Source organism: Micromonospora sp. NPDC007208 (assembly GCF_042869175.1).
GTDB lineage: Bacteria > Actinomycetota > Actinomycetes > Mycobacteriales > Micromonosporaceae > Micromonospora > Micromonospora foliorum.
Genome location: NZ_JBIAFG010000014.1, coordinates 1 through 57,671, shown reverse-complemented (window position 1 = coordinate 57,671; position 57,671 = coordinate 1). Strand labels below are relative to the sequence as shown.

Genomic DNA, 57,671 nt, shown 5'->3' with positions numbered 1-57,671 from the left:
CCGATGAAGTCGGTGTACGCGTTCAACCGGATGTCACGCCACTGTCGATCCTGGTCGCGCCGCCACAGCCGGTCCTGGGCCCGGACGGTAAGCCACCCACCGATCAGGACCGCCAGCAACGTCGTCGTCGCGGTGACACCCTCCTGGACCACACTCACCGGCACCACCGTTCGTATCGATCGGTAACTCACCCTACCGCCCGTTGTCACCTGCTCCGGAGGTCGCGCGACGGACCGGGTCCGGCCGGTGCCGCCAGGCGTAGCCGGTCGGAGTCGCCAGACGTCGGTTGGATATTGATTCGAGCCAATGTATCGTGGGAACGCTCCCAGACCGCCACCAACCACCTGCCCGAGGAGCTGAACATGTCACGACGGCGTTATCGCCCGGCCACCATGCTGGCCGGGCTGATCGCTCTGGCCCTGGCCGCGTCCCTGTCGCCACCGGCGCCAGTGGCCGCCACCGCCGCGGCCGACAGATCCCACCCCCGCGCTGCCCCACTCGCTGAGCTGACCGTGGTATCCGAACAGGTGGCCTTCGGTCTGCAGCGTCCGATCGCGATCACCGGCCTGCCGGACGGCCGCATGCTGATCGCGGAGAAGAACGGCACCGTCCGCGCCTACCACCCCGACACCGGTCTGGCGGCCGAGCCGGTGCTCGACCTGACGGCCCGGATCGACACGTCGGACAACGAGCGCGGCCTGCTCGGCATCACGCCTGCGCCGAACTTCGCGCGAACCGGGATGCTCTACGTGGCCTACACGAGCCTGCCGGCCGGCGCGCTGACCCTGGCGCGGGTGCCCATCGGCGCTCCCGACCGGGTACAGGTGCTGCTCACTCAGGAGCACGCCGAGTACGGCAACCACAACGGCGGCCAGGTGGCGTTCGGTCGCGACGGCTACCTCTACTGGTCCCTTGGCGACGGTGGCTACGCGAATGATCCGTTCAAGTCCGGGCAGAACCTCGGCACCCTGCTCGGCAAGATTCTGCGGATCGACGTCAACCGATCCTGCGGAGGCAAGCCCTACTGCGTGCCCTTCGACAACCCGTTCGTCCGCACGCAGGGCGCGCGTCCAGAAATCTGGGTCTACGGGCTGCGCAACCCGTGGAAGTTCTCCATCGACCCGGTCGACAACTCGCTGTGGATCGGTGATGTCGGCCAGGGCCTGATCGAGGAGATCAACCACATCCGCCCGTCGCAGCGTGGCGCGAACCTCGGCTGGTCCTGCCGAGAGGGCACGCCGGTCTTCGACCAGACGCAGTGCCGGCCGGGTGTGCGGCTTACCGACCCGGTCGTCGAATACGACCACTACATGACGGAGAACTGCTCCATCATCGGCGGTCTGGTGTACCGGGGGTCCGCCACCCCGGAGGCGCGGGGAACCTACATCGCGAGCGACTACTGCTCGACCCGCGCGTTCGCCGTGCGTCCCAAGTCCACGGGTGGCTACGAGTCCGCTGAGATCGGCACCTTCCCCACCCAGCCGACCGCGTTCGGCACCGACGTGAACGGCGAGGTGTACGTACTCAGTGACCTCCCGGGGTGGCTGAGCCGGGTGCGGTTCGAGCGAGTGCAGCCAGCCCCCACCGGCGGGGTCGCGAACCGCTGATCCTCGCTCCACATCGCACCACCCCTGGGGACGGCCGTGTTCGGCGGCCGTCCCCACGGTTATCTGGTCCTCCCTAGGACCGACGCCGATCTCCGGGCTGGCGGCCTCGGCCGCCCTACTCGGCTCGCCGGCCCGCAGCGCGCGACCCGTACGCCGGCCCGAACACCACCAGCAGCGCCAGGTCCTCGGTCACCTCGTCGAACCGGTGCTCCTCGCCAGCCGGCACGAAGATCACCGAACCCGGGCCCACCTCGGCCTCCCCGTCTGGGGTCACGATCCGGGCCCGCCCCGCGGTGACCACGTAGATCTCATCCTCCGTGTGCGGGCTCTGATCGTCGAGACCGCCCGACGGGATGCAGTACGTTCCCACCGACAGGTCCGGCACTCTCAGGTGTTCGACCCAGTCGTTGGCGACCCCGGCGGGTGCGGTCCACCGGCCCGCGCCTTCGATGATCAGCATGGCGGAAGCCTAGCTCGGTGCGGATCGCCTGCGGTCGATCTCGGCCGTCGCGCGTGGACGTTCAGCGGGTCGCAGTTTGGCAGCACGAGCACCTCCAACCCAGTCCGGCGAGTTCGAGGACCTCAAACGTCGGGCCAGCGTGGCCCTGCTGGTCGCCGCGTTGGTCGCGACCGCCGGGCCGGCAGTCATCGCGCTCGTCGCGTACCAACTGCGGCGGGTACGCACCGCATTGGTCCTCCTGGTGCTCACCGCCGTGATCGCCGTGCCCGCCGCACCGATCGCCGTCCTCGCCGGCCGGACCTCGATCCGCCGCCGGCAGCGACGACGCCCGGCCCGCCGGGGCACTGCGTGCAACACAGCGGCGGTGACACGAGTGACCAGATCCGCTCACCACCGTGGATCAAGTCTTGTGCTACGGTAGCCGTGTTGCAGTTTTGATTTCCGTAGACGTTTTCCGGCGCCTGATGGGGCATCTGAAACCCATCCAGGCGCTTTTCGTTTTTCGTGTCGTTTCGACGCGGGTAATCAACGCAGCGGCGTAAGGGTCCGCACAGTGCGGTCTCTAACAGCCTGCGAAGGAGCAGACATGACTACAGGCACCGTGAAGTGGTTCAACGCCGACAAGGGTTTCGGCTTCATCAGCCCGGACGACGGCGGCGCCGATGTCTTCGCCCACTTCTCTGCGATCTCGGCGAGCGGCTTCCGCAGCCTCGACGAGAACCAGAAGGTGGAGTTCGACATCACCCAGGGCCAGAAGGGCCCGCAGGCGGAGAACATCCGCCCGGTCTGATCCACACTCTGCGAACGGCGGCCCGACTGATTCAGCGGGCCGCCGTTCGGCGTTTCGTGCGCTCGCCACGGCGTGTCGAAATCGTCTGATCGGCAGAAGCCCGGCCATCGCGCTCATCGAACTGCTCAAGAGGTAGCCGGGCCAGCTCCCGCGTCTTTCGCGAGCAACAGCGCGGCGGTGCCGTCCGCCACCGAGCCGGACAGGTTTGCCAGGCGGTGTCGGGCCGTTTCGGCGCTGTCCGCGAGCACCACGATGTCGGCACGCCCGGACGCCGCGAGATGACCGACGTTGTGCACGAGCAGATCACCACGCCTGGTGGACGGATTCCAGAGCCTGCCTTCCAGACGATCGATCAGGACGTCGAACGGAATCGAACGCAGCTGCGGATGCCGCAGGGCGCCGAAGGCGTACGGCTGTGATCTGTTGGGAAAGAGGCGGTCCAACATGGCTCCCAGCACCGAGCCGCCGCTCCACCTGGCATTGCAGTCGACGACCCGAACGTCCGCGTCCGCGAGGGACCGGCCGGTGACGATGAAGTCGAACGACAGACGCCCGAGATATCCCAGTGCTTGCAGGAGCACCGCGATCGTCGAAGCGTGGGAGCGCAGGCGGCGCACGATCTCGGGCGGAAGCGCGCCGGCGACGCCGCCGCCGAACTGGGACCGGTCGGCGTCGGTGAAGATCTGATCGATGACCCGGCCGCAGGTCGGTGCCGCCGCCTCCCCCGGCGCTATCGTCACCTCGATGCTGGGTGCGGCGAGTGTCTCCTCCCAGCTGGTCACCAGCACGGCCGAGTCATCTCGGAGACCCAGATCGCGGTAGACGTCGGCGGCCCAGGCAGTGAGGGCCCGCCGGTCGAGTCGACGCAGGACGTCGGTCGCGAAGACGCGCATGCCCAGACCGCCGGCGGAATCCGGTATCCGTACGGCGAGTTTGGGCGAGTGTCGGGAGATCTCCTCGATTGCGGCCGGGACGTCGGCGAAGCGGCGCGTCACCCGCAGCCGGGGGATCGCCTCGGCGCCGAGCAGGTCCGCGACCGTACTGAGGAACCAGGACTTGTCGTTCGCCAACTGACACAACCGGGGAGGCGGCCCGAGCACTGGCACCGACAGGCGGGCGGCACGGGACAGGCGATCAGCGAGCTGCCACGCCGCCTCGGACGCGTGGTAGGGATGCAGATATGCGCCGCCGCGAGCGGCCTCGACCAGGGCCGCCGACGTACGGCTGTCGCTCCACGCCGCCGAGCACAGGTCAGTCGCGGAGTCGGGGTGCAACCAGACCGGATCACCCAGCCCGAGGCGCCCTGAGTAGTACTCGTCGAATCCGGCTGGTGGCCGTGGCCGAGAAACGATGATGTCGTCGCCTCCGGCTCGCAGCCGGGCTCTGAGTTGAAACCCGTCCGGATACGGGATCTGATCCATGAGTCGGATCGCGCTGTAGTCGTCGAACAGGACGGCCCGCCGAGCGACGGTCCACGCCCCGCGATCCGTCGTCGCTTCCTTCTGCGCGTGTAGTTCCGAGTCGCCGTGGAGAATGTCCGCCGCCAGCTGCCGCGGATCTGGTCTCTTCCGGGATTGCGATGATCGCATCTGTATTCCCATCTGCTCCCGTCGCACCGAGGATAGAGGGAGCATCGATGACGGCGAGTGGCCCGCCGCCGCGTGGTCACCGTCGTTTGTCGCGTGTCGCACTGGGGCGAAAGGCTGACCACGTGAGATCACCAACAGGCAGCACACCCGTCGTCGGCGTGCTTGCCTGTACCAGCCAGAGCGCCACCGGCACCACCTACTCACACGTCAACAGGACGGTCGTACGTCAACTCGCTCGGCACGCCGACGTTGCCGCCGTACTGATCCCGGCCACCGAGCCGGACAATGCCGGCGCCATACTGTCGGTCCTCGACGGCCTCGTGTTGCCCGGCGGTCCGTCCTTCCTGCACCCGGCCACTTTCGACACAACCACACCGATGCGGCCGGACCGCGCCTACGACCCTGCGCGCGATGCCGTCGCCAGCGCGCTGCTCGCCGCCGCGGCCCACCTGCCCGACCTGCCGGTGCTCGGCAGCTGCCGGGGGATGCAGGAGATCGCCGTGCACAGCGGCGGGCTGCTGTGCGAGACCGACCCCACCGGTAGCCACCGGCGGCTACCCGATGAGAACGACGACCGGTGGGGCCCGGCCCACCCGGTCACCCTCACCCCCGGCGGCCACCTCGCCAACCTGCTCGGCCAGCCGCCCAACGCGGAGTTCCTGGTCAACTCCCAACACTCGCAGATCGTCGACCGGCTGCCGACCAGCGTCTGCATCGAAGCGGTCGCGCCCGACGGCGTGATCGAAGCCATCGCCGTCGACCGGCCACACCGATTCGTGCTCGGCGTTCAGTGGCACTTCGAACAGCACACCGCCCGCAGCCCACTGGACCTGGCTCTCCTGGCCGAGTTCGGCCGGCGCTGCCGGATCCGACACAACGGCGGGCCCGCTCGCTGACACGGTCCGCCGCCCACGTGGCGCCGTGTCGGCCAGGGCGCCCGGGACGGCTTGGCGACACATGTCGCCTTGCGCCGCTGAGACATCGAAGCGATACCATGAGCGAGGCGTACGCATTCTCGGCTCCCCGTGCAGTGACGACGGCGGCACGGGGTTCGCCTCTGGGGCACGTCCTGTCGGACTCGGAGTCGGCGTGAAGAGACAACGTGCACTCGCGCTGTATCTCAATGTCGCGCTGATTCTGGCCACGAGCCTGCTCGGTCTGATCGGCAACTATCTGACGAACCTGAGCGAACCGCCCACCTACCTGCGGGTCCTGCAGTCTGTGGCGATCCCGGCGTTCGTCGTGATCGTGGTTCTCCTCGTCGTCGGGCAGGTCGTTCTCCACGTCGCGGCGAATCCCAAGGCGAAACGCTCCGACTGGGACCCGCGCCGGCCGCCGTACCCGGGGTTGGAGCCCTTCCGGGAGGAGGACTCGGCCGTCTTCTTCGGTCGGGACCAGCAGATCTCGGACATCGTCCGGCGGATGCTCGCCGCTTCGGCGGACCCTCGGGAGCGGCTGCTGGTGGTGGTTGGCGCGTCCGGCGGGGGGAAGTCCTCGCTGGTGCAGGCAGGTGTCGTTCCGACGCTCAAGACCCGGCGGTGGATCAACCTGCCCACCATCAACCCGGGCGGCGCACCGGTGACGAACCTGGCCAAGGCCATCACCGAGGCGCTCCCGGAGCCGGTCGCCATACCGGTCATCGTCCGGGCGATACGCGAAAACCCGGCCAGCGCGGCGAACTACGTCGCCGAGATCCGCCGAGGAATGGGACGCCGGTTCGGCCACGTGCTCCTGGTGATCGACCAGTTGGAGGAGCTGTTCACGCTCTCCGGCGAGAGCGATCGGCACCTGTTCCTCGAGATCGTCGAGCGCCTGTTGGCCGCCGACTCCCGGTTGTCGGTGATCGCCAGCATGCGCATCGAATACCTCGCGCAGTTCCTCGACAGCGACATGGCGGCGCTGTTCCAGAACCCCGTCGCGATCGGTTCCATCAAGACCGAGTACCTCACCGCCATCATCGAGGAGCCGGCCCGGATCGCCGGCATGACGTTCGAGCCGTTGGTCGTCAACCGGATCATCGCCGACGTCGGCACGACCGACGCGCTGCCGCTGTTGGCGTACCTGTTGCAGGAGCTCTTCTTCGAGGTCCGGCCCGGAGCCGCGGTGAGCCTGAAGGCCTACCTCGCCACCGGCGGGGTCGGTGGCGCACTCACCCGGCAGGCCGACCAGGTCGTCACCGAGCTACGCGGGGAAGGCGGCATCGCCCCGATCCTGACGACCCTGCTGCGGTTCGTCTCGCTCGATTCAAGCGAGGCGACCAAACGACCGGTAGCTCTCGCGGAGCTGAGCTCCGAGCAGCGCCGTACCGTCGCCGCTTTCGTCGACGCGAGGCTGCTGGTCAGCAAGGTGCAGGACGGCGAACCCGTCGTGGAGGTGGCGCACGAGTCGCTGTTCCGACTCTGGGCGCCGCTGCGGCAGGAGGTCGAGACGCGCGCCGAGCACCTCCGTCGGCGCTCCGAGTTGGAGCGGTGGGCCGCCGACTGGCAGCACTCCGGGCGCAGCGACGACTACCTCCTGACCGGGCAGCGGCTGGTGCTGGCCGAGCAGTGGCTCACCGGCCTGGAGGCGCTCGGCCAGGCGAGCGAGGTGGTCCGGGCCCTCATCGAGCAGTCGAAGCGCCGGGACCTGGCCTTCCTGCGTCGCGTGTCGGAGAACATCGGCCGGTACGTCCTCGCCAATGCCGAACGGTTCCCGGAGCTGTCGATCCTGCTCTCCATCGCGGCGATCGCCGAGGCGCCCATCACGCCGCTGATCGAACGCGCACTCATGTCCGCGCTCGCCTTCAGCCACCTGCGGCGGGTGCTCTCCGGGCACACCGACACCGTACGGTCGATCGCCTGGTCCCCGGACGGCCGCCTGATCGCCACCGGCTCCCGGGACAACTCCATCCGCGTGTGGGACCCCGACTCCGGCCAGGCGATCGCCGAGTTCACCGGTCACGACGCCATGGTGGAGGCCATCGCCTGGGCGCCCGACTCGCGCCGCGTCGCCAGCGGTTCCCGGGACCGTACGGTCAAGTTGTGGCGGGTGGGCGCGGACGACCCGCCGCCGACCCTCTACGGCGCCGACGACCTGATCCGTGGCATAGCCTGGTCGCCGGACGGCGAGCACGTCGCCGCAGGCGCACAGGACCACCACATCCACGTGTGGCGGACGGACACCGGCGACCACACGGCGACCCTGCGCGGGCACACCGGCGACGTCTACGGTCTCGCCTGGTCGCCGAACGGCACGCTGCTCGCCTCGACGTCGCACGACCGCACCGCCGTCGTGTGGAACTTCGCTACGGGTGAGCAGCAGACCGTGCTGCGGGGGCACACCGACTTCATCGAGGGCCTGTCGTGGTGCCCGGATGGGCGACGGCTCGCCACGGCCTCAGGCGACCAGACGATCCGGATCTGGGACGTCACCGACGGCCGTCAACTGCTGCTGATCCGTGGGCACACCGATTTCGTCTGGGACGTTTCGTGGTCACCCGACGGACGGTCACTGGCCTCCGCCTCCAGCGACCGCACCGTACGGATCTGGGACGTCAGCGACGCCCGGGAGGTCGCCGCGCTGCGTGGTCACGAGGACGCCGTGTGGGGCGTGGCCTGGTCGCCCGACGGCACCGCGCTCGCCTCGGCCTCCAGCGACCACACCGCCCGGGTCTGGTCGATACTGCCCCGCGGTGCCGAACGACAGGCGTTCACCGGGCACACCGGAGGGCTTCGCGCGGCGGTGTGGGCCGCGGGCGGGTCCCGGATCGCGACCGCCTCGGACGACGGGACGGTCCGGGTCTGGAACGTGGCGTCCGGAGTCGTCAGCACCTTCACCGGGCACACCGGCACCGTCTGGGGGGTGGCGTGGGCACCCGACGGGCACCGCCTCGGCTCGTGCTCGAACGACGGCTCGGTGCAACTGTGGCGCCCGGACAGCGTCGAGCCATACCTCCGGCTGGACGAAGAGACGATCTGCGAGGGTCTCATGTGGGCCCCGGACAACACACGGATCGCCACGGCCTGCCGGGACGGCACGGCGTCGATCTGGAACGCCACGACGGGCCGCCGGCTGCTGCAACTGCGCGGCCACACCGACTGGGTGGTACGCCTCGCGTGGTCGCCCAGTGGGCGCATGATCGCCACGACCTCGGACGACCGTACCGGCCGGGTCTGGGACAGCGCCACCGGCGAGGAACTCGCCGTCCTTCGCGGCCACCACAACTGGGTGGACGGCGTGGCCTGGTCACCGGACGAACAGTTCGTCGTCACCTGCTCGGCGGACTGGACCTCCCGGATCTGGGCCCCCCGCACCGGCCGGCACATCCGGACCCTCGAAGGCCACGAGGGGCGGGTACGGGCGGTCGCCTGGTCACCGTCCGGCGACCAGATCGCCACCGGCTCCTACGACCGCACCGTACGGGTCTGGAGCGCGCTGGACGACGCGGAGCCTCGGGTGGTCGGCGTACACGTGGATCGGGTGACGTCGGTCGCCTGGTCGGCCGACGGGCGGACGCTGCTCACCGCCTCGCTGGACAAGTCGGCCCGACTCTGGTCGGTCCAGCCCGACATCGACGACCTTCGGACCCGAGCCCGGCACCGGGTGTTCCGAAATCTGTCCGCGGGAGAGCGACAGTCGCACATGCTCTCGCTACCGGACGAATCGCCCGGGCAGCACTGAGCCTCACCGTCGGTAGCGCTCGGCGTGCCGAGTCAGCCGCAGGACGGAGTCCAGCAGGATGGCGGCGGCATCGGGGGCCCGGGTGTCGACCACCGGCACGGGATAGCGATCCCCCTCGTGGAACGGAGTGCCACCGAAGACCGAGAACCCGGCCAGCGTGGCGGCAACGCCGACTCGACGACAGAGGTCCGCGATCGTCTGGAGTTCGTCGGTCACCGGCGGGACCGGCAGGCCGGGGAACATCGCCCGGACCTGACGATCGGTGTCGTGGCACATGATGATCGCATCTGGCGCCGCTCCATAGAGGAGGTTGACCGAGTTGCCACCGTAGACGCGGTGCAACGTCGCCGCCTGCCCCTCGACGACGACGAGTTCGTGCCCCGCGCCGGCCAGGCGGTGGACGGCACGCTGCACCGCCCCGGTGATGAAGTCCGCGAAGATGCGGTCGACCTGCACCACCGCGTCTGCGCCACACATGGCCGCGATCTGCCCGGTCGCCAAAAAGGCGCTACGCATGCCCCGGGAAAGCGCCTCGCGGTGTACCGCGAGGGCCGTCGTCATCTTTCCGACGGCGCAGTCGGTGCCGGTCGTCAGCAGCACCGTCGCGTCAACCGACAGGTCGGTCGACAGCGTCTCCCGGGGGCCGTCGCCCCGCACGTCGACCAGCTCGACACCGGCCGCAGTGGCCAAGCCGACCAGGTCGGTATCGTCGTTCAGCCGGGCGTGTGTGCTGCAGATGACGTTGAGCCCGTGCCGGACCACGTCGACGGCCACAGCCTTCAGCCGGGCGGGGACGACCGTGTGCGCGTCCATCGAGTTGACGCCGATCACCACGCTGCGGGCACCGGCTCGCGAGGCGGCGGCGAGATCCGGCACCACGGGCACGCCAAGCGGCCCGACCCCGAGGACCACGCCGGCATCGGCGCCGGCGTGGCGTGCGTCCACCACGCAGGCGACCCTCCACCGCGTGCCGGTCAGGATCAGGCCGGACGCCGTCTTGGTGCCAGGCAGACCCAGCCGACCATCGGTCCAGACGGCAACGGGATCCAGAGCGGAGGAAGCCGGTTCCATGTTCCCGGTGGGTGCTTCCATCAGTCATCAATCTGCTGAAGGCGAAGTGGCTGGGGCCTGTCGTAGCATAGGCCAACGGCAATGCGGCCGAGCGAAGCACTCGGCGGCGACGGCGCTCCGATCGAGGGCATCCCAGGGCTGTACGCACACTCCTGGCAGTGTGGCGAAGGAGTGTTCGGCAATGGACCGGCTGGTGGCAGTTTTCGGCATCGGCCTGGTCGACCCGGCCACGCCGATCGTCCATGCCGACGACCCGGGGCTGCTGCGTGGCGACGGGGCATTCGAGGCGTGGCTCCTGGCCGGTGGCGAACCCGTACTGCTGCCCGCCCACCTGAACCGGATGTCCCGATCGGCGCTCAGCCTGGCGCTGCCGCTACCGGAACTCGACGCGCTGCGCACCTTCGTCCTCGACGTCGCGGCGGCCTGGCCCCGCGATGTCGAGGCGGTCCAACGCCTGGTGTGCACCCGGGGGCGAGCCGGCACCGGCCGGCCCACCATCTTCACCACCGTGGAGCCCGTGCCGCCCTGGACGTCGGTCAACCGGAAGCGCGGCCTTCGTCTCGTCACGGGCACCGTCGGGTTCCCGGTCCGCGAACGCGCGAAAGCCTCGTGGCTGTTGGGCGGCGTGAAGTCCCTGTCGTACGCCGTGCACGCCGCCAGCCAACGGTGGGCCGCCAGCCAGGGCGCTCAGGAAATGCTCTGGCTCAGTTCCGATGGCTACGCGCTGGAGTGCCCCAGTTTCAACCTGGTCTGGATCCGATCCTCGACCATGTTCACCGTCCCGGGCTGGTCGGGCATCATCGCCGGCACCACGTCCGGCGCGCTCATCGGGCAGGCCGCCGCGCTCGGCCTGGGCACCGACGAGGCCCTGGTGACCCCCGACGAGTTGGTGCATGCGGACGGCGTGTGGCTGACCGGGTCGCTGAGCGGGATCCTCGCCGCCACCGAAATCGACGGGCGTCCGCTGACGCGATCCCCGCTCCTGGGCGAGGCCAGGCGGTTGATCGGCTATCCCGAGACCTGACCGGCCGCCCGCCGTCACAGCACCGGGTCGACCGTGCGGATCTCCTCGCTCAGCAGGTAATCGTGGGGGTCCAGGCCCATCGCGATACGCTCCGGCGAGCGCCAGTAGTCGACGTTGGCCTCCTCGAACGACTGCGGACCGGGGTGCGACACGAGCCAGATGTGCTGCTGACGCTCGACATCGACCCAGGACCCCGAGATCTCGAAGCCGAAGCGCTGGCGCAGTGGCACGACGAGCGTCCGCCAAGCCGCCACCCACGCGTCGAGCCGCCCCGGCCGGACGGTGTAGATCCGCAATTGCGTCGTCACGTCCCACCGCCATTTCGGCACACTTCGACACCCGCGAGCCCTGACGATACGCCGTCCCCAACGCCCCAGCTTCTCCGTCATGATCGGGTGATGTCGAAGATCGCAACACCGTTTGCGAACCTTGACCGACCTCGCAAGGGGTACGAGTCGGTGAGCGACACGAACCATGCCCCACCGCCGGCGACGCACTTCCAAACATCGCCAAGAGCTGGAGCAGCGTAGGGTTGGCGTGCAGTGAAGGCCTCGCGCACGCCGCGCGGGTCTTCCGTCACCTGCACGCCGCGATCACGCGAGTAACACGCTGCACGTTCACCGACCTGCTCCAGGAGGTTCGATCATGTCCAAGGACTCGACGAGCAAGGCGAACGTCAAGAAGAAGGGCAAGACGATCAAGGAGAAGCAGACTGCGAAGCGCCTGAAGCGCGACGAGCAGAACGGCCACTCCTCAAACATCGTGCCCACCGGGCGCTGACGCCGGCAGCATCGCTCAATTGCCCGAATGCGGCGATGAAGGTGAGGGCTGACGATGTCGGATCTCACCTGCATCTGCGGCAGGGCCGCTCAGTGGTGCACAGGGGACAGGGTGCCCGGCACGGTACGGGCGTGAGCGCGACAAGTCATGAACCGCAGCGCATGAATGATAAACGTGGTTGCCGACCCCGGTAAATGAGGTTTTCGGGGGGCGGTTCAAAAGCGCCATAGACAAACTTAAAGCCCTGACCAGCGTTTCCGCTGGTCAGGGCTTTTGTTAGTCGGGACGGCCGGATTCGAACCGACGACCCCTTGCCCCCCAGAGATCGGCAACGTGGCCTCGTTCGGCGGGCTCCGCCGGCCAACGCAGCGAACGTGCTTCCGACGGTTCTGCTAGGTCTCATCGGTTGCTGTACTTCGCTGCTACTGCTGCTGCCGCAGCGTTGACGGCTGCACCGCGATGCTGCCCGACGGCGCGTAGCGGACGACACGGCTTACCCTTGCCCGGCCCTAGTACCGCAGCCCTTGGAAGTATCCGAGCCAGAGACGTTCCAACTGATCAGGCCGGCCAACGATTGAGCCCTCCACGAGGGTCAGGTCGTCACGCTCGAGGTTCTCACACAGCCCGGGATTCCCTGTGCCGGTCTCCTGCTCTGCGTGACAGTTCGGCATCAGATCTGGTGACAGTTCCCCGTCTGTGGCACTGCGCCGCATCGGGATCCATTGGCTCTGCCGGTGTGGTACGACGGCGCCAACAGGCAGGCAGGAATGGCCGGGAAGGCGAATAAATGACGCGTAAGGCAGCTCCGCTGCTGCGAAGCCTCAAGGAACCAAGATCGGCCACGTTCCTGGAACTTCTGATCGACGTCGTGTTCGTCCTCGCGCTCGCGATGCTTTCGCGCCTGCTTCTAGCGGACCTGAGCTGGGTCGGCGCAGCCCAGACGCTGATCTTGCTGCTCGCCCTCTCAGCGGTCTGGGCCGTTGCCTCGGGGATATGCAACAAGTTCGACCCGCGACGACGGCCGATACAGATGCTGATCCTTGGAGCCCTGCTCGGCACCCTAGTGATGGCCGCTGCAGCACCTGAGGCGTTCGGCGATCGAGGCCTGGACTTCGCGGGCGCGTACGTTGCCACTCAGCTCGGTTCGGTCGGCATCCTCACGCTTCTGCAGCGCGATCACGAGATCCGTCGCACCCTGATGCGGATCGCCTTCTGGCTGGGCGTGTCTGCCGTACCTTGGATTTCGGGCGCGCTCGTGCAGGGTTCTCTACGGGGGATGCTGTGGGTGCTGGCGGTGGCCGTGGAGTACTTCACAGCCTTACTCCTCTTCCCTACGCCAGGGCTTGGCCGCGCCAGCGTGACGAAGTTCGCGTTCTCCGGAGAACACCTAGCCGACCGCTATCGGCAGTTCTTCATCATCGCGCTTGGCGAGCTGATCCTGGTCACCGGGCAGACGTTCGACCGTAGCGGGTTTCACGCACCTCAATTTGCAGCGGTCCTGACAGCCTTTGCCACCACGGTGTTGCTGTGGCGAATCTACATCTTCAGCGCAGGGACGCTGATGGCGGAGGCTATTGCAGCGGCCTCCGGACCGGTTCGGGCACGCCCAGTGGTGTACGTCCATTCGATCATGGTCGCGGGCATCATTCCAATTTCCGTCGGCTACGAACTTGTCATCGCACATCCGTTCGGACACACACCACCGGCTTGGATCGCTGTCATCCTCGGCGGACCCGCGCTGTTCCTCACCGGACGCGCCCTCTTCGAGTTCGTCGTGTTCAACCGCTTGTCCTGGAGTCGGCCGATCGGGGTCCTCGTGCTCGCCATCGTGTCACCGGCGGTAATCCTGGTGCCGCCACTCGGGGGCGCCGCCATAGCTTCCCTCGTCCTGGCAGGGGTCTCGATTGCCGACGAGATACGGGGCCGACGAGACCCACCGGAGCTGCGGCCACCAGTCGGCTAGCACCTGAGAGTACGACGGTCGTGCGGTCATCGCCGTGCAGTCGGTGACCCTGGACCCGACCGCTTCGAGCTTCGACCCTCAATGGTTTCGAGCCGGCGATGTCACCGCGTGCTCAATACCATCGCGTCGAACTCTGCCTGATCCTCAGGTAGGTGGCTGGGTAGCCGCGTCCACCTCCACCTGGACCACCACCACGGAACGGGCCGCATTGCCCAGGTCGGCAGTGCCGCGCAGTGTCCTGCCGTCGACCGCGATCACTCGTCTGCCGGCCCCCGGTCAGACCCGCCCGGCTGAGCAGCCAGCGGCACACCGCAGCATCGAGGGCGTCCGCGTCGATACCGGTCAGTACCCGGGACAGGGTGCTGTCGTCAGGCACCCGCCGGACACCGGTGAACGCGTCGCGGGTTGCACCGAGACGCTCCCACGCCGCCCCGGCAGGTCGGCGGCCCATTCGACGATCTCCACGACGCGGCTCGATCCCGAAACCACCGCCGCGATCGCGAGCAGTCCCGGCAGCGGATGGATCCGGCCGCCAGCGTCCCGTGGGTCCGGAACCCGGGCGATGGCCTGCAGCAACCCTGGCGTGTCCTGTTCCGACAGCGGCAAGATTCGCCGCTGCACCGATCGCGACTCCTGCGTGACAAGGCGCCTTTGATGAACAGCGTAAGGCCCGGCTACCGGAAGGACATTGACCGATGTCTTGACTCTATGCGCCGCCCTGCTCATGATTTACTGCGGCGGTTCAACAGTGAGGGTCAATGTGATGACGCAGGTAGAGCCACCGGCAGGAGGCCCCACATCAGCCGTCACTCTCAGCGAGCCTGGAAAAAATGGCCGACTCGCGCGTGCCAGTTCAGGCACGAGGGATTGGCTGACACGTGGGGCCCATCGGCGGGAACTGAGCATCGCAGGCCTCGGTTCAGTGCTCCTCGCTGTCGCGATGATCTGGCTGATTCCGCCGTACGCGGTTCGCGTGGTGACTGCCGGCGCCAAGACTGTGCCGATCGCCGACCCGGCCCACACCATCGTCGGCGACGCGGGAGATCCGACGGCCCAAGCATGGCTGGTGGGATGGGGTGGCCACGCACTCACCCACGGTCTGCGTGGCCTGTGGGATACCAACGCTTTTTATCCCGACACGTACGGCCTAGCCCTGAACGACAGCCTGCTCGGCTATGCCCCGGCAGGGCTGATAGGCACCGGTGTAGTCGGCGCCGTGCTGCGCTACAACATCCTGTTCGTGCTGGCTTTCGCGCTCGCCTTCCTCGGCGGCTACGCGCTCCTGCGCCAGCTTGGCGCGAATAAGGTCGCCGCCGCGGTAGCCGGGGCCGCCCTCGCCTACGCGCCCTGGCGCTACGGCCACGACGGGCATTTGAATATTCTCTCCACCGGTGGTATCACTCTGGCCCTGGCGATGCTGGCGCGCGGCCACGGACTCTCGTTCACCCGCGGCTACCTTGCCGAACGAGTCCGGCCAGGATGGGCGTTCGCTGGCTGGCTCGTCGCGGCCTGGCAGGTCAGCCTAGGCTTCGGCGTGGGGCTGGGATTCGTATACGTCCTCGCCGCCCTCTGCCTGATCACACTGGCAGCCTGGCTGATCCACCGCCCACGCCTTAGCCTCCGGCTGATCGTCGGTGATCTGATCGGCGGGCTGGTCTTCACCGCGGTGACCGGATACTTCGCGTACGCGTACCAACACGTGCGCGAGCTCAACCCACATGTCACCCGGGACTGGGACTACGTCGCGTACTTCTCCCCGACACTGCGCGGACTTCTCGTGGCGCCGCAGTCCTCGCTGCCCTGGGGCACCCTGCACAACGACGCCCGCACCGCTCTTGGTGGCGTACCGACTGAGAAAGTACTGCTATGCGGGTATGCACTGTATCTACTGGCCTTCGCCGGCCTGTTCCTATCCCGCTGGTCACCGGTGCAACGGCTTCTGCTGCTGTTTGGGGCGGTCGTCGGAGTGTTGTTCGCGCTGGGCACGAACGGGCCGATCTACCGCCTGCTCTACCTTTACGTGCCCGGGTTCGATGGATCCCGTACACCAGGCCGGTTGATCTTGTGGCCCACTCTCTGCCTGGCCATTCTCGCGGCCGGCCTGGTTACCCACCTGGCCGACGTGGCTCGCAGGGGCGCCAAGCCGAAATGGTCGGTGGGAGCGGCACGGCTACTGACCGTTCCGTTGCTGGTCCTCGTGCTAGCTGAGGGCCTTCCTGACCTGAATCACCCCCAAACCCCAGCCAAACCAGCCGCGATGGCGCTAGCCTCCGCGCACGCTCCGATCATGGTATTGCCGTCCAACGACGGCATCGACCTCCACGTCCTACTCTGGTCGACCGACGGTTTTCCCACCATGGTCAACGGTGCGGCCAGCTACACCACACCCAACCGTCAGGCGATCCGCGACGTTATGACGACCTTCCCCAGCGAGCCGGCCTTGGATCGGTTGCACCAGCTCGGCATCCGCAGCGTCGTCCTGCTGCGCGACCGGGTCCAAGGCACCCCATACGAACCACTGCTTAACATCCCCGACGTACCCGGCATCACCCGCCACGACGTCGGGCCAGACGTGGTTTACACCATCGACACCAACACCAAGAACCCCTAACGAAACGATTGCTGCGGGCAGTGGTCGTGCCGTGGGAATTCAGATCGTGTCCGATGACCGTCAGGATCCAAAGGTTCAAGTGCCCAAGATCAGGGGCGACACCCGAGCAAGGCCGGGGCGGGCCTACGCGATCGCATGCCGGCAGCGCATCGACTCGTCGGGTGTGGCCTGACCATGGGTGCGCTGGAGGTGCGCCTCGCCCCAGACCCGGACGCCTTCCACGACAGGCAGAACCGTAGTGCCATAGGAGGTGAGCCTGTAGATGACCGGCGCCGGGATGGGTCCGGTCACGACGCGCTCGACGAGCCCGTCAGCCTGGAGTTCGCGCAGCTGCTCGGCCAGCACTTTGGGCGTGATCGGCGCGCCCAGACGGCGGAGGCCGGCGAAGTGGCACTCGCCATGGGCTAGCCAATACACAAGAGTCAGCTTCCACTTTCCACCGACCGCGGCGAATGCCGCGGCCATCGGGCAGCCGGGTAGAGGATTGGGGCGCGACGGTGAGGGGTTACGTGCAGGTGCCTTCTTGCTCATGGGAGTGCTCCACTCAGATAGTCGAATCATGAACCTTCACACCAAAATCGCCGTGCCATACAAGCGAATCCTGGTCACGTGCCTCCCGCTCCTCATGCTGGCGATGGCGGCGTCGGGCGGCGCGGCGACAGCCTCCTTCAGGGCTCCGGCGGCTGTCGAGGATGGCCAACGTGACTTCGACTGGGAGATCGGTGCCTGGCATACCAAGGTGCGGGTGCTCGCCGATCCGCTCTCGGAATCCGAGGATGAATGGCTCCAGTTCGAGGGTACGAGCGTCGTGCGTCCGCTGCTGGACCGGCGTGCGAATGTCGTCGAACTCAAGGTCTCGGGGCCGAACGGACGGATCGAAGGCCTCAATCTGCGGCTCTATGAGCCCCAGGCGATGCGCTGGAGCCTGACCTTTGTCAACATCCGCGATGGACTGCTCACCCCGTCCGTGTACGGCGGGTTCCACGACGGTGTGGGCGAGTTCTACGGCGACGACCAGCTCAGGGGACGTGCCATCACGGTGCGCTTCCTCATCTTCCGGCAGGGCCCGGACAAGGCGAGGTTCGAACAGGCCTACTCAGACGACGGTGGGCAGACGTGGGAGACGAACTGGATCGCCGTGGACAATCGAATTGGTAACGGCGGCTGAGACCTGACCCCTTGGCGGACAAGTCACGATGCACCTACGAAGTGCCTCTCACGCGGGGAACCTGCACGACTGGAACACAGGGCAGTTTCCTTAGGTGTAGGGCCGGGATCCGGCGCGCTGGCGGGTTCTGGCACTGCCGAAGCACCCGGGCGGTCAGGTCGCAGAGCACCAGTCGGCTGGGCCGGACCGGCCCGTCGGCCCGCAGCACGGGGCAGCGTTCGTAGAACGCACTGAACGACGCGGCCAGCCGGTACAGGTAGCCGGCCAGGTGGTCGAAACTCCAGACTGTCCGCCACCTCCCCGACCACCGCACCGAAGCCGACCAGCTCGATCGCCAGCGCCCGCTCAGGCGGCTCGGCCAATGAGATCGCCGCTTCGGGCCGTGCTGCCACGCCGGCTCGCCGGAAGATCGACTGGATTCGGGAGTACGCGTACTGCAGGTAGGGCGCGGTGTTGCCGTCCAGGGACAGCATCCGTTCTCAGTCGAGCACGTAGCCCTTGTGCCGGTCGCTGGAGCCCGACCGTCCCTGAGATGGTTGTGAGAGATCGAAGCGGCACCGGCCACCGCCGCCCGTCATGTGGCGATGGCCGGGACAGACCAGGGGCGCAGGGACCTTCGAAGGTCCCTGCGCCCCATCGTGCGCGGTCTACCCAATCAGCTGTAGACCTCGAACTCGAACAGCGAATATCCCCAGGCCGTGGCGCGGACCGTACCGTTGATCCGCACGTAACGACCCGTGGCGGCCAGCGCGGTGTTGTCGTCCACCCCACCGTCACCACCGGCGATCGTCCGGGCTGTGGTCCAGGTTGTCCCGTTGGCCGACGTCTGGATCTGGTACCCCGAGCCGTACGCTCCCTCCCAGGTCAACTTGACCCGATTGATGGGGTACGACTGACCGAGATCCACCTGGATCCACTGCGGGTCGGCGAAGGCACTCGCCCACCTGCTGGTCAGCGAACCGTCCACCGCGGCGGAGGCCGGGTAGGCGACCGCCTCGGTGCTCGACGCGCTCGCCGGCTTGTTCAACGCCAGGTTGCCCGCAGGCGGCTGTACGACGCCGCCGCCGTAGACCTCGAACTCGAACAGCGAATATCCGTAGGCGGTGGCGCGGGCCGTACCGTTGATCCGCACGTAACGACCCGTGGCGGCCAGCGCGGTGTTGTCGTCCACTCCACCGTCGCCGCCGGTCACCGTCCGGACCGTGGTCCAGGTGGTCCCGTTGGCCGACGTCTGGATCTGGTACCCCGAGCCGTACGCCGCTTCCCAGGTCAGCTTGACCCGGTCGATGGAGGTCGACTGGCCGAGGTCCACCTGGATCCACTGCGGATCGCTGAAGGTGCTCGCCCACCTGGTGGTCAGCGAACCGTCCACCGCAGCCGAGGCCGGGAATGTGCCGGACTCCGTGCTCGACGCCGTCACCGGCTTGTTCAACGCCAGGTTCCCCGACGGCGGTTGCGTGGTGCCGGAGGTGAACGTGAAGTCGTCGATGTCGAACAGCGATCCCGCGCCACCGGTGAACACCAGGTACAGCTGGTGCGTTCCGGCGGGTGGGCTGATCGTCCCGGTGACGTCGGCCCACGTCTCCCAGCCACCGGTCGGAGCGACCTGCACCGTGCCGGCCACCGGGCCGGTCGGTGAGTCGACCCGCACGGTCAGCGTGCCACCGACGCCGGCCGAGGCGACCCGCGCCTTGATACCGGTGACGCCGGCCAGGTTGTACGGCGTGAAGGAGATCCAGTCGCCGTTCTCGATGTACCCGATGGCGTTGCCGCCGTGGGCGCTGGGCTTGGCGGCGAGTTGGACGCCGTTCATGGTGCCGAAGTGCTCGGCCTGCCGGGTCCGCGGTTGCAGCACGTGCTGGTCCTGGACCGCGACCCCGCTGACCGGGGTGTACACCGCGGCGAGCACTCCGAAGATGTTCGCGGACGCGTCGTGCTCACCGTCCACAGTGGTCTGGATCGACCCGGTGCAGCCGTTCTTGCTGGTGATCGGGTGACCATGACTGTCGTGGCCGAGGATGTAGTTGAGCTGGACCCGGCTGCAGTCGATGGTGCCGGCGTTCGGATCGGTGACCCTCACCTGGTAGGGCACCAAGTCGCCGAACTGGAACACCGATCCGTCGGCCGGTGTGATCAATTCGATGGATGGTCGGCCGACCCCGATGACGGTACTGGCCGTCGAGGTTCTGCCGCTGGGGTCCCGTACCGTCAGCGTCGCGGTGTACTCGCCGTTCGCCGGGTAGGTGAACGTCGGGTTGGCCGCCGTGGAGTCGGTGCTGCCGTTGCTGGTGAAGTCCCAGGCGTACGTGATCGGGTCGCCGTCCGGGTCGTTGCTGCCCGCCGAGCTGAACTGCACGGCCAGCGGCGCCGCGCCGGAGGACGGGGTGGCGCTGATCTGCGCGATCGGTGCCCGGTTGCCGCCGGTGTTGTACTCGATCCGGTAGAGGGCCGAGTTGGCGTCGCCGCCGAACCAGGTGGTGCCGTAGTCGAGCACATACAGGGCGCCGTCAGGCCCGAACTCCATGTCCATGATCGCGGTTCCGGACCACGGGATCGGCTCGATAGCGCCGGCCGTGCCGTTGGCGTTCAAGGTGACCGCCTTGATCCAGCGACTGGTGAACTCGCCGAGGAAGACCTTCCCGTTGTACGACGCTGGGAACTTCACATCGGAAGCCAGCGCCGGGTTGAAGTTGTAGACCGGACCGCCCATGGGCCCGCCCCCACCCAACTCGGGACGCCAGGGCCCCTGCCCACCGTAGGGCAGCCAGGCCGCCTGCGACGGCGGCAGCGTGGTGATGCCGGTGTTGTTCCGGGAGTTGTTCGTCGGCCCACCGGCACAGTTGTACGGACCGGACGACGGCCCGCTGGGGAACGTGAACTCCTGGTAGGGGGTGTTGTAGTTGGAGCAGTACGGCCAGCCGTAGAAGCCCGGCTGCGTGATCCGCTCGAACGAGACGGTGCCCGCCGGCCCACGCTGCGGGTCGGCAGAGCCGGCGTCGGGGCCGTAGTCACCGAGGTAGACGACCCCGGTCGCCTTGTCCACGCTCATCCGGAACGGGTTCCGGAAGCCCATGGCGTACACCTCGGGCCTGGTGTTCGCCGTGCCCGGGGCGAACATGTTGCCGGCCGGGATGGTGTAGCCGCCCGTCGCACCCGGCTTGATCCGCAGCACCTTGCCGCGCAGGTCGTTGCTGTTGGCCGAGGTGCGCTGCGCGTCGTAGGCGGGGTTACGGTCGGCCCGCTCGTCGAGCGGCGCGGAACCGGCCGAATCGAACGGGTTGGTGTCGTCGCCGGTGGACAGGTACAGGTTGCCGGCGGCGTCGAAGTCGATGTCACCGCCTACGTGGCAGCACAGCCCACGGCTGGTCGGCACGTCGAGGATCGTCACCAGCGAGGCCGGGTCGATCGTGTTGTCGTCCCGCACGGTGAGCCGGGCCAGCTTGTTGGAGCCGTTGAACGGGGCGAACTGCGCCGCCGTGCCGGTGGACGGAGCGTCGCCGCCCGGCGTGCTGAGCGGCGGCGCGTAGTAGACGTACACCCAGCGGTTGCTGGCGAAGTTCGGGTCGGCCTTGATGCTCTGCAGACCCTCCTCGTCGTGGCTGTAGACCGGCAGCGTCAGGGCGACCTTGGTGTTGCCGTTGACGTCGGTGTACCGGATGACGCCGTTCCGCGAGGTGTGCAGCACACCCCGGTTGGGCAGCACGGTGAGGCCCATCGGTTCACCGGTCTCCTCCACGCCCTTGGCCAGGTTCACCTGGTTGAACGTGCCGACGGGGGCCTGCACCGAGCAGTTGCCGACGTTCTGCGCGGCGTACCTGATGCCGCCGAGCAGGTGGGTGCGGAAGTTGGCCTCGGTGTAGCTCTCCTGGGTATGGCCGAGGCCGGTGTACCAGGAGCGGCCGCCGTCGTAGGGCCGGCACCACGAGATCGGGTGGTCGCCGTTCATGGTGCCGCCGGTGTACGTGGCCTCGTTGAGATTCGCGAGGACGTGCACCTGCGAGCGGGGGTTGGTGCGGTAGTTGTACAACTCGTCGGTGCGGTTCCAGTTCACCGGGATGCCCGCGTTCGAAGGGTGGGCGGTGTCCTCGATGCGGACGGTGGCCGGCTGGATCGCGGGGTGGCTGGAGAAGTAGGCGCCGACGAGGTTGCCGTACCAGGGCCAGTCGTATTCGGTGTCGGAGGCGGCGTGCACGCCGACATAGCCGCCGCCGGCGCGGAGGTAGCGCTCGAACGCGGCCTGCTGGGTCGAGTCGAGCACGTCGCCGGTCGTGGACAGCCAGATGACCGCTCTGAACCTGGCCAGGTTCGTGTCGGTGAACTGGGCGGCGTCCTCGGTCGCCTCGACCGTGAAGTTGCCCTGCGTGCCCAGTTGCTGGATCGCAGTGATCCCTGCGGGGATCGCGTCATGCCGGAACCCCGCGGTCTTGCTGAAGACCAGCACCGAGAAGTCGGCCGCGAACGCCGGGGCGGCGTTGACGCCCACCCCGGCCAGTACAAGAGCGACGATTAGCAGCACTCTGCGAATCATGATCGGTTGGTTACCTCTCGTGAGGAAGCAGCCGAAACGTGCGCCGATCACGTCTCGAACGTGGCCGCGGTAGGCGGCCCCGCGGGTAGGTCCCGGGACGCATGGCGTGCCGCGTCTGTCCCGGCGGTGGAGGGTCGTCGGCACGTCGCGCCTCAGTGGAGGTCGCGCGGCGCCGTGATGGGGATGGGGATGGGGGTGGGGTGGGATGGGGTGGGGTGGGGTGGGCGGCTGTGGACGGTGCCTGGTCAGGGGTGCAGCGCCGTCATCTTCTTTGACCTCTAGCCTCGGGAGAGCGCTCTCTCATCGAGGTTTGGAAAAGCTAACAGATTCGTCATCGCCCAACAACGGTTTCATCGACCGCCGTGAAATCCGACTGCCGAAGTCCGCCCCGGTCGGGGGTGCGCGGCGGTGATCGACGGGACGCTCCCACGACGTCATGGCCGGCGCGGGCCTTCGGGTCGTTGTCGAGGAATGAGGGCACGTAGGCGCTGGTCGCCGGCGAGCACCGCCGCGGCGAGTACGAGGGTGGCGACGCCGAGGGCCGCCAGCAAAGTGAATTCCATGGTGAACCGCAGCCACGGGACCACACCGTCGACGGTGCCGAGACGTACGAAGCGTCGCGGCCCCCACGTCGGCCCGTTCGACCGACCCGAACTGGTGGAGATCCTCGCCGAACTCGCCAGCCGCTGGCCAGGCATACAACGACAGACCTTCACCACCGAGCCAGTTCCCCGCGCTTGATGGCTCGGTGGTGAAGTCCGGGCCAGCGGTCGGTGGTCACCACGCGCTCGGGCGCGACGAGATCGAGACCGACTGTTTCTCGACAGACTGGACCCGGTCGCGCCGCTGCCCTGCGGGGCGAGGGGCGTGGCCGAGATGCCCGGCAGCAGGCCGCTGGCGCTCGAGCGACTGGGCACCGACCACGGGAAGCGGCAACCTCCCACACCCGCCCTGTCCAGCGATGCGCATGGATGAAAAACCTGGTTGCCGACCCTGGTAGTCGGGGGTTTTCGGGGGGCGGTTCAAAACCCCATAGACAAACTTAAAGCCCTGACCAGCGTTTCCGCCGGTCAGGGCTTTTTATCCGTCGGGACGGCCGGATTCGAACCGACGACCCCTTGACCCCCAGTCAAGTGCGCTACCAAGCTGCGCCACGTCCCGCCCCCGCGTGGTTTCCCCCGCGGCAGCCGGTACAGCTTAGCGCAGCAGCTCCGGGTCGTCCGCACAGGCCCCACCGGCGTCGCGACACAGCCGAACCCCCTCACAACCCCTAAAGCGTCCTAGGAGGGTGGGGTTGGACGGGAAAATGCCGGATGGGCAGGATCGCCCATCCGGCATGCGCATAACCGAAGCGGTCAGCCGTGCGCCTTGCCTCGGCCGCCGGGGCCGAGCTTCTTGCGCGGGCGGACCGAGATCTCGATCGGGCTGCCCTCGTACCCGAATTCCTCGCGGAGCTTGCGCTCGACGAAGCGCTGGTAGCCGGCGTCCAGCGGGCCGGTGGTGAAGAGCACGAACCGTGGCGGTGCCACACCGGCCTGCGTCGCGAACAGGATGCGCGGCGCCCGTCCACCACGTACCGGGTGGGGGGTGGCCTGCACCAGCGCGGTGAGCCACTGGTTGAGGTGCGCGGTCGGCACACGCGTTTCCCAGCTGGCCAGCGCCTTGTTCAGGGCGGGGGCCAGCTTGTCCACGGCGCGGCCGGTCATCGCCGACAGGTTCAGCCGGATCGCCCAGGGGATGCGGCGCAACTCCCGGTCGATCTCCTTGTCCAGGTAGTAGCGACGGTCGGCGTCGACCAGGTCCCACTTGTTGAACGCGATGACAAGCGCCCGGCCCGATTCTGTCACCATCGACAGGATCCGCTGGTCCTGCTCGCTGATCGGCTCGCTGGAGTCCAGCAACACCACGGCAACCTCGGCGGCCTCGATCGCGCCGGCGGTCCGCAGGCTGGCGTAGTACTCAGTGCCACTGGCCTTGCCGACCCGCTTGCGCAGACCGGCCGTGTCCACCAACTGCCAGGTCTGACCGCCGATCTCGACCAGGCTGTCCACCGGGTCCACAGTGGTACCCGCCACCGAGTCGACGACCGCCCGCTCCTCGCCGGAGAACCGGTTGAGCAGGCTGGACTTGCCGACGTTCGGCCGCCCGACCAGCGCCACCCGGCGCGGTCCACGCGGACGGTTCTCCACGATCGCCGGTGCCTCCGGCAGCGCGGCGAGGATGGCATCCAGCAGGTCGCCGGAGCCGCGTCCGTGCAGCGCGGACACCGGGAACGGCTCACCGAGACCGAGCGACCACAGCGACGTGGCCTCCATCTCGATGGAGTTGTTGTCGGCCTTGTTCGCCACCAGGATCACCGGCTTGGCGCTGCGCCGCAGCATCTTCACCGCTGCCTCGTCCACGTCGGTGGAGCCCACCATCGCGTCGACCACGAAGAGCACCACGTCGGCGGTGACGACGGCCGTCTCGGCCTGCGCCGCGATGGCCGCGGCCCGGTCCTTCGCGTCCGGTTCCCAACCGCCGGTGTCCACCACGGTGAACGCCCGGCCGTTCCACTGCGCGTCGTACGGGACCCGGTCGCGGGTCACGCCAGGGACGTCCTCGACGACCGCCTGCCGGCGGCCGATGATCCGGTTGACCAGCGTCGACTTGCCCACGTTGGGACGGCCGACCACGGCCACCACCGGCTGCGGGCCGCTCGGTTCCTCCACGACGACGTCGGGCTCACGCAGCTCGACCCACCCACCACCATCGCTACTCATGCCACTCCCCGCTCGGTGAGCAGGTCGCGCATCCGCGCCACGACCTCGTCGATGCCCAGCTCGGTGGTGTCCAGCACCACCGCGTCGGGCGCCTGGGCCAGCGGGTTGACCTTGCGGGTCGAGTCCAGCCGGTCCCGCCGCGCCAGGTCGGCGGCCGTGGCCGCCACGTCGGCGGCGTCCTCGGCGCTGCGTCGGGCGGCACGGGCCTCCTCGGAGGCGGTCAGGAAGACCTTCAGGTCGGCGTCCGGCGCGACGACCGAGCCGATGTCGCGACCCTCGACCACCATCCGACGAGCGTTGGCGATCATCTCGCGCTGCCGGGTGACGAGCAGCTCACGGACAGCCGGCACGGCGGCGACGGCGGAAACGGCGCCGGTCACCTCCGGGCCCCGGATATCCGCGTCCACGCCCACGCCGTCGACGGTCACGGCGTACCCCTGCGGGTGGGTGCCGATGTGCAGCTTGACCTCGCTGGCGACCTTGGCCACCGACGCGGCGTCGGCGAGGTCCACGCCGGAGCGCAACACGGCCCACGTGATCGCCCGGTACATCGCCCCGGTGTCCAGGTAGCGCGCACCGATCCCGACGGCGAGCCGCCGCGACACGGTGGACTTACCCGAACCGGACGGCCCGTCCACAGCGACCACACATCGCCCGGTCCGTACGTTTTCCTCCACCGTGTCCTCCTCAGCCCGTACCTCACGGATCGCCCGGTGATCTGGCGCCGCAAGCGGTTGTCAATCGTCATCAATCATGCCCGGGTGCGTTAACGAACCCGCGCGCGACGCCGCCGGAGGCGACCCACGCCACCCGGGCGGCCGCGTCCCGGCCATCGGTGGAGCCTACCGGCTGCCGTACCCCGAACTCGGGGGTCAGTCACCCACCGCGTTGAACAGGGCGGCGACCTCGGCGTTGGTCAACCGCCGGATCCGCCCGGTCCGCAGTTCACCCAGCCGGATCGGACCGATCGAGGTACGCACCAGCCGGGTGACCGGGTGGCCGACCTCCTCCATCAGTCGCCGGACGATGTGCTTGCGGCCCTCGTGCAGGCTCAGCTCCACCTGGGCGGATTTACCCAGAGTGTCCACCACCTTGAACGAGTCGACCTTGACCGGCCCGTCCTCCAGCTCGACGCCGGCCAACAGCCGCTTGCTCAGGTTGCGCGGGATCGGCCCGACCACCTCGGCGAGGTAGGTCTTCAGCACCTCGTACGAGGGGTGCATGAGCTTGTGCGCGAGGGTGCCGTCGTTGGTGAGCAGCAACAGGCCCTCACTGTCCGCGTCGAGCCGCCCCACGTGGTAGACCCGCTGCTCCACCCTGTTGCCGATGAACTCGGCCAGCTCGTTGCGTCCCTTGTCGTCCGCCATGGAGGTGACCACCCCGCGCGGCTTGTTCATCGCCACGTAGACCAGGCGGATGTCGACCTGGAGGCGCTCCCCGTCCACGTGGATCACGGAGGTGGCCGGGTCGACCTTGTCGCCGAGCTTGGCGACCCGCCCGTCCACGGTGACCCGGCGGCGGAAGATCAGGTCCTCACAGGCGCGCCGGGAACCCACGCCGGCGGCGGCGAGGACCTTCTGCAGGCGCTCAGCCCCCTCGTAGACGGGCGCATCGGGTTTCGGGGAACGGTTATCGGGTCGCATCAGCAAGCTCTTCTACGTCGTCGGGCAGGAAGGGTGCGAGGGGCGGCAGCTCGTCGACGGTGTTCAGCCCGAGCTTCTCCAGGAACAGCGTGGTGGTCCGGTAGAGGAACGCCCCGCTGTCCGTTTCGGTGCCGCACTCCTCGATGAGGCCGCGGGTGACCAGCGTACGGATGACCCCGTCGCAGTTCACACCCCGGATGGCTGAGATTCGCGAACGGGTCACCGGCTGCTTGTAGGCGACCACGGCGAGCGTCTCCAACGCCGCCTGGGTCAGCCGCACAGACTGCCCGTCCAATACGAACCGCTCAACGTACGTAGCGTATTCCGGCCGGGTGTAAAGCCGCCACCCACCGGCCGCCCGGCGCAGCTCGAACCCGTGCCCGGCCGCGGTGTAACCGGCGGCGATCTCGTCGAGCATCGGCCCGACCCGCTCGGCGGGCTGCTCCAGCACCTGGGCCAGCACCAGCTCGCTGACCGGCTCGTCGACCACCAGCAGGATCGCCTCCAACGCGCCGCGCAGCTCGGTGTCGGACAGCTCGGGCGCGGGCTCCGGCGCGGGCGTCGCCCGCCGCCGCCCCGCCAACTGCCGCCGGGGTACGTCCCCAGCGTCACCCGACTCCCCCGCCGTGCCCTTCGTCACCGCACCGAGGTCCGGCCTCGCCGAGCCCGCCTCGTCCGAGCCCGCCTCGTCCGAGCCCGCCTCGTCCGAGGCCGCCTCGACACGCTGCGGCTCACCGGCGCCACGTTCTTCGGTGTCCGGTGGTGCGGCTGACTCGTCCGGCGATGTGGGGGTGTCCTCTGCGGCGGGCGGGCGGGGGCGGTCCCACGGGGGCACCCAGGCGGCAGCCTGGTCGGCCAGCGAGTCCCGGCGTTGCTCGTCACTCATCCCGCACACCCTCCGTCGTTCCCGTCCCGTCCGGCCCGCCGGCCTCCCCCACCGACTCAGACCCAGGCTCCACCGACGCAGGCCCAGCCCCCGCCGACTCAGGCCCCGCCAGCTCAGGCTCCGGCGACTCCGGGGCGCCGGCGTACTCGTCGACGTGCAGCTCGGTGTCGCCGTCGGCCGGGCCGGTCCAGCGCACGGTCAGCTCCTCCAGGGCCTGCTCCTGCACGAAGGACACCAGGCCCTCCCGGTACAGCTCCAGCAGCGCGAGGAACCGGGCCACCACCTCCAGGGTGGCCTCGCAGTCGGCGCAGAGCAGCGAGAAGGTGGCCGTGCCGGCGCGGCGCAGCCGGGCGGCGAGGATGGCCGCGTGTTCCCGGACACTGACCCGGACCATGTGCACGTGGGCGATGGAGACCTCCGGCACCGGCTTCGGAGTCATCGCCTTCACGGCAAGCTTCAGCAGGCGCTGGGGGCCGATGCCGAGCACCAGGTCGGGCAGTGCCTCGGCGTAGCGGGGCTCCAGGCTGACCGCACGCGGATACCGTCGGCCGCCGACGGCCTCCAGCTCGGCGATGTGCGCCGCCGCCTCCTTGTACGCCTTGTACTGCAACAGCCGGGCGAAGAGCAGGTCCCGTGCCTCCAGCAGGGCGAGGTCGGCCTCGTCCTCCACCTCGGCGGCGGGCAGCAACCGGGCCGCCTTCAGGTCGAGCAGGGTCGCGGCGATGAGCAGGAACTCGCTGGCCTCGTCCAGGTCCCAGTTGTCGCCCATGGCCCTGATGTAGGCGATGAACTCGTCGGTGACCGTGTGCAGGGCCACCTCGGTGACGTCGAGCTTGTGCTTGCCGATGAGCTGCAGCAGCAGGTCGAACGGGCCGGTGAAGTTGGCCAGCCGGACCGTGAACCCGGCGGGCTGCACACCGTCGACCACTGCCACAGGGGCGGTGTCGGGCGGGTCGAGGGGTGGCGCGGTCACCGGACGACCGTAGTCCACGAGGCGGGCACCGGGAGTTCCGGCTACCGCTCCGACTGGGCGGCGATCACCTCGCGGGCCAGCTGACGGTAGTTACGTGCCCCGGAGGAGGCCGGGTCCATCGTCGTGATGGGGGCACCGGCCACGGTGGACTCGGGGAACTTCACCGTCTTGGTGATGACCGTCTGGTAGACCTTGTCGCCGAACGCCTCGACCACCCGCTGGAGGACCTGGCGGCAGTGCGTGGTGCGGCTGTCGTACATGGTGGCGAGGATGCCTTCGAGCTCCAGGTCGAAGTTGAGCCGCTCGCGCACCTTGTCGATGGTGTCCAGCAGCAGTGCCACACCGCGCAGGCTGAAGAACTCGCACTCCAGCGGGATGAGCACACCGTGCGCGACGGTCAGCGCGTTGATCGCCAGCAGGCCGAGCGACGGCTGGCAGTCGATCAGGATGTAGTCGTACTCCTTGCGGACCGTGCGCAGGACCCGGGCCAGGGCCATCTCCCGGGCGACCTCGTTGACGAGCTGGATCTCGGCGGCGGAGAGGTCGATGTTGGCCGGCAGCAGGTGCAGGCCCGCCACGTCGGTCTTGATGAGCACGTCCTCGGCGAGCACGTCGTCCTGCATGAGCAGGTTGTAGACGGACAGGTCGAGGTTGTGCGGGTTGACGCCCAGGCCCACCGAGAGGGCGCCCTGCGGGTCGAAGTCGACGAGCAGCACCTTGCGGCCGTACTCGGCGAGGGCGGCGCCCAGGTTGATGGTGGTGGTGGTCTTACCCACGCCACCCTTCTGGTTGGCCATCGCGATGATGCGCGCGGGGCCGTGCCGGTCGGTGGGCATCGGCTCGGGGATGGGCTTGCGCATCGTGTAGGCAGCCGGGTCCGCAGGACCCAGGTCCGCGCCGAGCGTGGCCTGCTGCTCGCGGAGCTCCGACGTCCAGGTCTCGGCACGGTCACCGTTGCCAGCCATGTGCTCGTTGCCCCCTCCCGACGACCCACCCGGCGTCGGAGCCGTCCGACGTCCTTCGCGGCGCCGCTGCGCACCCCGGTCGTGTCGCTCCAGGAGGTCCGCGCCGATGCCGACTGTACGCCACCGACCAGCAGGGGGTTCGGCACCGGCCCGGCGTGTCGGCGCCGACCGTGACCGGTTCAGCCCCGGGCGCGCGGGTGGGCGGTGGCGTACACCTCGCGCAACCGCTCCACGGTGACCAACGTGTAGACCTGGGTGGTGGTCACCGACGCGTGGCCGAGCAACTCCTGGACCACCCGAACGTCGGCGCCGCCGTCGAGCAGGTGGGTGGCGTACGAGTGGCGCAGGGTGTGCGGAGAGACCGCGGCGGGCCCGTCGACGGGCAGCCCGGCCCGCTCGGCGGCGCGGCGCAGGATGCCCCAGGCGCCCTGGCGGGACAGCGCGCCGCCGCGGGCGTTCAGGAACACCGCCGGGGTGCCCCGGCCGGCGGCGGCCAGCCCGGGGCGGGCCCGGACCAGGTAGGCGCGGACGGCGTCGACGGCGTACCCGCCGATCGGCACCAGCCGCACCCGGCCGCCCTTGCCGCGCAGCAGCACCGTGCCCTCGTCGGTGTCGAGGTCGTCCACGGCGGCGCCGACCGCTTCGGAGATCCGCGCGCCGGTGCCGTACAGAAACTCCAGCAGCGCCCGGTCGCGTAGCGCCAGGGGCACGTCGTCGCCGATCGCGGTGATCGGGCCGGCGGTCTCCAGCAGCCGGATCACGTCGTCGACCGGGAGCGCCCGGGGCAGCCGCCGGGGCGGCGTGGGCGGGCGGACGTCGCGGCTCGGGTCGGCGCCGGCCAGGCCCTCGCGCAGCGCGAAGCGGTGCAGGCCGCGTACCGCGCTGGCCGCGCGGGCGGCGGAGGAGACCGCCAGCGGCGGGTGCGCGTCGTCGCCGGCGCGCAGCCGCGCCAGGTGCGACTCGACGAGGCCGGCGCCGACCGACGCGAGGTCGGTGACGCCGGCATCGGCCAGGGTCGCGAGATAGCGGTCCAGATCCCGACGGTACGAGGCGAGCGTGTTCGCGGAGAGGCCACGTTCGACGGTCAGGTGGTCGAGGTAGCCGCGAACGGCACGGCGCAGCGCCGGCGTGGGCGGTGTGCCCACGCCGGCGGAGTCCGTGCCGCCGGTCAGCCCGCCACCGTTCAGGCCAGCGCGTCGGCCAGCGGGAGCACGTCCATGCCGTGCGCCTCGGCTACCGGGCCGTAGGTGACCTGACCGGCGTGGGTGTTGAGGCCCAGCGCCAGGGCCGGGTCGTTGCGCAGCGCCTCGCGCCAGCCCTGGTTGGCCAGCTCCAGGGCGTACGGCAGGGTGACGTTGGTCAGCGCGTACGTGCTGGTGTTCGGCACCGCGCCGGGCATGTTCGCGACGCAGTAGAAGATCGACTCGTGCACCTTGTAGACCGGGTCGGCGTGCGTGGTGGGGCGCGAGTCCTCGAAGCAGCCGCCCTGGTCGATGGCGATGTCGACAAGCACGCTGCCCGGCTTCATCCGGGAGACCAGCTCGTTGGAGATCAGCGTCGGGGCCTTCGCGCCGGGCACCAGCACCGCGCCGATGACCAGGTCGGCGTCGAGCACGGCCCGCTCGACCTCGTACGCGTTGGAGGCGACGGTCTGCAGGTGGCCGCGGTAGATCGCGTCGGCCTGCCGCAGCCGGGCGACGTTCTTGTCCAGCAGCAGCACCTCGGACTGCAGGCCCAGCGCGATCGCGGCGGCGTTCATGCCGGAGACGCCGGCGCCGATGACCACGGTCTTGGCCGCGTACACGCCGGAGACACCGCCGGGCAGCACACCGCGCCCACCGCCGGTACGCATCATGTAGAAGGCGCCCACCTGCGGGGCGAGCCGGCCGGCCACCTCGGACATCGGGGCGAGCAGCGGCAGCGACCGGTCGGGCAGCTCGACCGTCTCGTACGCGATGCCGGTGACCCGGCGGTCGATCAGCGCGTCGGTGCACTCCTTGGAGGCGGCCAGGTGCAGGTAGGTGAAGAGCACCTGCCCCTCGCGCATCCGGTGGTACTCCTCGGCGATCGGCTCCTTGACCTTGAGCACCAGCTCGGCGGTCTCCCACACCTCGTCGGCGGTGGCGAGGATCTTCGCTCCGGCGGCGGCGAACTCCTCGTCGGTGATGCTGGAGCCAATTCCGGCGCCGGACTCGACGAAGACCTGGTGGCCGCTGCGGGTGAACTCGTTGACGCCCGCTGGCGTGATCGCCACGCGGTACTCGTGGTTCTTGACCTCGCGTGGGATTCCGACCTTCACGATGCAGACACCTCTCTTCGGGGCTGCTCTCCCCCGACTGCTCGGTGCCGCGACGGCCCCTTTGCCACCGCGGTACACCGGTCCCGCGGCGGCAGTCTAGGCGCGCCCGGCGCCGCCGCGAGCCAGCACAGTGGCATCCGGTGCCCGGGTGTCCTGACGAAGTGTCAGGGCACCACCCGGATGCGGCGGTCGAGCGTCACCTCAGCCGACAGGACAGTGTTTCACCATTATCGTCCCATCTGCCGGGTGGCGGTGCGGACAGCCGACGAGTGGATCACTAATGTGTCCGCCCATGACCACTCCTCCTTACCAGCCCGGGTACCCCCAGCCGGGGTACCCCCAGGGCGTCTCCGACAAGAGCAAGATCGTCGCGGGCATCCTCGGCATCCTGCTCGGCACCTTCGGTGCCGGTCGGTTCTACACCGGACACACCAAGATCGCCGTTCTCCAGCTCGTCGTGAGCCTGGTGACCTGCGGTGTCGGCGCCCTCTGGGGCGTCGTTGACGGCATCCTCATCCTGGTCAACGGCGGCACGGACGCGCAGGGCCGTCCGCTGCGCGACTCCTAGACCAGACAGTGAAAGGGGCCCCGCGGCTGACCGCGGGGCCCCTTTCGCGCGTACTCCCGGACCGGGCTGGACCGGCGGCGGCGCTCAGCGCGGCAGCGGCGCATCCGCCCGGCGCAGCTGCGTGAAGCCGGTCTCCCGGGCGCGGGCCGCGGCCAGCAGCCCGGCCACCGCGGACGCGTTGGTGATCTCACCGGCCAGGACCATGGCGACCGCCTCGTCCAGGTCGATCCGGACGACCTGGAGGTCGGCCTCCTCGTCGTGGCGCTCGTGCCGCTCGTCGGCCGGCACGTCGCCGAGGTCCCGGGCCAGGAACACTCGGACGATCTCGTTGGTGAACCCCGGCGAGCTGTGCAGGTCGACAAGCACGTCGACCCGCCCGGCGGTGAGGTCGGCCTCCTCGGCCAGCTCCCGCAGCGCCGCCGCCGGCAACTCCTCGCCGGAGACGTCCATCAGGCCCGCCGGCAGCTCCCACAGGTGCCGCCCGACCGGATGCCGGTACTGCCGGATCAGCACCACCTGGCCGGCGTCGTCGAGCGCCACCACGGCCACCGCCCCGACGTGCCGGACGAGGTCACGCAGCCCGGTCCCACCGCCCGGCATGGTCACCTCCTCGGTGACCACGTCGAAGATCCGCCCCCGGTACCGCTCCTCCCGGGAACGCACCTCGTAGCGGTGCTCCAGCCCGCTCACGAGGCCGACGACGCCTTCGTCGCGGCGCCGTTGCGGGCGGCCTTGCGCGTCGTCGGGGCCTCCGCCGCCGCGTCCAGGTCGACCGGCAGCTGGTCGGCCTGCGAGTACGCCACCGCGGCCTTGACGAACGAGGCGAACAGCGGGTGCGGGCGGGTCGGGCGGCTCTTCAACTCGGGGTGCGCCTGGGTGGCCACGAAGAACGGGTGCAGGCTGCGGTCCAGTTCGATGAACTCGACCAGCCGGCCGTCCGGCGAGGTGCCGGAGATGTGCAGGCCCGCCTTGGTCAGCGCGTCCCGGTAGGCGTTGTTCACCTCGTACCGGTGCCGGTGCCGCTCACTGATCTCGGTGCTGCCGTACGCCTCGGCGACGATCGAGCCCTCGGTCAGGGTCGCCGGGTACGCGCCCAGCCGCATGGTGCCGCCCAGGTCGCCCCGGCCGGCCACGATGTCCTCCTGGTCGGCCATCGTGGCGATGACCGGGTGGGCCGCCTGCTCGTCGAACTCCAACGAGTTGGCGCCGTCCAGGTCGGCCAGGTGCCGGGCCACCTCGATGGTCATGCACTGCAGGCCGAGGCAGAGGCCGAGCAGCGGGATGCCGGCCTCGCGGGCGTACCGGGCGGTGCCGATCTTGCCCTCGATGCCGCGGACGCCGAAGCCGCCGGGGATGAGGATGCCGTCCACGCCGGCCAGCGCGGCGGCGGCGCCGGCCGGGGTGACGCACTCATCGCTGGGCACCCAGCGCAGCTGTACCCGGGCCCGGTGGCCGAAGCCCGCCGCCCGGATGGCCTCACTCACCGACAGGTACGCGTCGGGCAGGTCGACGTACTTGCCGACCACCGCGACGGTGACCGTGTGCCGGGGGCGGTGCACCCGCTCCAGCAGGTCGTCCCAGCTGGCCCAGTCCACGTCCCGGAAGGAGAGGCCGAGCCGGCGCACCACGTACGCGTCCAGGCCCTCCCGGTGCAGCACCTTCGGGATGTCGTAGATGCTCGGCGCGTCCGGGGCGGCGACGACCGCCTCGGCGTCCACGTCGCAGTAGAGCGACAGCTTCTCCTTGAGCTTGACCGGGATCTCCCGGTCGCAGCGGAGCACGATGGCGTCCGGCTGGATACCGATGTTGCGCAGCTGCGCCACCGAGTGCTGGGTCGGCTTGGTCTTCAGCTCACCCGACGGCGCCAGGTACGGCACCAGCGAGACGTGCAGGTAGAAGCAGTTGTCGCGGCCCAGGTCGTGGCGAACCTGACGGATCGCCTCCAAGAACGGCAGCGACTCGATGTCGCCGACCGTGCCACCGACCTCGGTGATCACCACGTCGGGGAGCTGGCCGTCCTCGTCCGGGTCGGCCATCGCCAGGATCCGCGACTTGATCTCGTTGGTGATGTGCGGGATGACCTGGACGGTGTCGCCCAGGTATTCCCCCCGGCGCTCCTTGGCGATCACGTCGGAGTAGATCTGGCCGGTGGTGACGTTCGCCTTGCCGGACAGCGCCCGGTCGAGGAACCGCTCGTAGTGCCCGACGTCGAGGTCGGTCTCGGCGCCGTCCTCGGTGACGAAGACCTCACCGTGCTGGAACGGGTTCATCGTCCCCGGGTCGACGTTCAGGTAGGGGTCGAGCTTCTGCATCACCACACGCAGCCCGCGCGCGGTCAGCAGGTTGCCGAGGCTGGAGGCGGTGAGGCCCTTACCCAGCGAGGAGGCGACGCCCCCGGTGACGAAAATGTGCCTGGTCGTCCGTGCTGATGGGGCCAAGGCCTGCTCCCGTGTCGTCTGTCGCGGTCATGCAGACCGCCGTGCTTGATCAGCAAAGTGATCACGCGATCCACGGGATTCGACGGTAACACCTCCCGGGCGGGTACTCGCAGGCCGCACCCCGGCTGCGACACCTCCGGGCCATCCAAGCGAGGCCCGGCGCTCAGGGCGCGGCAACCTCGGTCGATGACCGGGAGACCTGCCGGGGCGGTACGGGCACCGTCGGAGCCGGGTCCGGCGACGACCCGCTCGCGGTCGGGCCGGACGGTTCGTCGGCGTCCCCACGGCCCTCACCCGGGGTGTCCGACGCCGGTCGGGTGACCTTCGCCGGTGCGCTCGCGGGCGGGCCGCCGACCGGACGGGGGTGCACCGCGCCCAGCGGCCCACCGCCGCCGGTCGGGCCGTCACCCCCACCGACCGGGCCGACCCCGCCCGACCCCGAGTCGTCGTCGGCGCCGTTGGCGCGGGAGCGGCCCGGTGCCGGGCGGGTCCGGTCCGCGGCGTGCCCGAGCACCCGCAGCGACGCCAGGGCTGCCATCGGCACCACCAGGGCGGCGGCAGCACCCATCAGGTCCAGTGCCGCGCCGTCGAGCACACCACCGAGCACCGCGGCGACCACCGTGCCGGCCAGCGCGGCCCGAACCGCCGGGTAGATGCCGAACAGCCGCATCAGCCCACCCCACGGCTGCAACAGGGCGAACCACACCAGCAACCCGCCGGCCAGCGCCAGCACGGTCAGCGGGCTGTTGACCAACGTCTCGAAGTTCTCCGTACTGGACCGGTGCACGGCGAACCCGCCGGTGCCGTCACCGAGCGCGGAGAGGAACCGGCCCAGGCTGCCCCGCTCCGCGGCGGGACGCCGCAGGTCCACCACCGCGAACCCGATGCCGACCGCCAGGGCGGCCATGGTGGCCCAGGCCAACCGGCTGATCGTCAACCAGCCGCCGGCGCTGATCACGGCGGCGACGCTCACCCCGGCGGTGAGCGCGATCGCGCCGACCGGGTCGGCGCCCAGGTACGGGCTGCCGACCACCACCACGGCGAGGCCGCCCACCGCCACCATCACCGCCGGCCGCCAGCCCCGGTGCACCCGTTGGGCGAACCAGCCGCCGGTGAGCAACGCGCCGGCGAGGAACACCCCCAGCCCCACCGTGCTCAGCCCGGCGTACCGGCCGCCCTGCAACGCGGAGTAGCCGACCACGCTGTTGAGCTGGAGCCGGGCCCCGGTGAGCACGTCCAGCCCGACCACGAGCGTGGTGAGGCCGGCCACCGCGCCGACCGGCCCGAGGGTGCCCGCGTACCCGGGTGCGAACCGCACCGCCGCGGTGCCGGCGGCCACCAGCAGCGCGGTCACCCCGGCGAAGATCCACCCGGGGTGCTCGCCGCGCCACCAGGGCACCGCGTCGGCCAGCAGCGCCGCCGGCACCGTCAACGCCGCCACTACCAGCAACAGCTCCACCACCGCCACGATCCGCCCGGAGACGGGCGTCGGGCCGGACGGGCCGGCGTGCGGGCGGGCCCGGCGCAGCAGCGGCAGGATCGCGAGCGCCAGCAGCACCTGCACCCCGGCGAGCAGCGCGAAGAACACACCGGAGACAGCACGCTGGGCGGCCGCCTCCCGGTCGGCGTTCGCCGGGGCGTCGATGGCCTCGGCCAGGTCGGCCGGACGGCCACCGGTGCTGATCGCCGGACGGCCGAGGAAGAGCCGCTCCGGCATGGGCCGACCCAACGCGGCGAGGGCGGTCGGCGCGAGGTCGACAAGTTGCAGGTATCCGTCCCGGCCGGTGCTGGCCGAGGTGAGCCACCCCCGTTCCCAGCCCGGCCCGTCGGCGACCGCCACGTGCAGCCGCGACGGCTGGGCGGTGTCGGAGATCCCCGCGACCAGCACCAACGACCGCGGTGGTCGCGCCGCCAGCACCCGGGCCAGCTCGGCGTCCGCCGCGCGGGCCTCCTCGGCGCGGGTCGCCGGGTCGGCCCCCTCGACCGTGCCGAGGTCGACGATGCTCAGCACACACGAGCCGAGCAGCGGCCGCGGGTCGGCCGGCAGCCCCGAGGCGTACCGGTCGACGCGGCCGAACGGTCGGGCGGCGGCCACGGCCGCGCCCGGGCCCACGGCGACGGAGCACCGCACCGACTCTGACAGCGAGCCGGGCATGGCACCCCAGGGCAGCCGCTGCTGGTTGTACTGGACCACGCTCTCCTGGTCGGGCAGGTTCGCGCCGATGCCGTCCGGTTGTTCCACGGTCACCGCCGCCGACGGGCAACCGTCGACCGACCGGCTGCCGTTCCACGCCGCGAAGCTGCCCGCGCCCAGGGTCAACCAGCCGTCCACCGGGCAGGTGGGCCGGTGCGCGGAACGCACCGACAGGGAGCCGATCGACCCGTCCTGGGCCATCCGCCACAGCGTCGGGGTGCTCTGCGGGTCCACGTCCTCCCAGCGCAAACCGGCGATCCCGGCGAGCACCACGAAGTCGGCGGTGCGTTGCGGGGTGCCCTGGGGTGGGCGGGCGGCGAGCGCGGTGACGCCCAGCGCCACCACGAGCACTGTCAGCAGGGCGGGGGCGATTCGGCGCAGCATCACCGGTGTCCCGTTCTCGGGGCGTCGGAGCCCGGGGCGGCCGCCGGACCGCCGGCATCCCCGACCAGCTCGGCGTAGAGGGCGACGAGCGTGGCGACGGTGTCCGCCTCGGTCGGCCACGTCGCCGCCCGTTCGGCGCCGCGCCGGCCCAACTCCGCCCGCGCCGCCGGGTCGTCCAGCAACGCGCGTACGGCCGCGTCGACCGCGTCCACGTCACCGGCGGGGACCAACGTGGCGGCGTCACCGACCAGATCCGGGAGCCCGCCCACCGCGGTGGCCACCAGCGGCACGCCGGCGCGCAGCGCCTCCTGGGCGAAGAGCTGCCGCGCCTCCCAGTCGCTGGTCACCACCGCCAGGTCGGCGCCGGCCAGCAGGTCGGCCACGTCGGTACGGTGCCCCAGCAGGGTCACCGGCGCGCGGGCGGCCGAGGTCCGTGCGGCGAGCGGCAGATAGGCCGGCCCGCTGCCGGCGATCACCACGACCGGCGGCGGGGTACGCGTACGCCAGCGCGCCGCCGCGTCGATCAGCACGTCGTAACGCTTCTGCGGGTGCAGCCGACCGACCGAGAGGATCAGCGGCTGGTCCGGGCGGACGCCGAACTCGGCGCGTACCGCCGCCGGGCGTCGACGCGGCGCGGGCAGCGTCGGCGCGGCGACCGGGGCGAGCCGGGCGTCGGAGGCGCCCACCTCGGCGGCCCGTCGCACCAGGTCCGCGGAAGCGCCGAGCGCCACCCGGACGCCCCGGGCCACCACCCGTTCGACGAGCCGGGACACCGAACCCCGCAGTCCCCCCGCGAGCACCGCGTTGTGCCAGGTGACGATCAGCGGGGCGGCCGGACGGGCCAGCACGGCGACCAACCCGGCCCGCAGGCCGTGCGCGTGCACCACGTCCACCTCGGCGGCGGTGAGCACCCGGCGCAGGGCGAGCACCGCCCGGGCGTCGGCCGGAGTCGGGCTGGCCGGGATCTCCACCGGCTCGAACCGCGCACCGACACCGGTGAAGTCGAACTGTTCCTGGGTGGCGGCGGGTCCGCAGACCAGGACGGTGGCGCCGCCCGCGACGAGGCCACGGGCCACCGAGCGGACGTGCTGGCCGACCCCGCCGGTGCTGGACGCGAGCACCAACGCGACGGTGCCCGACCACCCGGCGGGCAGAGCTGGCTCACTTCCCGCGCTCACTGGCCCACCGTCTCCTTCCCGTCGCCCCGCTGCGGGGAGCCCGCGTCCGGCGGCGCACCGCCGGACGACCCCCGCCGGCCCAGGCGCCGCAGCGCCCCGGCGAGCAGTGGCTGGACGTCCCGCCGGTCGACGAACCAGACCACGGCGAGGAACACCACCCCAACCAGAACCCCGGACAGCATGCCCTGACCGAACGCCGCCGCCGTCGTCGGGGTGCCGCCCTCCAACTGGTCGAGCCAACGGCTGAGGCCCAACCCGGCGAGCCCGGCGAGCACACCGGCGAGCCCGCCGGCCGCCCCCGCCCGTGCCGCGCCGGCGAGGGCGAAACGGCCGGCGCTGCGCAGCACCGCCACGAGCAGCAACGCGCCGAGCACCAGCATCCCCACCGAGTTGGCGGACGTCACCGCGAGCACCCGGTCCCGCAGTGGCAGCACCGCGCCGAGCAGCAGGACGACGCCGGGCACCACCAGGAAGCCGACCGCCGTGGCGAGCGTCGCCGCCCGGGTCTCGCCCCTGGCGTAGAGCGCCCGGGTGAGCACCGCGAAGAGGCCGTAGCCGACCAGGCCGGGGGCGTACCCGATGATCGCGGCGGCCGCGGTCGACGCGGTGTCCGCCGGGAAGAAGAAGTGCCCGACCGGCCCGGCGGTCCCGATCAACGCGGCCGTGCCGAGGCAACTGAACAGGAGCACGCCGCGGACGGCCGGTGCCAGGGTCGCGCGGTAGGTCTGCTCGTCCCCGGCGGCCCGTGCCGCCGCCAGGGTCGGGTAGGCCGCGATGGCCAGCGGCACCGCCAGCACCGCCCACGGCAACAGGTAGACGGTCTGCGCCAGGTTGTAGACGCCCGGGTTGCTCCGCGCCCCGGCGGTGACCTGGTTCAGGCTGACGATCAGGGCGATCTGCTGGGTGGTGACGGTGACCGCGCCGGCCACCGCCAAGCCGCCGACCCGGGCCCGCGCGTCGGCGGGGAACCCGAACCCGGGCCGCAGCCCCAGGTGCAAGCGGCGAACCGGGATCAGCAACGACAGGGACAGCACCACCACGCCGAGGGTGGTGCCGCCAGACAGCAGCAACTCACCGCCGGGGCTCACCCCGCCGACGGTGGCGTACCGGCCCTGCGTGGCGGTGAACCCCAGGTACACCAGGATGACGGTGAGACTGGACAGCAACGGAGCGAGTACCGGCCAGGCGAAACGGCGGTGTGCCTGGAGCACCCCGGTGAGCACGATGCCGACCCCGTACAGCGGCAGTTGCGGCGCGAAGACCCGCAGCATCCGCACGCCGCTCTGCTGCTGGGCGGTGGTCAGGTGGTGGCCCAGGGACTCGACCACCGGGCCGGCGAGCAGCACCACGAGCAGCGCGAGCGGGACCAGCAGGGCCAGCGTCCAGGTCAGCAGCGCCCCGGTGGTCCGGGCCACGGCCGTCCGGTCGCCCGCCGCGACCGCGCCGGCGAGCAGCGGTACGACGAGGCTGGCCAGCGCTCCCCCGGCGACGATCTCGAAGATGAAGTTCGGCACCGCGTTGGCCACCACGTAGGTGCCGCCGAGGTCGGTGGGCGCCAAGCTCCAGGTGAACACGGCGGTGCGGCCGAACCCGGCGAGTCGGCTGGCCACGGTGAGGACGGCGATGAGCGCGGCTGCCCCGGCCAGCCGGCCGGCGCCGGCGAGGGGTGCCGGTCTGGTCACGTCAGTCGGCGCGTCGGCCCAGTGCGTCGAGCTCGCGCAGCCCCGGAGTCCGCTGGATCACCGCCGTGAAGCTGACCTTCTCGCTGGCGGCGGTGAGCCCGGCGAGGACGGCGAGCAGACCGGCCCGGCCGAGTGGGCCGGTGCGGGCGGCGAGCGCGACGCCGAGCACCGCGCCGAGCGCGTTCGCGCCACTGTCGCCGAGCATCACGTCCTCGGCCAGGTCGTCGCGGAGCAGGCCGGCTGCGGCGCCGGCCGCGCCCGCGGCGATCCCACCCTGCGGGCCGCCGGTCAGCGGGGCGGCGAGCAGCAGCCCGGACTTGAGGGCGCGGCCCGGCCGCAGGTCGAGCAGGTTGAGCAGGTTGGCCGTGCCGGCGATCACGCCGGCGCCGAGCAGCACGTCGACACCCCGGCCGAACGCACCGTGCCGCTGCCGGCGTGGGTGCGCGGCGACCCGGGGGTCGGCGGCGAGCAGAGCGGCGGCGCCCAGCCCGGCGGCGCCCACCCCGACGACCTTGACCAGACCGGCGGTGACCCGTCCCTCGCGCAGCGCGGCGAGGTGCCCGGCGAAGCCCTTGGCCGTCTTCTGCTCCGGCCGCGCGCCGACCACGTCGTCGTACAGGCCGACGCCGCCCGCGCCGAGACCGGCGACCAGGGCCGCCCCACCGGCGGCGCCGCCGGTGGCACCGAACGCGCCAGCGGCGGCCGCACCGGCGGCGAGCGCCGGCCCGGCGGCCAGGCTCACCGTCCGGCCACGGAAGTTGGTGCGCTCCAACGCGGGCCCGGCCGGCGAGGTTCGCGCCTCACGCAGCGCGTACCGGGCCGCCGCGGCACCCGCGCCGGCGATCAACAGCCGGCCCAGCGCGCTCACGCCGCCACCTCGCCGGCTCGATCACGCGCCGTCTGGTCGGATCCGGACACGGGGGTACGTCGTTCGCTCACTGGGGCAGTCTAGGCAGCAGCGACGGGGCGTTGTCGCCGACGCCGTACTGGCCGGCCTTCTTCTCGGTGATTTGCTGCACCAGGGCGAGGGTGGTGACCACCTGGCCCTGCACGGTGTTGGCGTTGTCGACCGTGGAGATGGTCTGGGCGAGCACCGGGTCGCCGCGCACCACGCCGACCAGGTTGCCGCCCACGGAACCGTTGCCGGCCACCACGATCGACCCGGTCCGGTCGAACTGCTCGGCGATGTTGACGACCGACTCGTCCCGCTTGTCGGAGTCCTTGTCGACGTACGGCTGGCCGCTGACCACGACTACCGCCTCTGCCGAGGCGGTGACCTTGTTGCTGTCGGTGGTCAGGTAGCCGGCGTTGTTGTAGGCGGCGAGCACCGCCCGCCGGTCGGCGTCGCTGACCGGCGCGACGCCCTGGGCCCGGTCCAGCAGGACGCTGGCCAACAGCGCGCTGGAGGTCTCCACACCGTGCCCGTTGCCCGGCAGGCCGGTGGTCTGCGCGGTCGGACGGGCCGCGGTGACGGCCAACTCCAGCAGGTTGGAGTTGTTGTCCGGGTTGATGAACTTGTCCTGCAGGTCGACCTGACCGGTGATGGTGGCCCCGGCGAGCTGGAGCTTCTTGAGCACGCCCTCGGTGTGGTCACGCCCGTTGGGCAGGCTGAGCACCACGACCCGACGCCCGGTGAGGGTGCCGGGCAGGACGACCTGGGAGATCTCCTCGGCGAACTCCTCCTCCAGCGCCAGTTGCTTCTCCATGTTGCTGACCGTCTGGCGCCAGTGCTGGTTGTCCTTGCGCAGCCCGGTGACCTGCCCCTCGAGCGAGTCGGCGACCGGGCCGTTGAGGGCGGCTGTGCCGACCACCAGACCGATCGCCAGAGCCAGGAACACCGCGGTGAGGGACACCACGTGGTAGCGGAAATTGATCACGCTTGCAGCCTCTTGATCGGTCGGGAACTAGAAGAGCCGGTACAGCTGGAACACGAAATTGTCCCACCACTCGGCGACCACGCCCAGGTACGCCTTCCCGACTGTCGACACGGCCACCGCGGACGCCATCGCCGCGATCGCCGACAGCACCAGCAGCAGCAGCGACGAACCGGAGATGCTCTGCCGGTAGAGCCGGCTCACCCCCTTGGCGTCGACCAGCTTGCCGCCGACCTTCAGCCGGGTCAGGAACGTCGAGGCCATCCCGCCGCGGCCCTTGTCGAGGAACTCGACGAGGGTGGCGTGCGTGCCGACCGCGACCAGCAGCGAGGCGCCTTTCTCGTCGGCGAGCAGCATGGCCAGGTCCTCGCTGGTCGCTGCGGCCGGGAAGGTGATCGCCGGCACACCGAGGCCGTTGACCCTGGGCAGGCCCGGCGCACGCCCGTCCGGGTACGCGTGCACGATCACCTCGGCGCCGCAGCGCAGCACGTCGTCGGTGACCGAATCCATGTCCCCAATGATCATGTCGGGGGTGTAGCCGGCCTCGACCAGGGCGTCCGCGCCGCCGTCGACGCCGATGAGCACCGGCTTGAACTCCCGGATGTACGGGCGCAGCACGTCCAGGTCGGCCTTGTAGTCGTAGCCGCGCACCACGATCAGGCAGTGCCGGCCCTGCATCTGGGTCTCGATGTCCGGCACCCCGACGCCGTCGAGCAGCAGGTCGCGTTCCTGGCGCAGGTAGTCCATCGTGTTGGCGGCGAACGCCTCCAACTGCACCGACAGACCCTCCCGGGCGTCCGCCATCGCCTTGCCGACCGACTCGGCGTCCTGCAGGCTGCCGTGGGCCACCGGCTCGTCACCGGCGAAGACCGTGTTGCCCTCGATGCGCACCTGGTCGCCCTCGCGGATCCGCTCGAAGACGCCCTCACCGAGGTCGTCGAGGAGCGGAATGCCGGCGGCGATCAACACCTCCGGGCCGAGGTTCGGGTAACGGCCGGAGACCGAGGGCTTGGCGTTGAGCACCGCCGCGACCCCGACGGCGACGAGCGAGTCGGCCGCCACCCGGTCCAGGTCGACGTGGTCGATGACCGCGATGTCACCGGGGCGCAGCCGACCGACCAGGCGTTTCGTCCGGCGATCAAGGCGCGCGGTGCCGAGGACTCTGCCCGGTTCGGAGTTCCGGTTCCGGCGCAACGTGGGTAGACGCATCGTGACCATCCTGGCATGTGAGGCAGGCTTTTCTGTCGCGACATGCCTGAGCAGGGCCGCCTACCCAGGGAAGCACACACCGGCACAAGCCGGTGTGCTTGCGCTCACAATACGCGGCGTCACAACCGCCTTTCCTTGGCGGCCACTGCCAGAAGCTCCTCGGCGTGGGCGATACCCAGATCTGAATCGGGCAAACCCGCCAGCATGCGCGCCAACTCCCGAGCCCGCTCGGTGTCCTCCACCACCCGCACACCGCTGGTCGTCACCGCGCCGCCGGTGTCCTTCGCCACCACCAGGTGCCGGTCGGCGAACGCGGCCACCTGCGGCAGGTGCGTGACCACCAGCACCTGGTGGCTGCGGGCCAGCCGGGCCAGCCGGCGGCCGATCTCCACCGCCGCCTGACCGCCGACCCCCGCGTCGACCTCGTCGAAGACCAACGTGGGCGGGCCGCCCGAGCCGGCGAACACGACCTCGATGGCGAGCATCACCCGGGACAGCTCACCGCCGGAGGCGCCCCGCTGCAACGGCAGCGACGGCGCGCCCGGGTGGGCCAGCAACCGCAGCTCCACCTCGTCACCGCCGTCCGGGGTGACCCCCACCTCGACGCCGTTGACCGAGAGCGTCGGCTCGGCGCGCCCGGCCGGACGGGGCAGCACCGCCACCTCGATCCGCGCGTGCGGCATGGCCAGACCGGCCAGCTCGACGGTGACCTGGTCGGCGAAGCGGACCGCCGCCTCCTGCCGGGAGGTGGACACCCGCCCGGCCAGGTCGGCCACCTCGACGGCGAGGCGCTGGCCCTCCCGTTCCAACTCGTCGAGCAGGTCGTCGGACATGTCCAGGTCGGACAGTCGGGTGCGCGCCCGATCGGCCCAGGCGATCACCCCGTCGACGTCGTCGGCGTACTTGCGGGTCAACGCGCGCAGCGCCGCCCGCCGCTCGTAGACGTGCTGCAACCGGGCCGGGTCCGCGTCCAGCGTCGCCAGGTACGCCGACAGCTCCGCGGACACATCGGTGACCAGCGTGGCCGCCTCCTCCAGGCGGGCCGCCAGCTCACCGAGCGCCGGATCGGTGCCGGACTGCGCCTCCAGGGTCCGCCGGGCGGTGCCGAGCAGCGCCGCCGCGTCCGGGGTCTCCTCGGCGGCCTCCGCGCCACCGGCCACGCACTGCTGGGCGATCTGCGCCGCCGTCCGCAGGCCCTCGGCGTGCTCCAGCCGCTGCGCCTCGGTCTTCAGGTCGTCGTCCTCACCGGGCTGCGGATCGACCCGGGTGATCTCGTCGAGGCCAAGCCGCAGCAGGTCGGCCTCCTGGTTGCGCTCGCGGGCGTTACGCCGCCGGTCGGCCAGGTCGTCGACCACCCGACGCCACCCCGTGTACGCCTCGCGCAGCGCGTCGAGCAGCTTCTCGTGCGCGGGGCCGGCGAACCGGTCCAGTGCGGCCCGCTGCTCGGCCGGGCGCAGCAACCGCAGCTGGTCGGACTGGCCGTGCACGGCGACCGCCTGCTCGCCGACCTCGCCGAGCATCGACACCGGCATGCTCCGCCCGCCGACGTGGGCGCGCGAGCGCCCCTCCACCGTCACGGTGCGGCTCAGCAGCACCGAGCCGTCCTCGTCGGGTTCGCCACCGGCCTCGGTGATCCGCGCGTGCACGGCGTCGGCGACCCGCCCGTGCAGCCGCAGCCGCCCCTCCACCACCGCCCGGCCGGGTTGGGCGCGGACCCGCCCGGCGTCGGCCCGGCCGCCGAAGAGCAGGCCGAGGCCGGTCACCACCATCGTCTTGCCCGCACCGGTCTCGCCGGTGATGACGTTCATGCCGCCGGTCAACGGCAGCGTGGTGTCCTCGATGACGCCCAGTCCCGTGATGCGCAGCTCTTCCAGCACAGCCACCGACAGTAGACGCGAGGCACGACAATTGACCAGCCGACGGGCCCGGGTAAGGCCCGTACCCGGCCGACGTACAGTTCTGCCCCGTGTTGGACGTGATCGGCCTGACCTCGGCTGAGGAGGAGCTCTACCGCTGCCTGCTCCAGCTCACCACGGCCCGCATCGACGAGTTGGCCGGTCGCCTGCACCGGCCCCGTGAGCAGGTCCTCGCCCAGGTCGAGGCGTTGCGCGGCAAGGGTCTCGTGCAGCGCAGCGACAACGACCCGGACGCCCCGCTGCGCCCGACCGCCCCGGACGTCGCCCTCGGCGGGGCGCTGCTGCGCCGCCAGGAGGACCTGGAGGCGGCCCGCCGACTGGTCACCCAACTGGCCGAGGAGTACCGCTCCGGGCTGCGCCGACACCACGTCGACCACCTGGTGGAGGTGATCACCGGCACCCGGGTGCTGCGGGACCGGCTGCGCGATTTGCAGAATTCGGCGCGTACCGAGGTGCTCTGGTTCTGCCGGGCCAATCCCCTCGCCATGGCCGGACCGGAGAACGTCGAGGAGTTCGACGCGCTGGCCCGTGGAGTGAGCTACCGGGCCATCTACGAGCGTGACCTGCTGCTGGAGCCGGGCGCGTTGGCCGACCTGGCCAAGGGGGTCGCGGCCGGGGAGCAGGCCCGTGTCCTGGACCGGCTGCCGGTCCGACTGGCCATCGTGGACGCCCGCACGGCCATCTGCCCGTTGGTGCCGGACCGCGACGGCGGTGAACCGAGCGCCGCCGTGATCGGTCGCAGTCAACTTCTCGACGCGCTGCTCGCCCTCTTCGAGAGCCACTGGCGGGTGGCCACCCGGCTGCGGCTCGACGACCCCCTCGCCGTCGCGACGCCCGAGGGCCGACGACCGGAGCCCGAGGCCCATCCGGGCGACGGTTACCAGCCCGACGCCGACGAGGCGCGGCTGCTGTCGCTGTTCGTGGCGGGCGTACCGGACAAGTCCATCGCCTCCCAGCTCGGGGTGAGCCGGCGGACCGTGCAACGGCGGATCGCCGACCTGATGGCCGCCGCCGGCGTGGACACCCGTCCCGGGCTGGCGTTCCAGGTGGCCCGACGCGGCTGGCTCTGACGCCGAAAGGGTCCGCCGTCGACCGACGGCGGACCCTTCAACCGGAAGGGCGGGGCGGCCAGGCCGCCCCGCCCGGCCCGATCAGCGCAGCCCGTACGCCTGGAGCACCGTCTGGTCGACGGTGTTCCCGGCCCGGTCGGCGGCGTGCACCCGCAGCGACACCGTTCCGCGCCCCGCCGGCACGGTCGCGGTGTACCGGGTGCCCGACCCCGTGGTCGGCGCGTTGCGCCAGGTGACGCCCCCGTCGAAGGAGACCTGCACCCGGACGCTGGTGCCGGTCGGCGCCGGCACCCCGGCCGGCTGCCGCAGGGTCAGCCCCAACTGGTGCGGCCGGTTGCCGCGTACCGTACCGAGCAGGTCGGCCGGCACCCGGTAGTCCACCTGGAGCAGCGACAACGGCGTGGCGGCGTCGCCCGCCGGTCGGGCGGAGGTGAACTCCCAGGCCGTGTCGGTCCGGGTGCCGTAGCGCCACTCGTCCGAGGAGCGCTGCGTGGTCAGGTCCAGGCGGTAGCGGGCCGCCCCGGCGGTCGTGGGCACCGGCGCCCAACCGTCGGAGAGGTCCGCGATCTGCTGCCCGTTGCGGCTGACCCGCGCCGTGACGGTGTCCGGCTCCTCGCTCCCGCCGGCCGGGCTGTAGTTCCCGTCGGCGTCGACGAACTCGGCCACCCCCAGGTCCAGGGTGTCCCCGGTACGGGTCGGCACCGGGACCCCGCCGCCGGCCGGCACGGCCGGCCGGATCACCGGGGCGTGCCAGGTCTCGGTGTCCCGGTCGTCGGCCGCGTACTGCCGGGGCTGCTGGGTGAGCCCGCCGAGCAGGCGCCCCCAGGACCAGGTGACCTTGTGCAGGACCTGGTGCTGCCACCAGGAGTCCCCGGAGCTGACGAACTCCTGCCGGGTGGTCCCGGTACGCACCAGCCGCTGGTCGTCGTTCCAGGCGGTCTCCTGCCACGGACGCCAGCCGAACCGCTGCTCGGTGGCCCATTCCGTACCGCCGACGTCACCGTAGTTGGCGGTCACCTCGGCCGTGTTCTTCGCGGTGACCGTGTGCACGATCCGCTCCGGCACCCGACCCTTCGAGACCTGCCACACGTCGTAGAGGTACGGGCTGTCCACGGTCAACGTCAGGTCCAACGTCGCCCGGCCCTTCCTGGCCTCCGCGATCAGCCGCTGCCCGTCGTCGTGCGCGACCACCAGCGACGGGATCGGCAGCCGGTCCCCGAGAGGCTGCCACTCCGTCCACGCGCTGAAGTCCGCCGGCCGAACGATCAGCACGACGGCGGCGCCGGCGGCGGCTGCCGCCGCGATCTGCTCGTCCTCGGAGCGGTCCGGGCTGCCGGACAGCAGAGCGGCGGCGCCCCGCACCCGGGCCAGCTCGGCGGGGCTCCCGGTGCCGGCCCACACGAGCGGCAGCTTCCGCCGCTCACTCGGCGCCGGCGAATAACCCAACAGGTTGATGTCCAGCGCACCGGACACCCCGCTGATCCGGGCGTCCACCATCGGCTTGACCAGCTGCCAGCGCGACGAGAACTCGAACTCCCCCTTGCTCACCCGGCGGGTCGGCGTGACGTTGACCTGCTGGACGGTGCTGAAGGTCATCACGCCGTGGTCGATCTGCCGGCCGTTGCCGAAGACCCGGTGCTCGTAGAAGCTGATCGTCGACCGCTGCTCGGTGGGCTTCGGCGTCTCGATCCGCACCGGGGTTCCCTTGCGCGGGTCGAGCACCACGGTGAGGTCCCGGTCGACAAGCAGCTCCGGGTCGGTGACCAGGGTGATCTGCTCGTCCAGCGGGGCGCCGTGCTCGATCAGCGCCTCGACCAGATAGGGGCCCTCCTCGACCTGGATTCGCACCTCGCCGCCCACCCAGCCGAGCCAGTCGGATTCGGGCTGCTCACCGAAGAGGGTGAGCACCGACGCGAGACCCGGCTGACCCTTCATGTCCAGCGCCCGCACGGTCACGATGTGCAGCGGGCCGCTGAGGGTGAGCGCGACGGCGGTGCGCACCGCGACGCCGTCCGCGCCGGTGGCCACCAGCCAGCCGCTGTGCAGACCCCGGTCCAGCTTCGCCGGGTCGGCCCGCAACGGCACGGCGACGCTGCCGCCGGCCGGCACGGTCACCTCGGCGCCGCCGACCGCGACCCCGTCGGTCTCGGCCGCACGGGTGTCCAGGTTGCGCAGCTCCAGGGCCAACCGCAGGGTCTGCGGGGCCGTGCCGCCGTTGGTGTACGTGACGGTCCGCTCGACCGTCGCGCCACCGGTGCTGAGCCGACCGAAGTCGGCGGTGCCGGACCCGTACACCCGCTGGCCCAGCGCGCGGGCCACGTCGACCCGGCCGGCGCCCTGCTCGAAGACGGTCAACGCCGGGTTCGCCTTCGTCGTGCTGACCAGCGCGTCCTTGAGCTTCGTGGCAGGCCAGTCGGGGTGTTCCTGGGCCAGGATCGCCGCCGCTCCGGCCACGTGCGGGGTGGCCATCGAGGTGCCGGACGCGGTCGTGTAGGCGTCGTCCACAGGCGTACCCATGGTGGTGCCGGCGGCCCGGGCGGCGATGATGCCGACGCCCGGCGCGGTGATCTCGGGCTTGAGGCCGTTGTCGCCGAGGCGCGGGCCCCGGCTGGAGAATTCGGCCAGGTTGTCGGCGCGGTCCACCGCGCCGACGGTGAGCGCCGCCGCGGCCGCGCCGGGCGCGCCGACGGTACGCGCGGCGCCCGAGTTGCCGGCGGCGACCACGAACAGCGCGCCGGTCTCGGCGGTCAGGTCGTTCACCGCCTGGCTCATCGGGTCGGTGCCGTCGGTCGGGTCGCCACCGAGGCTCATGCTGACCACCTTCGCGCCGGAGTGGGCGGCCCACTCCATGCCCGCGATGATGGACGAGCTGTAGCCGGAGCCGCCGTCGTCGAGCACCTTGCCGACCAGCAACCGCGCGCCCGGGGCGACGCCCTTGCGTAACCCGTCGGACGCGGCCCCGCTGCCGGCGATGGTGGCGGCCACGTGGGTGCCGTGACCGTGCCCGTCGCGGGCGCTGCCGCTACCGGAGAAGTCCTGCGCCTCCGCGATCCGACCGGCCAGGTCGGGGTGGGTGGCGTCGACGCCGGTGTCGAGCACCGCCACCTTCACGCCGGCACCGTCCCGACCGGCGGCCCAGGCGATCGGGGCACCGATCTGCGGCACGCTGTGCTCCAGCGTCGGGCGGACCTTCCCGTCCAGCCAGATCCGGTCGACACCGGCGCCGAGCCGGGCCGGCGAACCGGCGGTGACCCGCTGCCCGGGCGCGCCGCGCAGCGACGTCCACAGACCACCGAGGTCACCCTTGCCGACCCGCAGCGCGGCGCCGTTGATGCTCTCCAGGGGACGCGCGTCGGTGGCGCCCGCCAGCGGCCTGACCCGTCCGGCGGCCGGCTCCTGGTAGCGGACGATCAGCGGCAACGCGCCCTGCGCGGCGTCGCCGTACCCGTCGGCCGCCAACTCCTGCACGTCGAACAGGTCGGGGTCGAGCACCCCCGCGGAGAGGTACGGCATGACGTCGCTGGGCAGCACCCGCAACCCGCCGTCCGCCTCGACGGTCTGGAAGGTGACCCGGTTGCGCCCCGGGCCGGGGCGGACGGTGGCGGCGACCCGACCGGGCGCCGCCTGCACCAGGTCGACCTGGTCGCCGGTGATCAGGGTGATGCGGACAGGTGCGTGCTGGGCGGGCGTGCCCGACGTCGGGCCGGTGGGCCGGGCGGGCGGGTCGGCGGACGCCGGTGCGGCGACGCCGACCACCAACGCGCCGACCGCGCCGACGGCGAGCCAGCGTGGGGACCAGTGCATGCGATGGGCTCCTCTACTCCTCCAGGCCCGCCATCCGTGGATGAGGGCCGATCGGAGTCTGCGTCGGAGCGTGTCACCGGGTCACTAGTCGCCCGCCGCCGCAGCGGCGACATGTCGTCAGGTGGACACCTGACATCCACCGAGGGTGTGTGCCACGGTCACCGGCGGCTGCCGCGCCAACCGTGCACGGGGAGGCCGAACTTGGCCACCAGCCGGTCGGTGAACGGACGGGGGCGCAGCCGCACGATGCGTACCGGCAGCGCGCCGCGGCGCACCGTCACCCGCGCGCCGGGCGGCAGGTCGTAGACCCGCCGGCCGTCGCAGGAGAGCACGGCGAGGGTGGTGAACGGGTCGACGGTGATCACGAAGGTGGACGTCGGAGCGGTGACCAGCGGGCGGCTGAACAACGCGTGCGCGCTGATCGGCACCAGCAGCAGCGCCTCCACCTCCGGCCAGACCACCGGGCCGCCACCGGAGAACGCGTACGCGGTGGAGCCGGTGGGGGTGGCGCAGACGACCCCGTCGCAGCCGTAGCGCGACAGTGGCCGGCCGTCCACGTCGACGAGCAGCTCGAGCATCTGGGCCCGCTCGCCCTTCTCGATGCTGATCTCGTTGAGCGCCCACGACTCGATGGTCGGCCCACCGTCGAACTCGGCGGTGACGTCCAGGGTCAGCCGCTCGTCGACCGTGTAGTTGCGGCCGACGACATCCCGGACCGCCGTGTCCAGGTCGTCGATCTCCGCCTCCGCCAGGAAGCCCACCTTGCCGAGGTTGATGCCGAGCAGCGGCGCCTTCGCGGGCCGGGCCAGCTCGGCGGCGCGCAGGAAGGTGCCGTCCCCACCGAGCGCGAAGACGATCTCGGCGCCCTCGGCGGCCTGCGGGCCGGCGACCGGCACCACGCCGGGCAGGTCGAGGTCGTCGGCCTCGTCGGCCACCACCCGTACCTCGAAACCCGCGGCGATCAGGTCGGCGGCGACCGACCGGGCGTGCTCCGTGCTGCGTCGACGGCCGGTGTGGGTCACCAGCAGCGCGGTCCGGCTCATCGGGCCGCCCGCCCACGCCTGCGGCGTCGCGCCACCGACGCCGTCGCCTCGACACGACCGCGTGTCACCGCGCGGCCCGTTGCGACGCCCTCACTACGCGCGTTCACCCTGCGACCTCCTCCGCCGCCACGTCCGGCACGTCACCGGCCGTCGTCGAGCCGTCCGGCCCGGCCGCCACCACGGCCCGCACCCGCTGTGGGTCGGCCGCTGGTGCGCCCCGGCGCAACCATACGAAGAACTCCACGTTGCCGCTCGGCCCGGGCAGCGGGCTGGCCGCCACGTCGGCCAGCCCGAAGCCGAGCCGCGCGGCCGTCGCGGCCACGTCCAGCACCGCTTCGGCCCGCAACTCCGGATCACGGACCACACCGCCGGCGCCGACCCGGTCCTTGCCGACCTCGAACTGCGGCTTGACCATCAACGCCAGGTCACCGTCGTCGCGGGTGCAGCCGGCCAACGCCGGCAGCACCAGCCGCAGCGAGATGAACGACAGGTCGGCCACCGTGAGGTCGACCTGACCACCGATCGCGTCAGCATCGAGGGTACGGACATTCGTGCGCTCCAGGACGCGGACCCGCTCGTTCGTGCGCAGCGGCCAGGCGAGCTGCCCGTAGCCGACGTCCACGGCCACCACCTCGGCCGCGTCGGCGCGCAGCAGCACGTCGGTGAACCCACCTGTCGACGCCCCCGCGTCCAGGCAACGCCGCCCGGCGACGCGCAGCCCACCGGGTGCGAACGCGGCCAGCGCGCCGGCGAGCTTGTGCCCGCCCCGGGAGACGTACTCCTCGGCCGGGTCCGCACCGGTCACCAGCAGCGGGTCGGCCGGGTCGACCATCGCGGCCGCCTTACGGGCGACCACGCCCCGCAGTTGGACCCGGCCGGCCTCCACCAACGCGGCGGCCTGCTCACGGGAGCGGGCCAGACCGCGGCGGACGAGTTCGGCGTCCAGCCGGTTACGACGTGCCATGGGTGGTTCTCCGGTCTGCTCAGGCCTGGTCGTCCCGCTCAGGTCTGGTCAATGGTGGCGAGGGTTTCCCGCAGCGTCTCGTAGGCCGCCTCGTACTGGGCGATCTGGTCGGCGGGGGCGAGCGTCGCCGCGTTGGCGATGGCCCGCACGGCGGCGTCCACCGCCGGATGCCGCGGCTCATCGTCCCCGAGGTCCGGCGGCGGCCCGGGACGGGCACCCACCGGCGGCCCGGGCCGGGCCGGAAACGAGCCGCCGGCCGGCGGTGCGGGCCGAGACGGGAAGGACCCGCCGGCCGGCGGTGCGGGCCGGGACGGGAAGGACCCGCCGGCCGGCGGACCGGGCCGGGGCGGGAAGGAACCGCCGGGCGGTGGACCGGGCCGGGTCATTCGGCGTCGTCCGGTTGCTGCTTGCGGACCGCCTTCTTCGCGGGCATCACGGCCGGCGTCGGGACGTCCTCGTCGGCGGTCCGGCTGATCGTCGCCGGCGCCTTCTTGGCGATGGCCTTCTTGGCGACCGTCTTCTTCGCCACGGCCTTCTTCGCCACCGGCGCGGAGACCGGGGCGCCGGCCGAGCCGTCGGACGGCACGAGACCGGTGCCCGGCCGCGCGGCGACGGTCGGGCCGGGTTGTGCCGTGGGACCGGCGGTCGACGCGTCGGCCGGCTCGACGGACCGCGCCTCCCGTAGCTGCCGTTCCAGGTCGTGCACCCGCCGGGTCAGCTCGGCCACCTCGTCGGCGGTGGCCAGACCGACCGCCCCGAGGGCCCGGTCGACCTCGAAACGCACCAGCTTGGTCAGTGCCTCCCGGTTGGCGGCGCCGGTGGTGACCAGTTCCTCGCCGAGGGCCTGGAGTTGGGCGGCGGTCGCACCGCCGGAGCCGACGAGGCGACGGGCCACGTCCTGGGCCTTCTTCCGGGGCGCCTCCGCAAGGCCCATGGCCAGCTCGAGGTAGGCGCGCCACGCGTCCTGCATGCCTGAGTCCTTCCACGGGGCGGGGTGTGCAGGTGTCACGCTACCGGGCACCCCGGACCGACCCGTGCGGTACGGTGCCGAGGACGGCGTGGCGATCAGCGAGGGGGAGATGTGGCCAGCGTGGACGAGTGCCGGCAGGCGTTGCAGGAGCTGGCCGCCCGGTTGGATCGCAACGCCGAGACGGTCCGCGAACGGATCGACCTGGACCGGACGCTGGCCTGCCGGATCACCGACCTGGACACCGCGTTCCACGGCCGGATCACCGGCGGTCGACTGGTCGAGCTGACCGACGGCGACGACCCCAAGGCCAAGATCGCGCTGAGCACGTCCAGCGACGACCTGCTCGCCCTGGTCCGGGGCGACCTGGACGTCACCAACGCGGTGACCTCCCGCCGGGTGTCGATCAAGGCGAACCCGTTCGACCTGCTCAAGTTGCGCAAGCTGCTCTGACGACCGCCCGGGTCACGCCGCCGCGGTCAGACCGAAACTCTCCACCGCGTGGGCCGCGTCCGGGCCCACCGGGCGGATCTTCGGCAGCGCCGGCACCGACGCCGCCCAGGCCACCGCGCAGAGCGCCGCCAGGGCGTCCAGCGGCCGACCGGCCCCGGCCAGCTCCAGCGTGCCGTCCCGGTCGGTCACGGACCAGCCGCCAGCGTCCGCCGGGCCCGGCACCCGCACGGCGGCAGCCGGGTCGAACAGCCCCGCCAGGTCCCTCGCGACGTACGTGGGACGGCGCTGCGGCTCGGCGGCCAACAGCTCCGGTACGCCGCTGACGCCGGTGAGCACGAGCAGGCTGTCCAGCCCTGCCCGGCGAGCGCCCTCGATGTCGGTGTCCAGCCGGTCACCCACCACCAGGCTCCGCCCACCGCCACTGCGCCGAGCGGCGGTCTCGAACAGCGCCGGCTCCGGCTTGCCGACCACCACGTCGGGGTCGCGCTCCAGCGCCGTACGCAGCACCGCGACCAGCGAACCGTTGCCGGGCAGTGGTCCCCGCCCACTGGGCAGGGTCCGATCGGTGTTGGTGGCGATCCAGATCGCACCCGCCCGCACCGCGATCGACGCCTCGGCCAGCTCGGCCCAGCCGACCTGCGGGCCGTACCCCTGCACCACCGCCGCCGGCTTCTCGTCGGCCTGGGTGACCGGGGTCAGACCGACCGCGCGCAGCTCCGCGCGTAGCGCCTCCGCGCCGACCACCAGCACCGACGCGCCGGCGGGCAGCCGGTCGCGCAGCAACTCGGCCGAGGCGGCGGCGGAGGTGAGGACCTCCTCCGGCCGGGCCTGCACACCCATCCCGGTCAGCAGGTCGGCGACCTCACTGGACCGGCGGGACGCGTTGTTGGTGGCGTACGCCACCGACCGTCCCTCGGCGTGCAGGCGGGCCACCGCCTCGACGGCGCCGGGGATCGGCCGGTCGATCAGGTAGATCACGCCGTCCAGATCGAAGACGACCAGGGTGTACCCGTCGACCAGCCGCTCCCCCACGCCCGTGCTCACCGCTGCGTCGAACCCGACTCGTCGTTCCGGGCCGGCACGTCGGCGTTCGCCGCGTCGGCGGACGTCACGTCGCTGTCACCAGCGGTGTCCGCGTCGGCGTTGCCGCCGCTCGGGTGACGGTCCTCGTCCTCGTCGTCGAAGCCTTCGTCGTCGGCGGGACGGCCGACAGCGGCGTCCTCCTCGTCGTCGTCGAAGTCCTCGTCCTCGTCCTCGTCTTCGTCGTCGTCATCGTCGTCATCGTCGTCGTCGTCGAAGTCTTCGTCGTCTTCTTGGTCGTCGTCTTCGTCGTCGTTCTCGTCGTCGTCGTTCTCGGCGCCGGTCAGGTCGGCGTCGGGTTGGGCCGGTACCGCGCCGGGAGCGCCCGGGCCTGCGGCGATCTCCTCGGCGGCCTCGTCCTCGTCGTCACCCTCGATGACGACACCGTCGAGTTCGAGCAGCCGCTCGGCCGCGTCGGTCTCGCCCTCGGTGTCCACGTCGGCGGCGCGGGAGAACCATTCGCGGGCCTCCTCGCGCCGGCCAACCGCCAGCAGCGCGTCGGCGTACGCGTACCGCAGCCGGGCCGTCCACGGGACGGTGGCCTCGCTGGTGAGGTCCGGGACCTGGAGCATCGCGACAGCGGCGTCCTTCTGCCCGAGGTCGCCCCGCGCGCCGGCGGCGACGATCAGCAGCTCGATCGCCACGGCCTGGTCCAGCTTCTCCCGGTCCGCGCCACGGAACAGGTCGATGGCCCGCTCCGGCCGGCCGAGAGCCCGCTCGCAGTCCGCGAGCACGGCCAGGTGGCTCTGCAACCCGCTCATCCGGTGGTACGTGCGCAGCTCGGCGATCGCCGACTGCCACTCCCCGGCGTGGTAGGCGGCCAGGCCGACCGCCTCACGGACAGCGGAGATACGCGACGCGAGCCGGCGGGCGGCCAGCGCGTGCGCCAACGCCTCGGCCGGGTCCTCGTCGATCAGCTGCCCGGTCGCGACCAGATGCCGGGCCACCGTCTCGGCGACCGGCTTGTTCAGCGAGAGCAGCTCAGCGCGGACGTCCTTGTCGAGGTCGGTCGCGACGATGTCGTCCGGCAAGGTCGGGGCCGAACTACGCCCACCGTCGAACGACTCCGAGCCACCCGCGCGGTCGTCGCGACGGAACTCCCCCTCGCGACGCGGCCGCTCGTCGGTCCGGGAACGCTCTCCGCCCCGGTAGCCGCCCTCACGGTCACCGCCACGGAAGCCACCTTCACGCGGCGGGGCGGAGCGAGTGCGGTCGCCACCCTGGTAACCACCCTCACGGCGGTCGCCACCACGGAAACCACCCTCGCGCGGGGCGCTGGAACGCGAGCTGTCCCGGTCACCGCCACGGAAACCACCCTCACGGGGGGCGCTGGAACGCAAGCCATCGCGGTCGCCGCCGCGGTAGCCACCCTCACGGGGGGCGGTGGAACGCGAACCGTCCCGGTCGCCACCACGGAAACCGCCCTCACGGCGGTCGCCACCACGGAAACCACCGTCGCGGTCGCCGCCACGGAAGCCACCTTCACGCGGCGGGCCGGAGCGAGTGCGGTCGCCACCCTGGTAACCACCCTCACGGCGGTCACCGCCCCGGAAGCCACCGTCGCGGTCACCGCCCCGGAAGCCACCCTCACGCGGGGCACCCGAGCGCGAACCGTCCCGGTCACCACCACGGAAACCGCCTTCGCGGCGGTCACCGCCACGGAAGCCACCGTCGCGATCTCCACCGCGGAAGCCGCCCTCACGGGGAGCGCTGGAACGCGAGCCATCGCGGTCGCCACCACGGAAACCACCTTCGCGCGGCGGGGCGGAGCGAGTGCGGTCGCCACCCTGGTAACCGCCCTCACGGCGGTCACCGCCACGGAAGCCACCGTCGCGGTCCCCGCCCCGGAAGCCACCCTCACGCGGGGCGCTGGAACGGGACCCATCGCGGTCGCCGCCACGGAAACCGCCCTCACGGCGGTCACCACCCTGGTAACCGCCCTCACGGCGGTCGCCACCGCGGAAGCCACCCTCACGCGGGGCACCCGAGCGCGAACCGTCCCGGTCGCCACCACGGAAACCACCCTCGCGGTCACCACCACGGAAACCGCCTTCGCGGCGGTCGCCGCCCCGGAAGCCTCCGTCGCGATCTCCACCGCGGAAGCCGCCCTCACGGGGGGCGCTGGAACGCGAGCCATCGCGGTCGCCGCCACGGAAACCGCCCTCACGGCGGTCACCACCCTGGTAACCGCCCTCACGGCGGTCGCCGCCACGGAAACCACCCTCACGCGGCGGGCCGGAGCGAGTGCGGTCGCCACCCTGGTAACCACCCTCACGACGGTCGCCGCCACGGAAACCACCCTCGCGCGGAGCGCTGGAACGGGAGCTGTCCCGGTCACCGCCACGGAAACCACCCTCACGGGGAGCACCCGAGCGCGAACCATCGCGTTCGCCACCACGGAAACCACCCTCACGGCGGTCACCACCGCGGAAACCACTGTCACGGTCGCCGCCACGGAAGCCGCCCTCGCGGGGAGCACCCGAGCGGGAGCCATCGCGGTCGCCGCCACGGAAGCCGCCCTCACGGGGAGCGCCCGAGCGGAAACCACCCTCGCGCGGAGCACCCGAGCGGTCGCCGCCTCGGTAGCCACCCTCACGCGGGGCGCTGGAACGGGACCCATCACGGTCGCCGCCACGGAAACCACCCTCACGGCGGTCGCCGCCGCGGTAGCCGCCCTCACGGGGGGCGCTGGAGCGCGAGCTGTCCCGGTCACCACCACGGGAGCCAGAGTCGCGGCCGCCGGCGTATCCGCCTCGGGCGCCGCCGCCGCTGTCGCGGTCTCCCCGGTACGGGGGCCGGCCTTGGTCATCGCGGCGCGGGCCGCGGTCGCGTCCGCCCGCACCGTCAGTACGGTCTTCGTAACGACGGGGACGGTCTCCGCCCTGCGGTCCTGAACTCACAGGTACATCCTTCCTGATTGCGCCACCAATGGCGCTACGCAGTCGAGGGCCGACCCGGATGGGGCGCCCCTCGACTGGAAGATTGTCCGGCGGCGTCCTACTCTCCCACACCCTCACGAGTGCAGTACCATCGGCGCTGGAGGGCTTAGCTTCCGGGTTCGGAATGTAA

47 protein-coding genes, 1 tRNA gene, 1 rRNA gene and 1 pseudogene (1 of these 50 running past the window's edge) are annotated in these 57,671 nt (G+C 71.2%); 14 read left to right on the top strand and 36 right to left on the bottom strand.

Annotated features, from left to right (window positions below; all coding sequences use genetic code 11):
• Positions 1 to 158, bottom strand: partial view of a hypothetical protein gene (locus tag ACFYL6_RS24485; RefSeq protein WP_387174515.1) — the 5' portion only. 352 nt of this gene lie to the left of the window's left edge; 158 of the gene's 510 nt are visible here — the first part of the coding sequence; its start codon is at positions 156 to 158; the stop codon falls past the left edge of the window.
• A 204-nt stretch (positions 159 to 362) separates the two neighbouring features.
• Here ACFYL6_RS24485 and ACFYL6_RS24480 point away from each other — a divergent pair, with 204 nt between their 5' ends.
• Positions 363 to 1,607 carry a PQQ-dependent sugar dehydrogenase gene (locus ACFYL6_RS24480; RefSeq protein ID WP_387174513.1) on the top strand — a complete coding sequence of 415 codons (1,245 nt, stop codon included), beginning with the start codon at positions 363 to 365 and terminating at the stop codon, positions 1,605 to 1,607.
• 115 nt (positions 1,608 to 1,722) lie between these two features.
• On the opposite strand, the gene ACFYL6_RS24475 is transcribed toward ACFYL6_RS24480, so the two are convergent.
• Positions 1,723 to 2,067 (bottom strand): cupin domain-containing protein, encoded by a 345-nt coding sequence (locus ACFYL6_RS24475; RefSeq protein WP_387174511.1) that lies wholly within the window; start codon positions 2,065 to 2,067, stop codon positions 1,723 to 1,725.
• A 76-nt stretch (positions 2,068 to 2,143) separates the two neighbouring features.
• Between ACFYL6_RS24475 and ACFYL6_RS24470 the strand changes: the two genes are divergently transcribed.
• Positions 2,144 to 2,488: a hypothetical protein gene (locus ACFYL6_RS24470; protein ID WP_387174509.1), complete on the top strand. Its 345-nt coding sequence runs from the start codon at positions 2,144 to 2,146 to the stop codon at positions 2,486 to 2,488.
• Positions 2,489 to 2,653: 165 nt separating this feature from the next.
• Positions 2,654 to 2,857 (top strand): cold-shock protein, encoded by a 204-nt coding sequence (locus ACFYL6_RS24465; protein WP_238661733.1) that lies wholly within the window; start codon positions 2,654 to 2,656, stop codon positions 2,855 to 2,857.
• A gap of 125 nt (positions 2,858 to 2,982) precedes the next feature.
• Here ACFYL6_RS24465 and ACFYL6_RS24460 read toward each other — a convergent pair whose 3' ends face one another.
• Entirely contained in the window at positions 2,983 to 4,473 is a 1,491-nt protein-coding gene (locus tag ACFYL6_RS24460; RefSeq protein ID WP_387174507.1) for a hypothetical protein, read from the bottom strand.
• A gap of 95 nt (positions 4,474 to 4,568) precedes the next feature.
• On the opposite strand from ACFYL6_RS24460, the gene ACFYL6_RS24455 reads away from it, so the two are divergent.
• Together ACFYL6_RS24455 and ACFYL6_RS24450 are read left to right on the top strand one after the other, a co-directional pair.
• Positions 4,569 to 5,342 (top strand): gamma-glutamyl-gamma-aminobutyrate hydrolase family protein, encoded by a 774-nt coding sequence (locus ACFYL6_RS24455; RefSeq protein ID WP_387174505.1) that lies wholly within the window; start codon positions 4,569 to 4,571, stop codon positions 5,340 to 5,342.
• 193 nt (positions 5,343 to 5,535) lie between these two features.
• Positions 5,536 to 9,105 (top strand): hypothetical protein, encoded by a 3,570-nt coding sequence (locus tag ACFYL6_RS24450; protein WP_387174503.1) that lies wholly within the window; start codon positions 5,536 to 5,538, stop codon positions 9,103 to 9,105.
• A 3-nt stretch (positions 9,106 to 9,108) separates the two neighbouring features.
• On the opposite strand, the gene ACFYL6_RS24445 is transcribed toward ACFYL6_RS24450, so the two are convergent.
• The gene (locus ACFYL6_RS24445; RefSeq protein WP_387174501.1) at positions 9,109 to 10,197 is read right to left on the bottom strand and encodes a DUF1611 domain-containing protein; all 1,089 of its coding nucleotides are present in this window, start codon (positions 10,195 to 10,197) and stop codon (positions 9,109 to 9,111) included.
• Between the two features lie 160 nt (positions 10,198 to 10,357).
• Here ACFYL6_RS24445 and ACFYL6_RS24440 point away from each other — a divergent pair, with 160 nt between their 5' ends.
• Positions 10,358 to 11,200: an aminotransferase class IV gene (locus tag ACFYL6_RS24440; protein ID WP_387174499.1), complete on the top strand. Its 843-nt coding sequence runs from the start codon at positions 10,358 to 10,360 to the stop codon at positions 11,198 to 11,200.
• Positions 11,201 to 11,214: 14 nt separating this feature from the next.
• On the opposite strand, the gene ACFYL6_RS24435 is transcribed toward ACFYL6_RS24440, so the two are convergent.
• Positions 11,215 to 11,589, bottom strand: coding sequence for an NIPSNAP family containing protein (locus tag ACFYL6_RS24435; RefSeq protein WP_387174497.1), 375 nt, complete (start codon positions 11,587 to 11,589; stop codon positions 11,215 to 11,217).
• A 256-nt stretch (positions 11,590 to 11,845) separates the two neighbouring features.
• Between ACFYL6_RS24435 and ACFYL6_RS24430 the strand changes: the two genes are divergently transcribed.
• Both ACFYL6_RS24430 and ACFYL6_RS24425 read left to right on the top strand, forming a co-directional pair.
• Entirely contained in the window at positions 11,846 to 11,980 is a 135-nt protein-coding gene (locus ACFYL6_RS24430) for a hypothetical protein (protein ID WP_327031646.1), read from the top strand.
• A 787-nt stretch (positions 11,981 to 12,767) separates the two neighbouring features.
• Positions 12,768 to 13,943 carry a low temperature requirement protein A gene (locus ACFYL6_RS24425; RefSeq protein ID WP_387174495.1) on the top strand — a complete coding sequence of 392 codons (1,176 nt, stop codon included), beginning with the start codon at positions 12,768 to 12,770 and terminating at the stop codon, positions 13,941 to 13,943.
• Positions 13,944 to 14,285: 342 nt separating this feature from the next.
• On the opposite strand, the gene ACFYL6_RS24420 is transcribed toward ACFYL6_RS24425, so the two are convergent.
• On the bottom strand, positions 14,286 to 14,564 hold the full coding sequence (locus ACFYL6_RS24420; RefSeq protein ID WP_387174493.1) for a transposase family protein: 279 nt from the start codon (positions 14,562 to 14,564) through the stop codon (positions 14,286 to 14,288).
• Positions 14,565 to 14,883: 319 nt separating this feature from the next.
• Here ACFYL6_RS24420 and ACFYL6_RS24415 point away from each other — a divergent pair, with 319 nt between their 5' ends.
• Positions 14,884 to 16,554, top strand: a complete 1,671-nt coding sequence (locus ACFYL6_RS24415; RefSeq protein WP_387174491.1) for a hypothetical protein — start codon at positions 14,884 to 14,886, stop codon at positions 16,552 to 16,554.
• A 123-nt stretch (positions 16,555 to 16,677) separates the two neighbouring features.
• Here the strand turns inward: ACFYL6_RS24415 and ACFYL6_RS24410 are convergent, their stop codons facing one another.
• On the bottom strand, positions 16,678 to 17,085 hold the full coding sequence (locus ACFYL6_RS24410) for a winged helix-turn-helix transcriptional regulator (protein WP_387174489.1): 408 nt from the start codon (positions 17,083 to 17,085) through the stop codon (positions 16,678 to 16,680).
• Between the two features lie 28 nt (positions 17,086 to 17,113).
• Here ACFYL6_RS24410 and ACFYL6_RS24405 point away from each other — a divergent pair, with 28 nt between their 5' ends.
• Complete coding sequence (locus ACFYL6_RS24405; RefSeq protein ID WP_387174487.1) at positions 17,114 to 17,722, top strand: hypothetical protein; 609 nt, start codon at positions 17,114 to 17,116, stop codon at positions 17,720 to 17,722.
• Between the two features lie 133 nt (positions 17,723 to 17,855).
• Here the strand turns inward: ACFYL6_RS24405 and ACFYL6_RS24400 are convergent.
• From ACFYL6_RS24400 to ald, 12 genes and pseudogenes are all read right to left on the bottom strand, one after another.
• Positions 17,856 to 18,237, bottom strand: a pseudogene (locus ACFYL6_RS24400) (DALR anticodon-binding domain-containing protein); the annotation flags it as partial.
• Between the two features lie 140 nt (positions 18,238 to 18,377).
• Positions 18,378 to 22,238, bottom strand: a complete 3,861-nt coding sequence (locus ACFYL6_RS24395; protein ID WP_387174485.1) for a ThuA domain-containing protein — start codon at positions 22,236 to 22,238, stop codon at positions 18,378 to 18,380.
• A gap of 446 nt (positions 22,239 to 22,684) precedes the next feature.
• The gene (locus ACFYL6_RS24390) at positions 22,685 to 22,948 is read right to left on the bottom strand and encodes a hypothetical protein (protein WP_387174483.1); all 264 of its coding nucleotides are present in this window, start codon (positions 22,946 to 22,948) and stop codon (positions 22,685 to 22,687) included.
• A 389-nt stretch (positions 22,949 to 23,337) separates the two neighbouring features.
• Positions 23,338 to 23,411, bottom strand: a tRNA-Pro gene (locus tag ACFYL6_RS24385).
• Between the two features lie 194 nt (positions 23,412 to 23,605).
• Positions 23,606 to 25,012, bottom strand: a complete 1,407-nt coding sequence (gene der, locus ACFYL6_RS24380; RefSeq protein WP_238689286.1) for a ribosome biogenesis GTPase Der — start codon at positions 25,010 to 25,012, stop codon at positions 23,606 to 23,608.
• Complete coding sequence (cmk, locus tag ACFYL6_RS24375; protein ID WP_387174481.1) at positions 25,009 to 25,689, bottom strand: (d)CMP kinase; 681 nt, start codon at positions 25,687 to 25,689, stop codon at positions 25,009 to 25,011. Before cmk ends, der begins: the two co-directional genes overlap by 4 nt.
• Before the next feature lie 195 nt (positions 25,690 to 25,884).
• The gene (locus tag ACFYL6_RS24370; protein WP_238659881.1) at positions 25,885 to 26,655 is read right to left on the bottom strand and encodes a pseudouridine synthase; all 771 of its coding nucleotides are present in this window, start codon (positions 26,653 to 26,655) and stop codon (positions 25,885 to 25,887) included.
• Positions 26,642 to 27,541 carry an SMC-Scp complex subunit ScpB gene (gene scpB / locus ACFYL6_RS24365; protein WP_387174479.1) on the bottom strand — a complete coding sequence of 300 codons (900 nt, stop codon included), beginning with the start codon at positions 27,539 to 27,541 and terminating at the stop codon, positions 26,642 to 26,644. Before scpB ends, ACFYL6_RS24370 begins: the two co-directional genes overlap by 14 nt.
• Positions 27,534 to 28,514 (bottom strand): segregation and condensation protein A, encoded by a 981-nt coding sequence (locus tag ACFYL6_RS24360; protein WP_387174477.1) that lies wholly within the window; start codon positions 28,512 to 28,514, stop codon positions 27,534 to 27,536. Before ACFYL6_RS24360 ends, scpB begins: the two co-directional genes overlap by 8 nt.
• A 41-nt stretch (positions 28,515 to 28,555) precedes the next feature.
• The gene (locus ACFYL6_RS24355; protein WP_203124903.1) at positions 28,556 to 29,479 is read right to left on the bottom strand and encodes a ParA family protein; all 924 of its coding nucleotides are present in this window, start codon (positions 29,477 to 29,479) and stop codon (positions 28,556 to 28,558) included.
• A gap of 179 nt (positions 29,480 to 29,658) precedes the next feature.
• Positions 29,659 to 30,624, bottom strand: coding sequence for a site-specific tyrosine recombinase XerD (locus ACFYL6_RS24350; RefSeq protein WP_387174475.1), 966 nt, complete (start codon positions 30,622 to 30,624; stop codon positions 29,659 to 29,661).
• Between the two features lie 38 nt (positions 30,625 to 30,662).
• The gene (ald, locus tag ACFYL6_RS24345; RefSeq protein ID WP_387174473.1) at positions 30,663 to 31,778 is read right to left on the bottom strand and encodes an alanine dehydrogenase; all 1,116 of its coding nucleotides are present in this window, start codon (positions 31,776 to 31,778) and stop codon (positions 30,663 to 30,665) included.
• Positions 31,779 to 32,058: 280 nt separating this feature from the next.
• Between ald and ACFYL6_RS24340 the strand changes: the two genes are divergently transcribed.
• A complete protein-coding gene (locus ACFYL6_RS24340; RefSeq protein ID WP_372492730.1) occupies positions 32,059 to 32,346 on the top strand; it encodes a TM2 domain-containing protein in 288 nt (95 codons plus the stop codon).
• Positions 32,347 to 32,430: 84 nt separating this feature from the next.
• On the opposite strand, the gene ACFYL6_RS24335 is transcribed toward ACFYL6_RS24340, so the two are convergent.
• From ACFYL6_RS24335 to recN, 9 genes are all read right to left on the bottom strand, one after another.
• On the bottom strand, positions 32,431 to 33,036 hold the full coding sequence (locus tag ACFYL6_RS24335; protein WP_387174471.1) for an NUDIX domain-containing protein: 606 nt from the start codon (positions 33,034 to 33,036) through the stop codon (positions 32,431 to 32,433).
• The gene (locus ACFYL6_RS24330) at positions 33,033 to 34,784 is read right to left on the bottom strand and encodes a CTP synthase (protein ID WP_112697923.1); all 1,752 of its coding nucleotides are present in this window, start codon (positions 34,782 to 34,784) and stop codon (positions 33,033 to 33,035) included. The genes ACFYL6_RS24335 and ACFYL6_RS24330 overlap by 4 nt, the downstream gene beginning before the upstream one ends.
• Positions 34,785 to 34,947: 163 nt before the next feature.
• The gene (locus ACFYL6_RS24325; protein ID WP_387174729.1) at positions 34,948 to 37,362 is read right to left on the bottom strand and encodes a hypothetical protein; all 2,415 of its coding nucleotides are present in this window, start codon (positions 37,360 to 37,362) and stop codon (positions 34,948 to 34,950) included.
• On the bottom strand, positions 37,362 to 38,540 hold the full coding sequence (locus ACFYL6_RS24320) for a glycosyltransferase family 4 protein (protein WP_387174470.1): 1,179 nt from the start codon (positions 38,538 to 38,540) through the stop codon (positions 37,362 to 37,364). Before ACFYL6_RS24320 ends, ACFYL6_RS24325 begins: the two co-directional genes overlap by 1 nt.
• Positions 38,537 to 40,222, bottom strand: a complete 1,686-nt coding sequence (murJ, locus tag ACFYL6_RS24315; RefSeq protein WP_387174468.1) for a murein biosynthesis integral membrane protein MurJ — start codon at positions 40,220 to 40,222, stop codon at positions 38,537 to 38,539. Before murJ ends, ACFYL6_RS24320 begins: the two co-directional genes overlap by 4 nt.
• 1 nt (position 40,223) lies before the next feature.
• Positions 40,224 to 41,090 (bottom strand): hypothetical protein, encoded by an 867-nt coding sequence (locus ACFYL6_RS24310; protein ID WP_091407266.1) that lies wholly within the window; start codon positions 41,088 to 41,090, stop codon positions 40,224 to 40,226.
• A gap of 67 nt (positions 41,091 to 41,157) precedes the next feature.
• Complete coding sequence (locus ACFYL6_RS24305; protein WP_387174466.1) at positions 41,158 to 42,099, bottom strand: copper transporter; 942 nt, start codon at positions 42,097 to 42,099, stop codon at positions 41,158 to 41,160.
• Positions 42,100 to 42,126: 27 nt separating this feature from the next.
• Positions 42,127 to 43,305 (bottom strand): putative cytokinetic ring protein SteA, encoded by a 1,179-nt coding sequence (gene steA, locus ACFYL6_RS24300; protein WP_091407271.1) that lies wholly within the window; start codon positions 43,303 to 43,305, stop codon positions 42,127 to 42,129.
• Between the two features lie 119 nt (positions 43,306 to 43,424).
• Entirely contained in the window at positions 43,425 to 45,182 is a 1,758-nt protein-coding gene (gene recN / locus ACFYL6_RS24295; RefSeq protein WP_387174727.1) for a DNA repair protein RecN, read from the bottom strand.
• Positions 45,183 to 45,271: 89 nt separating this feature from the next.
• On the opposite strand from recN, the gene ACFYL6_RS24290 reads away from it, so the two are divergent.
• On the top strand, positions 45,272 to 46,291 hold the full coding sequence (locus ACFYL6_RS24290; protein ID WP_387174464.1) for a helix-turn-helix domain-containing protein: 1,020 nt from the start codon (positions 45,272 to 45,274) through the stop codon (positions 46,289 to 46,291).
• Between the two features lie 81 nt (positions 46,292 to 46,372).
• Here the strand turns inward: ACFYL6_RS24290 and ACFYL6_RS24285 are convergent, their stop codons facing one another.
• The 5 genes from ACFYL6_RS24285 to ACFYL6_RS24265 form a co-directional block, all read right to left on the bottom strand.
• Positions 46,373 to 50,095: a S8 family serine peptidase gene (locus ACFYL6_RS24285; RefSeq protein WP_387174462.1), complete on the bottom strand. Its 3,723-nt coding sequence runs from the start codon at positions 50,093 to 50,095 to the stop codon at positions 46,373 to 46,375.
• Between the two features lie 158 nt (positions 50,096 to 50,253).
• Positions 50,254 to 51,138, bottom strand: coding sequence for an NAD kinase (locus ACFYL6_RS24280; RefSeq protein WP_355431895.1), 885 nt, complete (start codon positions 51,136 to 51,138; stop codon positions 50,254 to 50,256).
• A 103-nt stretch (positions 51,139 to 51,241) separates the two neighbouring features.
• Positions 51,242 to 52,102, bottom strand: a complete 861-nt coding sequence (locus tag ACFYL6_RS24275; protein ID WP_387174460.1) for a TlyA family RNA methyltransferase — start codon at positions 52,100 to 52,102, stop codon at positions 51,242 to 51,244.
• A 38-nt stretch (positions 52,103 to 52,140) separates the two neighbouring features.
• Positions 52,141 to 52,488: a hypothetical protein gene (locus ACFYL6_RS24270; RefSeq protein WP_387174458.1), complete on the bottom strand. Its 348-nt coding sequence runs from the start codon at positions 52,486 to 52,488 to the stop codon at positions 52,141 to 52,143.
• The gene (locus ACFYL6_RS24265) at positions 52,485 to 53,072 is read right to left on the bottom strand and encodes a phasin family protein (protein WP_387174456.1); all 588 of its coding nucleotides are present in this window, start codon (positions 53,070 to 53,072) and stop codon (positions 52,485 to 52,487) included. The genes ACFYL6_RS24270 and ACFYL6_RS24265 overlap by 4 nt, the downstream gene beginning before the upstream one ends.
• Before the next feature lie 111 nt (positions 53,073 to 53,183).
• Between ACFYL6_RS24265 and ACFYL6_RS24260 the strand changes: the two genes are divergently transcribed.
• The gene (locus ACFYL6_RS24260) at positions 53,184 to 53,522 is read left to right on the top strand and encodes an SCP2 sterol-binding domain-containing protein (protein WP_030334914.1); all 339 of its coding nucleotides are present in this window, start codon (positions 53,184 to 53,186) and stop codon (positions 53,520 to 53,522) included.
• Positions 53,523 to 53,534: 12 nt separating this feature from the next.
• On the opposite strand, the gene ACFYL6_RS24255 is transcribed toward ACFYL6_RS24260, so the two are convergent.
• Both ACFYL6_RS24255 and ACFYL6_RS24250 read right to left on the bottom strand, forming a co-directional pair.
• The gene (locus ACFYL6_RS24255) at positions 53,535 to 54,566 is read right to left on the bottom strand and encodes an HAD-IIA family hydrolase (RefSeq protein ID WP_387174454.1); all 1,032 of its coding nucleotides are present in this window, start codon (positions 54,564 to 54,566) and stop codon (positions 53,535 to 53,537) included.
• On the bottom strand, positions 54,563 to 55,549 hold the full coding sequence (locus tag ACFYL6_RS24250; RefSeq protein ID WP_387174725.1) for a Replicase polyprotein 1ab: 987 nt from the start codon (positions 55,547 to 55,549) through the stop codon (positions 54,563 to 54,565). Before ACFYL6_RS24250 ends, ACFYL6_RS24255 begins: the two co-directional genes overlap by 4 nt.
• Here ACFYL6_RS24250 and ACFYL6_RS24245 point away from each other — a divergent pair.
• Positions 55,538 to 57,496, top strand: coding sequence for a hypothetical protein (locus ACFYL6_RS24245; protein ID WP_387174453.1), 1,959 nt, complete (start codon positions 55,538 to 55,540; stop codon positions 57,494 to 57,496). The two genes, ACFYL6_RS24250 and ACFYL6_RS24245, sit on opposite strands and share 12 nt — an antisense overlap.
• Positions 57,497 to 57,586: 90 nt before the next feature.
• Here ACFYL6_RS24245 and rrf read toward each other — a convergent pair.
• Positions 57,587 to 57,671: ribosomal RNA gene (rrf, locus tag ACFYL6_RS24240) — 5S ribosomal RNA — on the bottom strand; the annotation flags it as partial.

Excerpts from the sequence above, each read along its gene's own strand:
- ACFYL6_RS24480 (WP_387174513.1), top strand. The coding sequence starts at position 363 with ATGTCACGACGGCGTTATCGCCCGGCCACCATGCTGGCCGGGCTGATC.
- ACFYL6_RS24475 (WP_387174511.1), bottom strand. The coding sequence starts at position 2,067 with ATGCTGATCATCGAAGGCGCGGGCCGGTGGACCGCACCCGCCGGGGTC.
- ACFYL6_RS24465 (WP_238661733.1), top strand. The coding sequence starts at position 2,654 with ATGACTACAGGCACCGTGAAGTGGTTCAACGCCGACAAGGGTTTCGGC.
- ACFYL6_RS24445 (WP_387174501.1), bottom strand. The coding sequence starts at position 10,197 with ATGGAAGCACCCACCGGGAACATGGAACCGGCTTCCTCCGCTCTGGAT.
- ACFYL6_RS24440 (WP_387174499.1), top strand. The coding sequence starts at position 10,358 with ATGGACCGGCTGGTGGCAGTTTTCGGCATCGGCCTGGTCGACCCGGCC.
- ACFYL6_RS24435 (WP_387174497.1), bottom strand. The coding sequence starts at position 11,589 with ATGACGGAGAAGCTGGGGCGTTGGGGACGGCGTATCGTCAGGGCTCGC.
- ACFYL6_RS24430 (WP_327031646.1), top strand. The coding sequence starts at position 11,846 with ATGTCCAAGGACTCGACGAGCAAGGCGAACGTCAAGAAGAAGGGCAAG.
- ACFYL6_RS24425 (WP_387174495.1), top strand. The coding sequence starts at position 12,768 with ATGACGCGTAAGGCAGCTCCGCTGCTGCGAAGCCTCAAGGAACCAAGA.
- ACFYL6_RS24415 (WP_387174491.1), top strand. The coding sequence starts at position 14,884 with ATGATCTGGCTGATTCCGCCGTACGCGGTTCGCGTGGTGACTGCCGGC.
- ACFYL6_RS24410 (WP_387174489.1), bottom strand. The coding sequence starts at position 17,085 with ATGAGCAAGAAGGCACCTGCACGTAACCCCTCACCGTCGCGCCCCAAT.
- ACFYL6_RS24405 (WP_387174487.1), top strand. The coding sequence starts at position 17,114 with ATGAACCTTCACACCAAAATCGCCGTGCCATACAAGCGAATCCTGGTC.
- ACFYL6_RS24390 (WP_387174483.1), bottom strand. The coding sequence starts at position 22,948 with ATGCCTGGCCAGCGGCTGGCGAGTTCGGCGAGGATCTCCACCAGTTCG.
- der (WP_238689286.1), bottom strand. The coding sequence starts at position 25,012 with ATGAGTAGCGATGGTGGTGGGTGGGTCGAGCTGCGTGAGCCCGACGTC.
- ACFYL6_RS24370 (WP_238659881.1), bottom strand. The coding sequence starts at position 26,655 with ATGCGACCCGATAACCGTTCCCCGAAACCCGATGCGCCCGTCTACGAG.
- scpB (WP_387174479.1), bottom strand. The coding sequence starts at position 27,541 with ATGAGTGACGAGCAACGCCGGGACTCGCTGGCCGACCAGGCTGCCGCC.
- ACFYL6_RS24355 (WP_203124903.1), bottom strand. The coding sequence starts at position 29,479 with ATGGCTGGCAACGGTGACCGTGCCGAGACCTGGACGTCGGAGCTCCGC.
- ACFYL6_RS24340 (WP_372492730.1), top strand. The coding sequence starts at position 32,059 with ATGTGTCCGCCCATGACCACTCCTCCTTACCAGCCCGGGTACCCCCAG.
- ACFYL6_RS24325 (WP_387174729.1), bottom strand. The coding sequence starts at position 37,362 with ATGCTGCGCCGAATCGCCCCCGCCCTGCTGACAGTGCTCGTGGTGGCG.
- steA (WP_091407271.1), bottom strand. The coding sequence starts at position 43,305 with ATGCGTCTACCCACGTTGCGCCGGAACCGGAACTCCGAACCGGGCAGA.
- ACFYL6_RS24285 (WP_387174462.1), bottom strand. The coding sequence starts at position 50,095 with ATGCACTGGTCCCCACGCTGGCTCGCCGTCGGCGCGGTCGGCGCGTTG.
- ACFYL6_RS24280 (WP_355431895.1), bottom strand. The coding sequence starts at position 51,138 with ATGAGCCGGACCGCGCTGCTGGTGACCCACACCGGCCGTCGACGCAGC.
- ACFYL6_RS24275 (WP_387174460.1), bottom strand. The coding sequence starts at position 52,102 with ATGGCACGTCGTAACCGGCTGGACGCCGAACTCGTCCGCCGCGGTCTG.
- ACFYL6_RS24270 (WP_387174458.1), bottom strand. The coding sequence starts at position 52,488 with ATGACCCGGCCCGGTCCACCGCCCGGCGGTTCCTTCCCGCCCCGGCCC.
- ACFYL6_RS24265 (WP_387174456.1), bottom strand. The coding sequence starts at position 53,072 with ATGCAGGACGCGTGGCGCGCCTACCTCGAGCTGGCCATGGGCCTTGCG.
- ACFYL6_RS24245 (WP_387174453.1), top strand. The coding sequence starts at position 55,538 with ATGCCGGGCCACCGTCTCGGCGACCGGCTTGTTCAGCGAGAGCAGCTC.